Here is a 56659-nt window from a genome sequence, read left to right as displayed (position 1 = left end):
TCGGCGATGGCAATGGTCTGGATGTGATCGAGGCGATCCGCCAGAAGCGCGACGATACCCGCATCGTCGTCCTCACCGGTTACGGCAATATCGCAACGGCGGTGACCGCGGTGAAGCTCGGCGCCGTCGACTATCTCGCCAAGCCGGCGGATGCCGACGATGTCTATGCGGCGCTGACGCAGCGCAGCGGCGAGAAGGCCGAGCTGCCTGAGAACCCGATGTCGGCCGACCGGGTTCGCTGGGAGCATATCCAGCGTGTCTACGAGATCTGCGAACGCAACGTTTCGGAAACGGCGCGCAGGCTGAACATGCACCGCCGCACATTGCAGCGCATTCTCGCCAAGCGGGCGCCGAAGTAAATTCAAGCTAGATGTCGTCTACGCCGAGCGGCTTGCCGGTGGCCCATTCGGCCATCAGCAGGCGCTGGGCAGCCGCGCGCGAGAAATTCAGCGTGACGGATTTGCGGGTGGCGGGCGCCAGTCTATGTTCGGGCGCCTCGCGGATCATGTGGGCGCCATAGCCATCAGATAAAAACAGCCCGCAATCCTCCGGAAAGATATCGAGCGGCACATCCTTGTGTGTGGCGAAGAACAGCCGATCGCAATGCAGGCGATATTCCGGCCATTTGCGATCCACCCTGAAGTCCTCGATCGAGGTCTTGATCTCGATGATCCAGATCTCGCCCTTGTCCGAGACGGTGATCAGATCGGCGCGCCGGCCGCTTGCAAGCGGCAGTTCCGGCAGGACGGCGTGACGCATCTCGTGAAGTAAAATCTGAGTCCCGCGACGCACGAGCATGGCCCTGTCCGATTGCCGGCCATCGATTAACGGATTGTTATTGTAAACACTCAAAATCGTCATGGATAAGTTGGGGTCCAGCGCGCGCGTTGTTGCAAAAAAACCATGCGGTTCTAGTTTGCCGTTGCGTAATTGCTCCGCCGCATTGCAACAGCTTGCCAAGGCGAAGTTAATCGAAAATAAACCATAATCTAAGATGGTTCGAAAGAACGATCCTCCCTTGCCCCATTCTTAAGAGACATCCATGCGCATCCGCAATGCACTTCCTGTATTCGGCCTGATGGCGACGCTCGCTCTGGCCGGTTGCTCCACGACTTCCGAGAGCGCCTCTGTCGAAAACAAGGCTGCCATGCCGGGTCCGACCGTCCAGACCGCGCAGATCTTCGACGACGCTTACGGCGTCACCACGGATGCCGGATATTCGCTGCCGGCGATCCCGATCCAGAAGGTCAAGCCGCAGTTCCACAGGCAGGTTGTCTCCTACGAAACCACGGAGCGTCCGGGCACGATCATCGTCAACACCCGCGAGCGCTTCCTCTATTACATCATGCCCGGCGGCAAGGCGATGCGTTACGGCATCGGCGTTGGCAAGCAGGGCTTCGCATGGGCCGGCACCGCATACGTCGCCTGGAAGCAGGAATGGCCGAACTGGCATCCCCCGAAGGAAATGGCCGTTCGCCGCCCCGAGATCGCCAAGTACGTCGAAGACGGCATGGGTCCTGGCCTTTCCAACCCGCTCGGCGCGCGCGCCATGTACCTCTTCAACGAAGAGGGCAAGGACACGCTGTTCCGCCTGCACGGTACGCCGGAATGGGCTTCGATCGGCACCGCCGCTTCGTCTGGCTGCATTCGTCTGATCAACCAGGACGTTATCGACCTCTACAGCCGCGTCCGTCCGGGCAAGACGACCTCCAAGGTCATCGTCATCCAGTAAGCTGGACCTGAAATTCGGTATAAAAAAGGCCGCCGGAACATTCGCTCCGGCGGCCTTTTTGTGTCTGCTGCGTGGGGATCAGGCCGCTTGCGCGGCCTTCAGTTCCAGGCGGCGGCGGTGCAGGACCGGCTCGGTGTAGCCGTTCGGCTGCGCCCTGCCCTTCAGCACCAGTTCGAGAGCAGCCTGGAAAGCGATCGAGCGGTCGAAATCTTTAGCCATCGGATGATAGGCCGCGTCGCCGGCGTTCTGGCCATCGACGACGGCGGCCATGCGCTTCATCGTCTCTATGATCTGATCTTCTGTGACGACCTTGTGGTGCAGCCAGTTCGCCATATGCTGCGCCGAGATGCGCAGCGTCGCGCGGTCTTCCATGAGGCCGACATTGTTGATGTCCGGAACCTTCGAGCAGCCGACGCCCTGATCGACCCAGCGCACGACGTAGCCCAGGATCCCCTGCGCGTTGTTGTCGAGTTCGCGCTGGATTTCCTCCGGCGTCCAGTTGGGACGGACGGCGACGGGTACCGAGTGGATATCGCTCAGCTTGGCGCGCGGGCGATCCTTCAGGCCGCGCTGGACATTGGCGACGTTGACGCGGTGATAATGGGTGGCGTGCAGCGTGGCGGCCGTCGGCGACGGGACCCAGGCGGTGTTGGCGCCGGCCTTCGGATGGGCGATCTTCTGCTCCAGCATGGCCGCCATCAGATCCGGCATGGCCCACATGCCCTTGCCGATCTGCGCGTGGCCGGAAAGGCCGCATTCGAGACCGATGTCGACGTTCCAGTTCTCGTAAGCCGCGATCCAGGCGGCCTGCTTCATGTCGCCCTTGCGGATCATCGGGCCGGCTTCCATCGAGGTGTGCATCTCGTCGCCGGTGCGATCGAGGAAGCCGGTGTTGATGAAGACGACGCGCTCGCGGGCGGCGCGAATGCACTCCTTGAGATTGACGGTGGTGCGGCGCTCCTCGTCCATGATGCCCATCTTCATGGTGTTTTTCGCCATGCCGAGCGCATCCTCGACGCGGCCGAAGATTTCAACGGCGAAGGCGACTTCCTCGGGGCCGTGCATCTTAGGCTTGACGACATACATGGAGCCGGTGCGCGAATTCTTGCGGCGGCCGTTGGGGCCGATATCGTAGAGCGCGATTGCGGCGGTGATCATCGCATCCATGATGCCCTCGGGCACCTCGTTGCCATCGCGATCAAGGATAGCCGGATTCGTCATGAGGTGACCGACATTGCGGATCAGCATCAGAGAGCGGCGATGGACCTCGAAGCTGGCGCCATCCGGGCCGGTGTAATCGAGATCGGGATTGAGCTTGCGGATGAAGCTCTTGCCGCCCTTTACGACCTCTTCCTGCAGATCGCCCTTCATCAGGCCGAGCCAGTTGCGATAGACCTCGGTCTTGTCCTCGGCGTCGACGGCGGCGATGGAATCCTCGCAGTCCATGATCGTGGTGATGGCGGATTCGAGCCAGACATCGGAAATGTGGGCGGCGTCGGTCTTGCCGATCGCAGTTCCGGCATCGATAACGATGTCGATATGGATGCCGTTGTTCTTCAGGAGGATGTTGGTGGGGGCCACTGCATCGCCTCGATAGCCGGCGAAATGCGAGGCATCCTTCAGCGCGACATGTTCGCCGTCAGTTGAAGATATGGCGAGTGCGCCGTCCTTGATGACGAGGCCGGCGACGTCCTTCCAGTTCCAATCGACGAGCGGAACAGCGTTGTCGAGGAAATCGCGGACCCAGGCGATGACCTTTTCGCCGCGTTTCGGGTTGTAGCCCTTGCCCTTCTCCGCGCCATCGGCCTCGGAAATCGCGTCGGTGCCGTAGAGCGCGTCGTAGAGCGAGCCCCAGCGGGCATTGGCGGCGTTCAGCGCGTAGCGGGCGTTCATGACCGGAACGACCAGCTGCGGGCCGGCGATGGAGGCGATCTCCGGATCGACATTCGTCGTGGTGACCTGGAAATCGGAGCCCTCGGGAAGGAGATAGCCGATCTCGCGCAGGAATGCCTGGTAGGCGTCCATGTCGGTCGGCGCACCGTGCTGGCGATACCAATCGTCGATGCGCAGTTGTAGCGCGTCGCGCTTGGCGAGCAGTTCGCGGTTTTTCGGCGCCAGATCGTGGACGATGGAAGAGAAGTCGGCAAAGAACTTGTCCGCATCGAGCCCAAGACCGGGAAGCGCCTCCTTGACCAGGAAATCATGAAGGACGGCTTCAATCGCAAGACCGTGTTTTTCGATGCGGCTCATAGACTATCTCCTCGGGCGGCGCGTTTTTCGCATGCTGCCACTTTGACCGGCTTTCATTCATAGTCAATCAGGCAATAGTTTGAAAGATTTATGCCTTTTCAGGCAAGAACTCTCGGCGTGACGCGCATCGGCAGGCCGTTCTGCGGCTGGGTGGTCAGTTTCTGCACCGGCCATGGATTGGTCTCATGCGTCATGTCGAAGCGGAAGCGATGCATCATGACGGCGAGCGCGATCACCGCCTCCTGCAGCGCGAAGGTGGCGCCGATGCAGACGCGCGGACCGGCGCCGAAGGGAAGGAACTGGAAGCGGCTGATCTTGCCGCGGTTTTCGGGCAGAAAACGCTCCGGCATATAGGCGCGGGGTTTGTCCCAATAGAGTTCGTGGCGATGCAGTGTCCAGGGCATGATCAGCACGGTGACGCCGGCCTCGATGTCAACCGTCTCGCCCTTGGCATTGGTCCAGCGATCATCCGATATCGCGGCGCGGTTGATCGAGGGGGCCGGCGGATAGAGGCGCAGGGCCTCCTCGAAGGCGGCACGGGTATAGGGCATGAGGTCGAGCCATTTCACCGGCTCGGCGCCTGTCGCGAGCACGCGGTCGATCTCTTCTTCCATCGCGTCGCGGATATGCGGCGTGTTGGCGACGCAATAGAGCGTCCAGGCGAGTGCACGGGCCGTGGTTTCGTGGCCGGCGCCGATGAAGGTCAGGATGTTGTCCTCGATCTCGGCATTGGTGAGCCCGCCCGACTTTGCCTGGTCGAGCAACAGCGTCAGGAAATCCTCGGGCGTCGTTTCGCGGTCCGCTTCCATGCGGCCGAGGCGGGCATCCATGGTTTCGCGGACGATGGTGCGGAATTTCTCCAACACCTTCTGGCCGCCGATGCGGGTGACGCGGGGCACCCAGGAGGGCGCGCGCAACAGATCCATCGGATCGACGCGGCCCATGCGATGCAGGAGCGCGTTGACGTCGTCGGCGAAGCTGTCGGAGGAGGTGACGATCTCGCCCGAAAACAAGGTGTCGGCGAGGATGGCGAAGGTGAGTTCGGCCATATCGCTGGCGATCTCGAAGGTCTTGCCGTCGCTGCCCGCTTCCTCGTACTTACGGACGTACTCTTCCGACTGGCGCAGCATCTGGCCGGCGAAGCCATTGGCGTGGCGCGGTGTGAATACCGGGGCGACCGCCTTGCGCGAGCGCTTCCAGACCTCGCCTTCCGCCGTCAGCAGGCCATCGCGCAGGATGGGCCGCAGGATCAGCTGGCGGATATCCGACATGCGGTAATTGGCGGCGTTGTCGACAAGCACATGCTTGATCAGGCCGGGATCGTTGACGATGATCGTGCGTTCGCGGAAGAACTTCGTCTTGATGAAGGGCAGCGTATAAGAAGGCTCGCCCCAGAGTTCCAGCGGATTACGCAGGATGGTGCGGATGATATCAAGCCGGCTCGGCGGCACGGTGCGCGGGATGGGCGCTGGCGGAACGAACGGATCTGGACGCATGTCCATGTGCTGCAAGCCTTTCGCGGAAGATTATGGCCCTCCCCGGCAAGGCTAGAGTTAGAGCAGGCGCTCCAGATCGTCCAGCTTGTCGTTGATCAACCATCCGTAATAGTTCTCTTCCGGCCAGACCGTTTCGCCCGAGGCGCGGTTCTTGGCGGCAAGGGCTGCGGCGCGCTGGCGGGAGTTGCCGAGATTGTAGAGCGTTGCCGTCAGTCCCGGGTTTTTCGAGATATCCATGCCGGCGATCTGCTTGTAATCGTCGATCGAGCGGCGCACGGCAGCGGCCACGAAGGCCAACGAGATATCGGGCTGCATGATCGCCTTGTAGACGCTGCCGGCATCCTTCTCGTTGAGCTTGTCGTAACCGGAGACGCGGCTGACGAGATCGGAGAGCATCAGGGCGGTCAGCGGATTGATCTGGCCGAGGCCGAAGGTCTGGCCGGCGTAGAAGGGCTGGAAGAAGACGGCGCTGAAGCGATTGTTCGGGAAGCTCTTGCCGCCGACGGTCTTGCCGCGGAAATCGCTCTCCCAGACATCCTCACGGCAGCTCCACAGCGTGTAGGAATCTGTCTTGCCGTTGCATTCAGCAAACTGGGGACGCTTGATGAAATCATCCACATCCTCGCCGTCATAGGCGAAGCGGAAGCTCTGGCCGGCATAGGACGCGGCCTTGACGTAGTAAGACTGCAGGCGGTCGTAGGCGTCGACATTATAGGTGTGCTCGCCGACGATGGCGCCGACGACGTGGATCGGATCGATGCCATAGGCCGCCGAGACCTTCTTGATCTTGCCCATCAGCTCGTGATCGGTGGCCAAGAGCTCGTGGACCTTGTCGTATTTGCGATCGAAGGTGGTCTTGGTGCCCTTGGTGCGGCGGACCGATGCGCCTGGAACGTTCGGCTGCTCGACGTTGCGATTGCCCGGAGGCACGAGCTGCATGGAAAAAGCGGGCGCGGCGGTCAGGACCGTGGCGGCAATTACAAGGCTCGTCAGAAGGCGTCGCACGATCAGCTTTCCCATCATTTCCAATAGAGGCATTTCCGGTATCGGTCGGCATTTCCAGCTTGGCTGGCGCGCTGACTGTACCAAAATCTTGGCCGAATAATGCTGGCGCCAACAACAAAACGGGCCTTTCACTAAAAAGTAAAAGGCCCGTTGTCGAGAGTTCAGTCGGTCAAAGTTGCGGCATCATGGCAGTAAAGCCTGAGACCGGTGTTTGCGCATCACAGAATGAAGCGCGAGAGATCGGTGTTCTGAGCGAGATCACCGACATGCTTGCGCACATATTCGGCGTCGATGGTCACGGCGGTGCCGCCGCGATCCGGTGCGTTGAAGGAGATTTCGTCCAGCACGCGCTCCATCACCGTCTGCAGGCGGCGGGCGCCGATGTTTTCGACCGAGGCGTTCAGGTGAACGGCCACATCGGCGAGCGCATCGATGCCGTCATCGGTGAATTCGAGCGTCAGGCCTTCGGTTTCCATCAGCGCCTTGTACTGGCGAATAAGGCTGGCTTCAGTTTCCGTCAGGATGCGGCGGAAGTCTTCCTTGGTCAGCGGGCGAAGCTCGACGCGGATCGGCAGACGGCCCTGCAATTCGGGCAGCAGGTCCGACGGCTTGGAGACATGGAAGGCGCCCGATGCGATGAACAGGACGTGGTCGGTCTTTACCGGCCCGTACTTGGTCGACACGGTGGTGCCTTCGACCAGCGGCAGCAGGTCGCGCTGCACGCCTTCGCGGGAGACGCCGGCGCCCATGCCGCCATCGCGGGCGGCGATCTTGTCGATCTCGTCGAGGAAGACGATGCCGTCGTTTTCGACGGAGCGCACGGCCTCGCGCTGGATGACTTCATTGTCGATCAGCTTGTCGGATTCGTCGCGGATCAGGTCGGTGTAGGAGGCCTTGACCGTGGTGCGCACCTTCTTGGTGCGGCCGCCCATGGCCTTGCCGAACATTTCCGACAGGTTGATCATGCCGATATTGCCGCCGCCGGGCATGCCGGGGATGTCGAAACCGCCCATGCCGGTGCTGGTATCGGCCACTTCGATATCGATTTCCTTGTCGTCGAGCTCACCGGCACGCAGCTTCTTGCGGAAGCTGTCGCGCGTTGCCGGCGAAGCGGTCGATCCGACCAGCGCGTCGAGCACGCGTTCCTCGGCGCTCATATGGGCCTTGGCCTCGACCTCGGCGCGCTTCTTTTCGCGCGCAAGGCCAACACCGACCTCGACCAGATCGCGGACGATCTGCTCGACATCGCGGCCGACATAGCCGACTTCGGTGAATTTGGTGGCTTCGACCTTGATGAAGGGGGCGCCGGCGAGCTTGGCGAGGCGGCGGGAGATTTCCGTCTTGCCGACGCCGGTCGGGCCGATCATCAGGATGTTCTTGGGCATCACTTCGTCGCGCAGGCTCTCATCGAGCTGCTGGCGGCGCCAGCGGTTGCGCAGCGCAATGGCGACGGCGCGCTTGGCGTCATGCTGGCCGATGATGTGGCGGTCCAGCTCGGAGACGATTTCCCGGGGAGAAAAATTGGTCATGATATCCTCTTGGCTTTCCTGCTCCGGCCGGCCGTTCGCGGCCCGGCCCACAGGACCCATTGTCAACGATTGCCGTTATTCGGCGTCGAGCGTTTCGACCACGAGATTGTGGTTGGTGTAGACGCAGATATCGGCGGCGATATCGAGCGCCCGGCGGGCCACTTCTTCGGCCGACTTGTCGCTGTCCATCAGGGCGCGGGCGGCGGCGAAGGCGTAGTTGCCGCCAGAGCCGATGGCGATGGCGCCATGTTCGGGCTCGAGCACGTCGCCGTTACCGGTGATCGCCAGCGTCACCGACTTGTCGGCGACCAGCATCATGGCTTCGAGGTTGCGCAGATATTTGTCGGTGCGCCAATCCTTGGCGAGCTCGACGGCGGCGCGCATCAGCTGGCCGGGATATTGCTCGAGCTTCTTCTCGAGCCGCTCCAGCAGCGTGAAGGCGTCCGCGGTGGCGCCGGCGAAACCGGCGATCACGTCGCCCTTGCCGATGCGGCGCACCTTGCGGGCATTGCCCTTCATGACGGTCTGGCCGAGGCTGACCTGTCCGTCGCCCGCCATGATGACCTTGCCGCCCTTTCGAACTGTAATAATGGTTGTCATCTATCATACCCTTGCCCGTCAGGCGGGCTCTTACCTCGGGCCGCACATCGGCCCTGTTGAGCCCTATGTAAGTTGGCAAATCGCGATTGCAATCGGCGTCGATTTCTCTACTCGCGCTTCTGGATATTTCCCGGCACGCCTGATAAGGAACCCCCGTATTTCCAAGTGGAGTAGCCATATGGCCGAGACCGCAGCAAGCCGCACGGGATCCGTATCCCGCAAGACCAACGAGACCTCGGTTTCCGTTTCCGTCAATCTCGACGGCACCGGGAAATCGACGATTTCGACCGGCGTCGGCTTCTTCGACCATATGCTCGACCAACTGTCACGACATTCGCTGATCGACATGGAGATCGAGACCAAGGGCGACCTGCACGTCGACGACCACCATGCGGTGGAAGACACGGGCATCGCCATCGGCCAGGCCATCGCCAAGGCGCTCGGCGACCGTCGCGGCATCACCCGCTACGCCTCGATCGACCTTGCCATGGACGAGACGATGACGAAGGCCGCCGTGGATCTCTCCGGCCGCCCCTTCCTCGTCTGGAACGTGTCGTTCAGCGCGCCGAAGATCGGCACGTTCGACACCGAACTCGTCCGCGAATTCTTCCATGCACTCGCCCAGAACGCCGGGATCACCTTGCATATCCTGAACCATTATGGTGCCAACAACCACCATATTGCCGAGACATGCTTCAAGGCCGTCGCCCGCGCGCTGCGCACGGCGACAGAGATCGATCCTAGGCAGGCGGGCCGTGTACCCTCGACGAAGGGCACGCTCGTCTAAGCCCCTTCAGGGAGCTTGACGACATGAGTTCCAGCTATCTGGTCCTGACCGCCCTTGGCGGCGCCGATATCAAGCACGAGAAGACGCGGTTCATTCGCGACGGCTTTACCGTGCTCGGCTTCCTGTTTCCCTGGATCTGGCTCGCCGTTAACAGGCTCTGGCTCTACGCCGTCGCCGCCTTTCTCTTGCAGAGCATCGGCGGCGCGTTGATGGATCAGCCCGGCCTGTGGCTGGTCGGCTTTGCCGTGACGTTCGGCACCAGCCTTCTCGTCGGCCTCGAGGGGCAGAACCTGCGGGTTCGCAACCTTGCCTCCAAAGGCTGGCAGGACGAAGCGTTGATCTCGGCCGATCGGCTCGATGTCGCCGAGGAAATCTACTTTTCTGAAATCCAGACCGATCTCGGTGACGGCACTCCCTTGCCGTCGCCCAAATGGGATGGCGGGAGCCGCACAGAGCGCGGCACCGCAACATCCCTCGGTCTCTTTGGCTTTGATGGAGGACGCTGATGCGCGTCGCAATTATCGATTACGGTTCCGGCAATCTGCGTTCTGCGACGAAGGCCTTTGAGCGGGCTGCCCGCGAAGCCGGCGTAGACGCGGTGATCGACCTCACCGACAAGGCCGAGGTCGTTGCCGCCGCCGATCGCGTGGTGCTGCCGGGTGTCGGCGCCTATGCCGATTGCCGCCGTGGACTGGACGCCGTGCCCGGGATGACCGAAGCGCTGATCGACGTCGTCGAGAAGAAGGCGCGGCCGTTCCTCGGCATCTGCGTCGGCATGCAGCTGATGTCCTCGCGCGGGCTGGAGAAGACCACGACCGAGGGCCTCGGCTGGATTCCCGGCGACGTCGTTGAAATGACCCCTGATGATCCCAATCTGAAGATACCGCAGATCGGCTGGAACACGCTGGATCTCAAGCGCCCTCACCCGCTGTTCGAGGGCATTGCGACCGGCACCGACGGGCTGCATGCCTATTTCGTGCATTCCTACCATCTGGCCGCCCAAAACCCCGAGGATGTAATCGCGACCACGGGCTACGGCGGGCCGCTGACGGCCTTTGTCGGCCGCGACAACATGGCGGGCGCGCAGTTCCATCCGGAGAAGAGCCAGAAGCTCGGTCTCGCCCTGATTGCCAATTTCCTGCGCTGGAAGCCCTGAGCTCGCGCCTTTGAAGGACTGACAGAATGATCCTATTTCCCGCCATCGACCTCAAGGACGGCCAGTGCGTTCGCCTCAAGCTGGGCGATATGGAGCAGGCCACCGTCTACAATCCCGACCCCGGCGCGCAGGCCAAGGCCTTCGAGGACCAGGGCTTTGAATGGCTGCACGTGGTCGATCTCAACGGCGCGTTTGCCGGCGAAAGCGTCAACGGCGCTGCGGTCGATGCGATCCTGAAAGCCACCAAGAACCCGGTGCAGCTCGGCGGCGGCATCCGCACGCTCGACCACATCGAAAGCTGGCTCAGCCGAGGGCTGACGCGGGTGATCCTTGGAACCATCGCGGTGCGCGATCCGGCGCTGGTCGTGGAGGCTTGCAAGAGGTTTCCCGGACATGTGGCCGTCGGCATCGACGCCAAGGGCGGCAAGGTGGCTGTCGAGGGTTGGGCGGAAGCCTCCGAGCTCGGCATCATCGAGCTCGCCAAGAAGTTCGAGGGCGCCGGTGTGGCGGCGATCATCTATACCGATATCGACCGCGACGGCATCCTGACCGGGATCAACTGGGATTCGACGCTGGAACTGGCGGACGCCGTATCGATCCCCGTCATCGCATCGGGCGGACTGGCCTCGATCGACGACATCAAGCGGATGCTGAAGCCGGATGCCGCGAAGCTCGAAGGCGCGATTTCCGGCCGCGCGCTCTATGATGGCCGTATCGATCCCACGGAAGCGCTGGCGCTTATCAAAGCGTCGCGCGCGAAGGAGACCGCGCAATGACCCTGAAGGCTCGCGTCATTCCCTGCCTCGACGTCAAGGACGGCCGTGTCGTCAAGGGCGTCAACTTCCTCAACCTCGTCGATGCCGGCGATCCCGTCGAGGCCGCCAAGGCCTATGATGCGGCCGGCGCCGACGAACTCTGCTTCCTCGACATCACCGCCTCATCCGACAACCGCGAAACGATCTTCGACGTGGTGTCGCGCACGGCCGACCAGTGCTTCATGCCTGTTACCGTCGGCGGCGGTGTTCGCACGATCGCCGATATCCGCAAGCTGCTTCTTTGCGGCGCCGACAAGGTGTCGATCAATTCGGCCGCCGTCAGCAATCCTGATTTTGTGGCGGAAGCGGCCGACAAGTTCGGCGACCAGTGCATCGTCGTCTCGATCGACGCCAAGCGGCGGCAGACCCCTGCTGATGGCGAGGCCAGCGCCTGGGAGATCTACACCCATGGCGGACGCAACGCGACGGGCATCGATGCGGTGGATTTTGCGCGGAAAATGGTCGAGCGCGGGGCCGGCGAATTGCTGGTGACCTCGATGGACCGTGACGGAACGAAAGCCGGCTACGATCTGGCGCTGACGCGGGCGATCGCCGACGCGGTGCGCGTTCCCGTCATTGCGTCCGGCGGTGTGGGCGATCTCGACGATCTCGTGGCCGGCGTCAAGGAAGGCCATGCGACGGCGGTTCTCGCCGCCTCGATCTTCCACTTCGGCACCTATTCCGTCGGCGAAGCGAAGCGCTATATGTCTTCCTGCGGCATCGACATGCGTCTCGACTGAGACTGAAAGCGATATGATGAGCGAATTCACACTCAGCGACCTCGAAAAGATCGTCGACGCGCGGTCGAAGGCTTCCCCCGACGAATCCTGGACGGCGAAGCTCGTTGCGGCCGGCCAGTCGAAAGCGGCGAAGAAGCTTGGCGAGGAAGCGATCGAAGCGGTGATGGCGGCCGTCACCGACGACCGCGAAAACCTCACCTACGAGGCGGCCGACGTGCTCTATCATCTCTTGGTCGTATTGAAGATCGCCGGTATTCCGCTACAAGATGTCATGGCGGAACTTGAGCGCCGTACCGCTCAATCCGGCCTCAGGGAGAAGGCCAGTCGGCAAAGCTGATGGGTATCGCAAGACAGATCACCGGTGCGCCCGAGGCGCACGATCATTTCCAGGCGAATGCCTATTCGCCCTATCACTTCTTTTCATCCGAGGAATGGGCGAAGTTCAGGGCGGATACGCCGATGACGCTGACCTCGGACGAGGTCAAGCGGCTGCGCTCGATGGGCGACCCGATCGACCTCGACGAAGTCCGGCGTATCTATCTCTCTGTATCGCGCCTGCTTTCGGCGCATGTGGAATCGTCGCTGCTCCTGTTCAAGCAGCGCAACCGGTTCCTCAGCCTGTCTAACGTGGCGAAGACGCCGTTCGTGATCGGGATCGCCGGTTCCGTGGCGGTGGGGAAATCGACCACCGCGCGTATCCTGAAGGAGCTTTTGCGCCGCTGGCCGTCGAGCCCCAAGGTGGACCTAGTGACCACGGACGGCTTTCTCTATCCCAACGCCGTGCTGCAGCGGGAAAACCTGATGCAGCGCAAGGGGTTCCCCGAGAGCTACGACACGGGCGCCATCCTGCGGTTCCTAGCGGCGATCAAGGCCGGGCAGCCGGACGTCAAGGCGCCGTCTTATTCGCACCTCGTCTATGACGTGCTCCCGAACGAACACAAGATCATCGACCGGCCCGACATCCTGATCTTCGAAGGCATCAACGTGCTGCAATCACGCGACCTGCCGGCGGGCGGCAAGATCGTGCCGATGGTCTCGGACTTCTTCGACTTCTCGATCTATATCGACGCGGACGAAAGCCGGATTCACGACTGGTACGTGACCCGCTTCATGGGCCTGCGTGAGACAGCATTCCGCGATCCGAACTCGTTCTTCCACCGCTATGCCTCGATCAGCGAGGAGGAAGCGCTGTCGATCGCCGAGGGGCTCTGGCAGAACATCAATCTGAAGAACCTGCGCGAAAACATCCTGCCGACGCGCCCGCGCGCGGATCTGATCCTGCGCAAGGGACAGAATCACCTGATCGAGCAGGTAGCACTGCGCAAGCTTTAAGGGTTCACGCGCCGAAGCGTCAGATTGATGCGGCCGCCATTTTTCAAAAGCGTGGACGTTGACGGATAGATTCGGTCGACGCCGTGGAAGCACAGGCGGCCCTCACCGCCGAGAATGACGACATCGCCGCTTGAGAGCTTGAAGGACATGGTTTTGTCCGTGCGGTCGAGGCCGCCGACGCGAAACAGGCAGGTATTTCCGAGCGAAATGGACACGACGGGCGCGGAGAGGTCCTGCTCGTCCTTGTCCTGATGCAGGCCCATCTTGGCGTCATCCGAATAGAAATTGATGAGGCAGGCTTCCGGCGGCTTGTCGTAGCCCGAGACATCATTCCAGATATCAAGCAATTCGCCGGGAATTGCCGGCCAGAGTTTTCCCGTGGCCGGATGGGTCGGCTGGTAGCGGTAGCCGCGCTCCTTATCGGTGACCCAGCCGAGCGCGCCGCAATTGGTCATGCGCACCGACATGGGCTTGCCGGTTCCGGGCATGACGGGTGTGTAGAGCGGCGCCTGTGCGACGATGCTGCGGATGATATCGACCAGCGCTTCCTGGCGGGGGCGGCTCAGATAATCAGGGCTGTGGCGAATGCCGTTCGGCAGCTGCAGCATCAATGCCCTCCCCTGACTACTCGCCGCTCGGGCGGCTGCGCATCTTCTTGACGTCGGAGCGGCCGGATTTGGCCTTCAGCCGGCGCTCCACGGAGCCCTTGGTCGGCTTTGTCTTCTTGCGTGGCGGCGGCGGCGGCTTGGCGGCCTCAAGGATCAGTTCCTTCAGCCGTTCGCGCGCATCCTCGCGGTTGCGTTCCTGGCTGCGGAAGCGGCTGGCCTCGATCATCAGCACGCCTTCCTTGGACATGCGACGGCCTGCCAGTTTCACGGCGTTGATCTTAACACGCTCGTTCAGCGCCGGCGAATTCTGGATGTTGAAGAACAGCTGGACTGATGTCGAGACCTTGTTGACGTTTTGCCCGCCGGGGCCGCCCGCCAGAACGAACTGTTCCGTCAGTTCCCATCCTGAAATGGTGATCCTGTCGTTGATATAGAGCGGGTCGCTGGCCATGTGATGTCTATCTCACATCGCCTCCCGCTTGAAAAGGCGCTTCAAAACGCGCAAAACCCGGTCGTTCAGGACCGGGTTTCACGTGAATCATCAATCAGTTGTCGCTGATTTACTCAGCGGCCACCCGAAAACCCGGGGCCGCATCGCGCACTCCGCCGTCGACATGGCCTTCGAACTTGGCGAAATTGTCGATGAACATGGTCACCAGCTTGTTCGCCTGCGCGTCGTAGGCGGCAGCGTCGGCCCAGGTCGAGCGCGGATCGAGAATGCCGGTTTCGACACCTTCGACCGCGACCGGGACGGCGAAGCCGAAGTTCGGATCGGCGCGGAAGTCGGCCTTGCTGAGTTCACCCGAGAGGGCGGCTGCGAGCAGCGCGCGCGTCGCCTTGATCGGCATGCGCTTGCCGGTGCCGTAGGCGCCGCCGGTCCAGCCGGTGTTGACGAGCCAGCATTCAACGCCGTGGCGACCGATCAGCTCCTTCAGCAGATTGCCGTATTCCGACGGGTGCCGGGGCATGAACGGAGCGCCGAAGCAGGTCGAGAAGGTTGCTTCCGGCTCGGTCACGCCGCGCTCCGTGCCGGCGACCTTGGCGGTGTAGCCTGACAGGAAGTGGTACATCGCCTGATCCGGCGTCAGCTTGGCGATCGGCGGCATGACGCCGAAGGCATCGGCCGTCAGCATAATGATCGTCTTCGGATGGCCGGCGCGGCCGGTTTCCGAGGCGTTCGGGATGAAATCAAGCGGATAGGCGCAACGGGTGTTTTCCGTGAGCGAACCGTCGTTGAAATCGGGAACGCGGTTTTCATCGAGCACGACGTTTTCGAGCACGGTGCCGAAACGCTGCGTCGTCGCGTAGATCTCCGGCTCGGCTTCGGCCGAGAGGCGGATGGTCTTGGCGTAGCAGCCGCCTTCGAAATTGAAGATGCCATCTTCGCCCCAGCCGTGCTCGTCGTCGCCGATCAGCGTGCGGGCCGGATCGGCCGAGAGCGTCGTCTTGCCGGTGCCCGACAGGCCGAAGAAGACCGCGGCATCGCCATCCGGGCCGACATTGGCCGAGCAGTGCATGGGCATGACGCCCTTGGCCGGCAGCAGGTAGTTCAGCGCCGTGAAGACCGACTTCTTCATCTCGCCGGCATAGAAGGTGCCGGCAATCAGGATCTCGCCGTTGGTCAGGTCGCAGGCGATGACGGTTTCGGTGCGGCAACCGTAGCGCTCCGGATCGGCCTTGAAGGTCGGCAGGTCGATGATCGTGAGCTTCGGCGCAAAGCCTTCCAGCATTGAACGCTCCGGCCGGATCAGCAGGTTGCGGATGAACAGCGAGTGCCAGGCAAGCTCGGTGACCACGCGGGTCGGCAGCGCATTCGCCTCATCGGCGCCGCCGATCAGGTCCTGCACAAAGAGCTCCTTGCCGGCGGCGTGCGCCAGCATGTCCTGCTTCAACAGCGCGAAATGCTCCGGCGACATGGGCTTGTTGTTGTCCCACCAGATCTGGCCATCGGTATTCGCGTCGCGAACGACGAACTTGTCCTTGGGCGAACGGCCGGTGTGCTGGCCGGTCAATGCCCGCAAGGCGCCGTGAGCGGTGAGTTCGGCTTCTCCCCGGCGAATCGACTCTTCATAGAGGGAAGCGGCGGTGAAGTTATAGCGGACGCTCTTCGCGCCTGCAAAACCTGCCGTCGCCAGCTCTATCGCTGGGTTGTGGGTACCGAACTGCTCCATGGTCATTTCCTTCCCTTGGGGCTCACGCCGTTAAGAACTGAGCGCGAACCTACGGACAGGATTTTTAAAACGCAAGTGGCATAAATCGATATTATTTAATGATATCAGTTATTTAATCGATTTAAATTTCTGGCGTTTATTTTAAATCGTTTGAACTGACTTGGCGTAGTCAATTTCACCGCACGACTTTCGGTTGTTCTCAAAAATTACCGATCGCCCCACCCTTTATCTTTGCCACAATTTGTTCCACCTTTATCCCCATAAGCGCATCCGGTTCATATGGCCGCCTGGGGACCTTCAAAAAACCTGGAGACGCGCATTAGATGACGGAGACGAATACAATGCCGACAATCGCGCTCGTTGATGACGACCGTAACATCCTGACCTCGGTGTCGATCGCGCTTGAGGCCGAAGGATACAAGGTCGAGACCTACACGGATGGCGCCTCGGCCCTTGACGGTCTTCTCGCCCGCCCGCCGCATCTGGCGATCTTCGATATCAAGATGCCGCGCATGGACGGAATGGAACTGCTGCGCCGTCTGCGCCAGAAATCCGATATGCCGGTGATTTTCCTCACCTCCAAGGATGAAGAGATCGACGAACTCTTCGGCCTGAAGATGGGCGCCGACGACTTCATCACCAAGCCGTTCTCGCAGCGACTGCTGGTCGAGCGCGTTCGCGCCGTGCTGCGCCGCGCCGCCGGCCGCGAAGCGGCGGCAGCTGCCGCGACGGGTGCAGCACCCAAGCCCGGTGCCGCACAGCTCGCGCGCTCTCTCGAGCGCGGCCAGCTTGTCATGGACCAGGAGCGCCACACCTGCACCTGGAAGAGCGAGCCGGTGACGCTCACCGTTACCGAATTCCTGATCCTGCACTCGCTGGCGCAGCGCCCCGGCGTCGTCAAAAGCCGTGACGCGCTGATGGATGCGGCTTATGACGAGCAGGTCTATGTCGACGACCGCACCATCGACAGCCACATCAAGCGGCTGCGCAAGAAATTCAAGATGGTCGACAACGACTTTGATATGATTGAAACGCTCTACGGAGTGGGGTACCGCTTCCGCGAAGCAGCCTGACGCCTAAGGGCGCGGCGGATAAGAATATATGAGAGCCGGCGCCGCGGACGCGGCCCGCTCTTCGAAAGGGCTGTCGTTGGCACAGTTGGTGCAGGAGAAGGATCTGGATGACGCAGACGGCGTAGGCCGACGCGTCAGGGGACGACGCTGGTCGCATCCCTTCACGATCATTCGCCGTATCTTCGGCAACGCCGTCTTTTCCAGCCTGACGCGCCGCATCCTCTTCTTCAATCTCGCAGCCCTCGTCGTCCTCGTCGGCGGCATTCTCTATCTCAACCAGTTTCGCGAGGGGCTGATCGACGCCCGCGTCGAAAGCCTTTTGACGCAAGGCGAGATCATCGCCGGCGCCGTCTCGGCTTCGGCCTCGGTTGATACCAACTCGATCACCATCGATCCCGAAAAGTTGCTTGAGCTGCAGGCCGGCCAGAGCATCACGCCGGTTCCGAACGACGAGGACCTTGAGTTTCCCATCGATCCGGAAAAGGTCGCCCCGGTACTGCGTCGCCTGATCTCGCCGACCCGCACCCGCGCTCGTATCTTCGATGCCGACGCGAATCTGCTGCTCGACTCGCGTCATCTCTACTCGCGCGGCCAGGTGCTGCGTTTCGACCTTCCGCCGGTTGCCGATGAGGAGCAGACTTGGGGCGAGTGGTTTACGACGATCTTCAACAAGGTTCTGCAGCCAGGCAACCTGCCGCTCTACAAGGAAGCACCCGGCGGCGATGGCTCGATCTACCCTGAAGTCATGAACGCGCTGACCGGCGTGCGCGGCGCTGTTGTCCGCACCACGGAGAAGGGCGAGCTGATCGTCTCCGTCGCGGTGCCGATCCAGCGTTTTCGTGCGGTTCTGGGCGTGCTGCTGCTATCGACGCAGGCCGGCGACATCGACAACATCGTTCACGCCGAGCGTCTCGGCATCATGCGCGTCTTTGGCGTGGCGACACTGGTCAACGTGCTCCTGTCGCTAGTGCTGTCGTCGACGATCGCCAATCCGCTGCGTCGCCTTTCGGCCGCGGCGATCCGCGTGCGTCGCGGCTCCAAGGAGCGCGAGGAAATTCCAGATTTCTCGGTTCGCCAGGACGAGATCGGCAACCTGTCGATCGCGCTGCGTGACATGACGACCGCGCTCTACGACCGCATCGATGCAATCGAAAGTTTCGCGGCCGATGTCAGCCATGAGCTGAAGAATCCGCTGACCTCGCTGCGTAGCGCCGTCGAAACGCTGCCACTGGCGAAATCGGACGACTCCAAGAAACGGTTGATGGACGTCATCCAGCACGACGTTCGCCGCCTCGACCGCCTGATCAGCGATATCTCCGATGCCTCGCGCCTCGACGCCGAGCTTGCCCGCGTCGATGCGGGATCAGTGGATCTGGAAGTTCTGCTTCGTGACCTCGTGGAAATCTCGCGGCAGATCCGCAACCGCAAGAAGGAAGTGCAGATCGAATTCGCGATCGAGCGCAAGCCCGGCGTGAAGACACGCTTCCTCGTCAATGGCCACGACCTGCGCATCGGCCAGATCGTCACCAACCTGATCGAGAACGCGCGCTCCTTCGTCTCCGACCAGGACGGAAAAATCACCGTTCGTCTGGTGCGCACCCGCTCGCGCTGCATCGTCTATATCGAGGATAACGGCCCCGGTATCCAGGCGGAGAACATCGACCGTATCTTCGAGCGCTTCTATACCGACCGGCCGGAGTCGGAAGGTTTCGGCCAGAATTCCGGCCTCGGCCTTTCCATCAGCCGGCAGATCGCCGAAGCGCATGGTGGCTCGCTGCGGGCCGAAAATATCATCGACGCCGAGACGGAAGAAGTGGTCGGCGCCCGCTTCACGCTTGCGCTTCCCGCAGATCCCAACTCATGACCACCGCCCCGGTCAATATTCATGCGACGGCGATCGTCGTCGGCAAGACCGGGCTTCTCTTCATGGGGCCATCGGGCTGGGGCAAGTCGATGCTGGCCTTTGCGTGTCTTACCGAGGCCCAGCGGATCGGGATCGAAGCCGCCTTGGTCGCAGACGATCAGGTGATGATCTCGGCACGTGATAACGTGGCCAACGCCGCCTGCCTGCCCTCCATACAAGGGCTGATCGAGCTGCGCGGAACCGGCATTGTCCGCATCCCCTTCACCCAGGAAGCGCCCATGCATTATGCGGTTCTTCCCGGGCACGTTTCGGGGGAAGACAGGGTGCCGCCGGAGGGCGAGACGACCGTGGTTTCAGCAGGTATCACGCTGCCCGTCATTCGGTTGCTGGCTAATGTGCCGCTTCCACTGGCGGTATTGATGGCCAAAGCACCTGAAATAGGGCGCTAATGCCCACGAAACCGGCAGCTGGCGCGCGAAACCGTGCATTTTTGTCTTGCCATTCGGCTTTTCATAGCCAAGATGTGCCCCCACGGTGGACGCGATTGCTGCATTGCGATATTGGGCCTACCGTTTGCATACGCCATTGGGAGCAGTAGTATCATGATCGGACTTGTGCTTGTCACTCACGGCAAGCTGGCTGAAGAGTTTCGTCATGCGGTCGAACATGTTGTCGGTCCTCAGAAATTCATCGAGACGGTCTGTATCGGCCCCGAAGACGACATGGATCAGCGACGCCAGGACATTCTGGGCGCTGTTGCAAACGCCGATGACGGCCATGGTGTGGTCATCCTGACCGACATGTTCGGTGGTACCCCTTCCAATCTGGCGATCTCCGTGATGAGCAGCGGACATACCGAAGTGATCGCCGGCATGAACCTGCCAATGCTGATCAAGCTCGCCGGCGTGCGCGGCGAGGACAACATGGAAAAGGCGCTCGCCGAGGCATCCGAAGCCGGCCGCAAATACATCAATGTCGCCAGCCGCGTCTTGAGCGGCAAGTAACGAGCCCCAGATGACCGTCCAGCTCTCCCGCGAAATTCTCATCATCAACAAGCGTGGCCTGCATGCGCGCGCTTCGGCGAAATTCGTGCAGACGGTCGAAACCTTCGACGCTTCGATCACCGTGTCGAAGGATGGGATGACCGTCGGCGGCAACTCGATCATGGGGTTGATGATGCTGGCCGCGAGCCCTGGCTCCAGCGTTTTGGTCTCTGCCAGCGGCAACCAGGCCGAACAGGCGCTCGACGCGCTGGACCAGCTGATCCAGAACAAGTTCGGCGAAGATATGTGACGGTCCGCCGGACCATATAAACATATAAAGACTTCTTTATATCATTATTGCCTTCGTCATAGAAGCCTGCTAAACGGCTGGCATGACCGCGCCTGCGCGGAGCTTTTCGTCGCGCGACCTCGTTTCGCGCCTTCGCATCTGAGACGCTTTCAGCATGGAGAACCCAATGAGCACTGAAAAAGATTACGTCGTCGCCGATATCGGCCTCGCAGACTTCGGCCGCAAGGAAATCACGATCGCTGAAACCGAAATGCCGGGCCTGATGTCCTGCCGCGAAGAGTTCGGCGCATCGAAGCCGCTCAAGGGCGCGCGTATCACCGGCTCGCTGCACATGACGATCCAGACGGCCGTGCTCATCGAGACGCTGGTCGCTCTCGGCGCCGAGGTGCGCTGGGCATCGTGCAACATCTTCTCGACGCAGGACCACGCCGCTGCCGCGATCGCAGCTTCCGGCGTTCCTGTCTTCGCCGTCAAGGGCGAATCCCTGCATGACTACTGGGTCTACACCGACCAGATCTTCCAGTGGGCCGATGGCGGCCTCTCCAACATGATCCTCGATGACGGTGGCGACGCCACCATGTACATCCTGCTCGGCGCCCGCGCCGAAGCCGGCGAAGACGTGCTGTCGAACCCGCATTCGGAAGAAGAAGAGATCCTCTTCGCACAGATCAAGAAGCGTCTTGCGGCAACGCCTGGCTGGTTCACCAAGCAGCGCGACGCGATCAAGGGCGTCACCGAAGAAACCACCACGGGTGTCAACCGTCTGTATCAGCTCTCCCAGAAGGGCCTGCTGCCCTTCCCTGCCATCAACGTCAACGACTCGGTCACCAAGTCGAAGTTCGACAACAAGTACGGCTGCAAGGAATCGCTGGTTGACGGTATCCGCCGCGGCACCGACGTTATGATGGCCGGCAAGGTTGCCGTCGTCTGCGGTTATGGCGACGTCGGCAAGGGTTCGGCTGCTTCGCTGCTCGGCGCCGGCGCACGCGTCAAGGTCACGGAAGTCGATCCGATCTGCGCGCTCCAGGCCGCCATGGACGGCTTCGAAGTCGTCACGCTCGAAGACGTCGTCTCCACCGCCGACATCTTCATCACCACGACCGGCAACAAGGACGTCATCCGCATCGACCACATGCGCGCGATGAAGGACATGGCGATCGTCGGCAACATCGGCCACTTCGACAACGAAATCGAAGTTGCCGCGCTGCGTAACCTGAAGTGGACCAACATCAAGCCGCAGGTCGACCTGATCGAATTCCCGAAGGGCAACCGCATCATCCTGCTTTCGGAAGGCCGTCTGCTGAACCTCGGCAACGCAACGGGCCATCCGTCCTTCGTCATGTCGGCTTCGTTCACGAACCAGACGCTGGCGCAGATCGAGCTTTTCACCAAGCCCGGCCAGTACCAGAACCAGGTCTACATCCTGCCGAAGCACCTCGACGAGAAGGTCGCGCGCCTGCATCTCGCCAAGCTCGGCGTCAAGCTGACGCAGCTTTCGGAAGAACAGGCATCCTACATCGGCGTCACGCCGCAGGGTCCGTTCAAGGCTGACCACTACAGATACTAATAGCGGATCTGATATCCACAACATCTAGAGGGTGTGGCATTGACAAATGCCGCACCCTTATTTTTTGGCACACATCTTCCCGACGAATCCTATCCGAAGTATTGTTTTAACACTCGATTCGTGGAGACGGACGCGTCCGTTTGCTTCGAAAATGGGATGTCTTGTCGTAATGCGGCACAAAAGGACGGAGACATACCGCGCATGTCGGAAATGATGCACCGCCTGGTCAAACAGGCAGAAGACGGCGTTTACCCGTCTTGCTGCACTGGTCACCCGGGCAATGGAAAACCGGTCGATGCCCGCAAGGCTTCGGCGAAGCGATCAGGCTTGTTGGCTCAGGTGGCAAGGATCTTTGCCGCGGGGACTGCAATGGCGTCGATCGCCCATCCAGTTTTCGCACAGGCGGCGGCCGAGGCTGCCGCGTCTCCGCATCTTTTCACCTCCACGCAGGTTGTCGGCTTTTCCGTCGTGATCGGCGTCATCTCGGCTGCCCTTCTTTCGACGCTCTGGGTCGTGCGCCAGCGCGGCAATCTCGAGAGCGAAGGCCGCGAGATCCGCTCGGCGCTATCGGATGCGCAGCAGCGCATTTCGCAATACCAGGCACTGATCGCCGACAAGAACCGGCGCATCGTGATCTGGGACGGCGATGAGCGCCCCGAACTGCTGGGACAGCTGCCGGCCGAGACCGGCGCACCGCAGGACAATGAATTTCTGGCATTCGGCCTCTGGCTGAAGCCGCGCTCGGCATCGGAACTGGACAGGGCCATCGACGGGCTGCGGCAGTCGGCCAAGAGCTTCGACATCGTCGTCGAGACGCACCGCGAAGAGGTTCTGGAAGCGCAGGGCCGGGTTTCCGGCGGCCGCGCCTTCGTTCGCTTCGTGGCACTGAACAATCTGCGCGCCGAACTTGCCGAACTGAAGATCGAGCGTGACCGGCTGATGTCGTCGATCTCGGCATTTCAGGGCCTGCTTGATTCCATCGACCTGCCGGCTTGGCAGCGCGACACCGAGGGCCGGCTGACCTGGGTGAACCACGCCTATGGCGCTGCCGTCGACGCCGCATCGCCCGACGTAGCGATCTCCGAGGGTCGCGAAATCCTGACGACCATTGCGCGCGAGCGCATCCGCGCCGTCGCCACGCCGGAATCGCCGTTTCACGACAAGATTTCGACCGTCATCCACGGCAACCGCACCTTCCTCGACGTTGTCGATGTGAAGGTTCCGAGCGGTTCGGCCGGCATCGCGGTCGATGTCTCCGGCGTCGAGACCGTTCGCGCCGAGCTGGAGCGGACGCTGAAGAGCCACGCCGAAACGCTCGACCACCTGGCGACGCCAGTCGCGATCTTCGACGGCGACCAGCGCCTGCAGTTCTATAACCAGGCCTTCGTGACGCTGTGGCAGCTCGATATCGCGTTCCTTGAGAGCAAGCCTGACAATGCCGAGCTGCTGGAGCGCCTGCGCGCCGCCAAGAAGCTGCCGGACCAGCTGAACTGGAAGACCTGGAAAGAGACCGCACTTTCGGTCTACCGGGCGCTCGACACGCAATCCGACCTCTGGCACCTGCCGAACGGCCAGACGCTGCGCGTCTTCGCGACCGCGCATCCGCAGGGCGGCGCCACCTGGGTGTTCGAGAACCTGACCGAACAGGTCGATCTCGAGACGCGCTACAACACGCTGGTGAAGGTTCAGGGCGAAACGATCGACCATCTTTCCGAAGGTGTGGCGGTGTTCGGGCCTGACGGGCGCATTCAGCTGTCGAACCCTGCTTTCCGCGCGCTCTGGGGCATTACCGAGGCGGAAGCAAAGCCGGGTACCCATATCCGGGCGCTGGGCGACGCCTGCGCGCCGTCCTACGACAAGCCCGATGGCTGGAAGACCTTCGCCGAGCTGATCACCAGCTTCGATGACGAGCGTCGCTCAAGCCAGGGAACGCTGGAGCTGTTCTCGGGCCTGGTACTCGACTACGCCGTCATTCCGCTGCCGAACGCGCAGACGATGCTGACCTTCGTCAACATGACGGACAGCGTTCGCGCCGAACGCGCACTGACGGAAAAGAACGACGCGCTGCGCAAGGCCGATGAGCTGAAGAACGATTTCGTCCAGCACGTCTCCTACGAACTGCGCTCACCGCTGACCAACATCATCGGCTTCACCGACCTGTTGCGCACGCCGGGGCTTGGCGACCTCAACGAACGGCAGGCGGAGTATATCGACCATATCTCTACCTCCTCGTCGGTTCTGCTGACGCTGGTGAACGACATTCTCGATCTTGCGACGGTCGATGCCGGCATCATGCGGCTGAACTATTCGGAGATCGATCTCGGCGACCTGCTCGACGACGTGTCGATCCAGATCGCCGACCGGCTGCAGGAAAGCGGCGTGACGCTGGAGATCACCGCGCCGGCACGGCTCGGATCGATCATCGCCGATCCGCAGCGCCTGAAGCAGATCCTGGTCAAGCTTTTGTCCAATGCCGCGAATTTCTCGCCGGAGGGCGCTTCGATATCGCTGGCCTGCCAGCGCGAGGGAACGGACTTCGTCTTCAGCGTGACAGATCAGGGACCGGGCATTTCGCAAGAGATGATCTCGACCGTCTTCGACCGCTTCGCGACGGGCGCCAAGAGCGGCAAGCGCGGCGGTGCGGGCCTCGGCCTGTCGATCGTCGACAGCTTCGTCAACCTTCATAACGGCCAGGTCGTCATCGATAGCCAGCCGGGCAAGGGAACGACGGTCATTTGCCGGATTCCTTCGGCCAACCTCCCCTCCTACGCCGCCGCCGAATGACGACAAGCGCGCCTGTCATCTCGCTTTTCCTGGAAGACGAGGCAGCCACCGACCGTCTGGGCGAGGATCTGGCGCTGGCGCTGAAGCCAGGCGATTGCCTGGCGCTTTCGGGTGATCTCGGTGCCGGCAAGTCGTCGCTGTCGCGGGCGCTGATCCGCGCGATTGCAGACGACGCGGAGCTCGAAGTGCCGAGCCCGACCTTCACGCTCGTGCAATCCTACGAGCTGCGCATTCCCGTCGCGCATTTCGATCTCTACCGTCTGGGTGATGCCGCCGAACTGACCGAGCTCGGCTTCGATGAGGCGCTGCAGAGCGGCATCTGTCTGGTGGAATGGCCGGAGATGGCCGAGAGCGAGCTGCCGGATGACCGGATCGTGCTGACGTTAACCCATGAGGGCGCGGGGCGACGGGCGACGATTGCCGCGCCCGAGAAGCAGGCGGCGCGGATCAATCGCGTGCTCGCCATTCGCGCCTTTCTGGCAGAGGCCGGCTACCCGCTTGCCAAGCGCCGGTTTCTCACGGGCGACGCGTCGCTTAGAGCCTACGAGGCGATCTATCCCGACGATGGTGTGCGCCGCATCCTGATGGACTGGCCGCCGCTGCCGGAAGGGCCGCCGGTGCTTGACGGCAAGCCCTATCCGAAGGTCGCGCATATTGCCGAGAACGCCTATCCGTTCGTCGCCATTGCCGACGTCTTGCGCGAGCGCGGCTTCGCGACGCCGCTGATCCATGACATCGATTACGAACAGGGAATCCTGCTGATCGAAGATCTTGGCAGCGATGGGGTTCTCGATGCGAGCGGCCAGCCGATCGCCGAGCGCTACCTCGAGAGCGTCGCATGCCTCGCGGCCCTGCATGCGCAGGCTATCCCGCAGGATATCCGCGTGACGGACGACCACGTGCATCACATCCCGGATTTCGACCGCACCGCCATGAAGATGGAAGTGCGTCTGGTGCTCGACTGGCATCTGCCGTGGAAACGAGATGGGGCGCCGGTGACCGATGCGGAGCGCGACGAATATCTGGCGATCTGGGACACGCTGATCGACCAGCTCGATGCGGCCGAGAAAAACCTGCTGCTGCGCGATTTTCATTCGCCGAACATCATCTGGCGCGAAGACGAGACCGGCGTAAAACGGGTCGGCCTGATCGATTTCCAGGACGCGATGATCGGGCCGACGGCGTATGATCTCGCCTCGATCGCCCAGGATGCGCGCGTGACCATCGAGCCCGATCTCTTCGACCGGCTGATGGAGCAGTATCTATCGCTGCGCCGCGCGCAGGGTGGATTCGACGAGGCAGGCTTCCTGAAAAGCTGGGCAATCATGTCAGCGCAGCGCAACTGCAAGCTGGCCGGCCTATGGGTTCGGCTGATGCGGCGCGACGGAAAACCTAGCTATATGAAGCACATGTCGCGCACGCTTTCCTATTTGAGCGTGGCGCTTCAGCACGAAACGCTTGCCCCCTTGCGCGAGTGGTGCGTAAGGACTGGAATAGTCACCAGCGAATCATAGTTTCGGACGATATGACCATCAAACAAGCCATGGTGCTGGCTGCCGGTCTCGGCACCCGCATGCGCCCGATTACCGATACGATCCCCAAGCCGCTCGTGAAAATCGACGGCAAGGCGATGATCGATTACGCGCTGGATTCGCTGGCCGAAGCAGGCGTGGAGAAGGCGGTGGTCAACGTGCACCATCACGCCGACCAGATGCTCGACCATCTCAGCCGCTACAAGGCGCTCGAGATCATCATCTCCGACGAGCGCGCCGGGCTGATGAACAATGGTGGCGGCCTGGCGAAGGGCTTGAAGCTGCTCGATCGCGGTCCTGTATTCGTTACCAATGCCGATCTCTTCTGGATCGGCGAGCGGCCGGACCGGCCGAGCAATCTGCGTCGCTTAGCCGGATTCTTCGATGCGGACCGGATGGACATGGCGATGCTGTGCGTCAATCTCGAGGACACGACCGGGCATAATGGCAAGAACGATTTCAACCGCGATGAAAAAGGCCGGCTGAGCCGTGTTCGCGCCGACGGTCCGGACCCGGTGGTCTATGCCGGCGCGATTGCCATGCAGACAGCGTTTCTCGACGATGCTCCTGATGATGCCTTCAATCTCAACATCTATTTCGACAAGGCGATCGCGCGCAGCCGGCTTTACGGCATGATGCTCGAGGGGCATTGGCTGACCGTCGGCACGCCCGAAGCGATCGGCGATGCGGAAGAGACGATCCGGCGTTACCGGGCGTTGGCATAGGCCATGAGCGAGCGGCACCAGCCCAGGGTTTTGACAATACCGGCAGGGCTGCCCTTTCTCGCGACCCTGGCAGAGACGCTTTGCGACGGACGGCTGACGCCGCTGTTTCGCCATGACCCCGCCGATCCGCTGTCGCTCTCCAAGGTGACCATCTATCTGCCAACGCGGCGCGCGGTGCGCGTGCTGCGCTCGGAGTTCGTCGATCTGCTCGGCGGGCGGTCCGCGATCCTGCCGATCATCCGGCCGCTTGGCGAGACGGATGATGACAGCGGCTATTTCGACGAAGCGCTGCCGGCAACGCTCGATCTCGCGCAGCCGCTTTCCAACACAGCGCGGCTGCTGGAACTGGCCCGGCTCATTCTCGCTTGGCGCAACAAGCTGCCGGAGATTGTGCGCAGCATCCACTCGGATTCGCCGCTCGTCGCGCCCGCAAGCCCGGCGGACGCGATCTGGCTTGCCAGAAACCTGGCCGAACTGATCGATTCCATCGAGACCGAGGATCGCGACTGGAGCGAACTTGCGACGCTGAGCGCGAGGGATCATGCGCTGTGGTGGCAGCTGACGGCGGAGTTCCTGCAGATCGCCAGCGCCTTCTGGCCGGAACGCTTGAACGAGCTCGGCAAATCCTCGCCGGCGCGGCACCGCAATGCGATCCTGAGGGCCGAAGCCAATCGCATCGCGACGATGCCGGAAAGCGGTCCGATCATCATCGCCGGCTCGACCGGTTCGGTGCCGGCAACGGCCGATCTGATCGCGGCCGTGGCAGCGCGGCGCGAGGGCGTTATCGTGCTGCCTGGCCTTGACGTCGGCATGCCGGATGAGCACTGGCGGATGGTCGCCCCCGATATGGCCGACGCCGCGAGCCGTAGCCATTCGCAATATGGCCTGGCGCAACTGCTGAAGCGTCTGAGGCTGACGCGCGAGGATGTTTCGACACTTGCGAGCGCACCAGACGCGCTTGATGTTCGCGCACAAATCCTCTCGCATGCGCTGTCTCCATCCGAGGCGACCAGCGACTGGAGCCGGTGGAAGGAAATGCTTCCGGAGAGCGATATCGCCGCGGCCTTTGCCGATGTATCGCTGATCGAAGCGGGCAACGAGCGCGAAGAGGCAACGGCGATCGCCATTGCGCTTCGGCTGGCATTGGAGCAGCCGGGCAAGGATGGCGAAAGCCGTGCGGCGCTGATTACGCCGGACCGCAACCTCGCTCGCCGCGTGATGGCAGAGCTTTCGCGCTTCGGCATCGTTGCCGACGATTCCGCCGGTACGCCGCTTTCGGCCATGCCGCAGGGAACTCTGCTGCAGTTGTTGCTTGAAGCGGCGCTGCGACCGGGCGATCCGGTAGCGATCGTCAGCCTTCTGAAGCATCCACTGGCGCGGTTCGGGCTGGAGCGCAACGCGCTTTCCGAAGCGGTGGCAGCGCTCGAATTGCTGGCCTTGCGCGGCGGCGTGGCGGAGGTCGATATCAGCGCGCTTGGGCCGCTGCTCGAACACCAGCTTTCGGAGCAGGCGCTCGACCGGCACGCGCCGCATTGGCGCAAGGCCCTTCCCGTCCACGCGATCGATCTGGCGCGCGATCTTGCCCGCCGGGTCGGCGAGGCAACCGAACCGCTCGCTTCCGCGCTCGTGCGCCACGACACTGCTGGCCGCGGCCTGACCACGCGCTTCACGCTCTCCGACTGGGCCGATCGCACCGGCCGCGCCATCGAGGCGGTCGCGCGCGATGAGAAGGGTGATCTCTCCGGGCTGTGGTCGGGCGAGGCAGGCGACACGCTGGCGACGCTGCTTGGCGAGGTGATCGGGACCGACGGCCAGATCGAGGCGGATGGGGCGCAGTGGATCGATATCATGGCGGCGCTCTCGGCCGGTCAGGCGGTGAAACCGCAAGCGCTCAGCCATCCCAGGCTCTTCATCTTCGGCACGTTGGAAGCCCGCCTGCAAAGCGTTGATACGCTGATCCTCGGCGGCTTGAACGAGGGGTCGTGGCCGGGCCAGACGGCCAACAATCCCTTCATCTCGCGATCGATGAAGACCGAGATCGGGCTGGAGCCGCCGGAGCGCCGTATCGGCCAGCTGGCGCATGACTTCGAGATGGCCAACGGGACGCGGCATCTCGTCTATACGCGCGCACTGCGCAAAGGCTCGACGCCCACAGTCGCCTCGCGCTGGCTGCAGCGACTGATGGCTTTTTGCGGGAAGAGTTTCGAAGCCACGCTGAAGGATCGGGGGGAGCAGTTCGTGCATTGGGCGGGGCTGCTCGACGAGGGCCAGCGGCAAGCGCCGGCGCAACGGCCAAGCCCGACGCCACCGCGCGAGGTGCAGCCGAAATCCTACTCGTTCAGCGAGGTCGGCCGGCTGCGGCGCGACCCCTATGCGATCTATGCGCGCCGCGTTTTGAAGCTCGACGCCGTCGATGCCTTCAACCGCGACCCCGGAGCTGCCGAGCGCGGGACGCTCTATCACAAGATCATCGACCGGTTCATCCGCGAGGGCAACATCGCCGGCACGCCCGATGGAACGACGGCGATGGAGCGCATCCTCACCGAGCTGTTCGACATGGAGCAGCTGCCGGCGCATATCGATGCCGTCTGGCGGCCGCGTTTTCGCGAGGTGGCGCGCTCGTTCCTCGCCTGGGAAGCGGAGCGGCGGCCGGGGCTGCAGCGGACACTCACCGAAGTGCGCGGCGCCATGCAGCTCGAGCAGGTCGATATCCGGCTTAGCGGCGTTGCCGACCGGATCGACATCACCGGGCCGCACTCCGCCGATCTGATCGACTACAAGACGGGCTACAACCCCTCGCCCGCGCAGGCGCGCGCGCTGCTCGATCCGCAGCTGGCGCTGGAGGCCGAAGTGCTGAAAGCCGGTGGATTCATGGATGCCGGCAAGCTGGTGCCGCAGGACCTGCTCTATGTGCGGCTGCGGCCGGGAAGTCGGTTCCAGGTCGATACCGTCAATAGCGAATTCTCGGCGCGCAGCGACAAGGCTAAATCGGCGATCGAGCTTGCCGGCGATTCGATCGATCAGCTGGTGAAATTCGTGGCCCTGCTGCAATCCGGCGAGAAGGGTTTCACCTCGCGGCTTATTCCCGCGCAGCAATTCGAGTTCGGCGGCGATTACGATCACCTTGCGCGCGTCTCGGAGTGGTCGACGGCCGAAAGCGATGAGGCCAGCAATGATGAGTGACGAAACGGCACTGCCCGAGGGCGACGACCCGCACGACTGGACCAGCTGGACGACGGTGCAGCAGTCGATCGCATCCGACCCGCGCCGATCGGCCTGGGTTTCGGCCAATGCCGGATCGGGAAAGACGCACGTTCTGACGCAACGGGTGATCCGGCTGCTGCTATCCGGCGCCCGACCCTCGGCGATTCTTTGCCTGACCTATACGAAGGCGGCGGCCTCCGAAATGTCGAACCGCGTGTTCGATCGGCTGGCCGAGTGGGCTGTTCTCTCCGACGAGGAGCTCCGCAGGCGCATTGCCCAGATCGAGGGGACGCCGCCTGACTTCTTCAAGTTGGCGGAGGCGCGCAGGCTTTTCGCCAAGGCGCTGGAGACGCCGGGCGGGTTGAAGATCCAGACCATCCACGCCTTCTGCGAAGCGCTGCTGCATCAGTTTCCGCTGGAAGCGAACGTGGCGGGGCACTTCTCGGTGCTCGACGACCGCGCAGCCGCAACGCTGCTTGCCGACGCGCGCCGCTCGCTGCTGACGGCGACGACGCCCGAGGAAGACAAGGCGCTGGCGGATGCCTTCTCCTATGTCCTCAACCTTGGCGACGAATCCGGGCTGGAAACGCTGCTCGGTGAGATCGTTGCCAACCGCAATGCGATCAAGGCATTCACCCAGGCCGCCGAGCAGAATGGTGGTCTCGACAATGTCTTGCGGGCGGAGCTCGGTCTTTCCGAAGACGACACGGAGCTTGCGATCGCCGGGCAATACTGGCCGCTGCCCGGTTTGGCTGGCGGTACGCTAAGCCTCTATCTGGAGCTCGCGGACAGCAAGGGCGGCGCCAAGGCGCAGGAAGTCGCTTCCGCGCTGAAGGGCGTGGTGCGGGAAACGGATGTCCTTCGCCGGATTCCGACTTTGGAAAAGATCTTTCTCACCGCCAAGGGCGAGCCGAAAGCGGACGGGCAGTTCACCGTGAAGGCGATGCTCGCCCAGGCGCCGGAGCTTACCGATGCGATTGCCGCGGCGCGCGCGCATGTGGTCTCGTGCCGGGACCGGCTGAAGATCGTGCGGATGTTCGACGCCACGCGCGCTGCCCTTGTGCTCGCCGACAGGCTCAATCGGGACTACGACGACCTCAAGAAGCAGCGAAGCCAGCTCGACTTCGAAGATCTGATCACCCGGACCGCCGATCTCCTGAACAAGAGCGACGTCGGGCCATGGATCCACTACAAGCTGGATCAGGGTATCGACCACATTCTCGTCGACGAGGCGCAGGATACCAGCCCGATCCAGTGGAGCGTGATCCAATCGCTGGCGGAGGATTTCTTCTCCGGCGAAAGCGCGCGCGACGTGGTGCGCACGCTTTTTGCAGTGGGTGACGAGAAGCAGTCGATCTATTCGTTTCAGGGCGCGCGGCCCGAACGTTTCTCGGAAGAAAGCCGGCGCACGCGGCAACGCGTTTCGCAGAGCGGTCGGGATTTCTCCTCGGTTCGATTGCCGCTCTCTTTCCGATCGACCTCAGACGTGCTGGCCGCCGTCGACCACATCTTCACGCCACCCGACAATGCGCGCGGGCTGAGTGCTGGCGGTGAGCCGGTGGTGCATCGCTCCAATCGTATCGGCCATCCTGGCGCCGTCGATCTCTGGGAGATGATTGCGCCTGAGGTCGCGATCAAGGACGAGGACTGGACGGCGCCGTTCGACGCCACGCCGGAGAGCGCGCCCGCCGCCATTCTGGCGCGGCGCATGGCGCATACGATCGACATGATGGTCGGCAAGAAGACGATCATCGAGAAGGGCAAGGAGCGGCTGATCGAGGCCGGCGATATCCTTGTTCTCGTGCGAAAGCGCGATGCCTTCGTCAACGCGCTGACGCGCGCTTTGAAGCGGCGCGGCAATATTCCAGTTGCCGGCGCCGACCGGTTGCGGCTCACCAGCCATATTGCGATCCAGGATCTGGTCGCGCTGGGTCGCTTCCTGCTCTTGCCGGAAGACGACCTTTCGCTGGCCGCCGTGATGAAGAGCCCCCTTTTCGATCTCAACGAAGACGACATCTTCGCGGTGGCGGCGCTGCGTGGCGACGGTCAAAGCGTATGGGCGCATCTGCAGGCCTATGCGGCGGATGGCAATGAGCGTCTTGGCGCTGTCGTTACTCGGCTCCAGCTGTTTATCGAGGATTCAAAGAGTCTTGCGGTTCACGACTTTTACGCCCGGGTGCTTGGTGTTCATGGCGGGCGGCAGCAGTTTCTGGCGCGTCTGGGGACCGAGGCGAGCGATATTCTCGACGAGTTTCTGACTTTCACGCTTGACCACGAGACGGCCGCCCTGCCCGGCCTGCAATCCTTCATATCGACGCTCGAGCTTGAGGCCCCCGTCGTCAAGCGCGAGCAGGACAAGGGCCGCAACGAGGTCCGGATCATGACCGTGCACGCCTCTAAGGGGCTTGAGGCGCCGATCGTGTTTCTGGTCGATGGCGGCTCCAAGGCGTTTACGCATTCACATATGCCGAAGCTGCGGCTGCTTGAGCAAAGCGGCGAGCGGCCGCCGCTACCGGTTTGGGTGCCGCTCGGCGATCTCAGCAATTCGCTGACGCAGGCCGATGCCGCGCGTATCCAGGTGCTGGCGGAAGAGGAATATCGCCGGCTTCTCTATGTGGCGATGACGCGCGCGGCCGATCAGTTGATCGTTTGCGGCTATAGGGGCGTGCGGCTCAATACCGATACCTGGCATGCGATGATCACGGCCGCGATGGACGACAGCCATCCGCATGTCGAAGCCGCCACTTTCTCCGGGCCAGATGGCGATTGGCAGGGTGTCGAATGGCGCGTGCCGACGATGGAGCGGATGTTCGAGCGCGCCGACCATGTCGAGCAGACTGCCGCCCGCGATGCCCTGCCGTTTGACCTCAATCGCCCGCTGCCGCCGCAGAAGAAGCTCCCTCGCCCCCTCAGCCCTTCCGGGGCCGGAACGATCATCGACGAGGAGGCGGACAATCTCTTGGTCGCTTCGCCGCTCTTCACCGACAAACCGAAATCCGACCGGGCGCTGCAAAAGGGCCGGCTTTTGCACCGGATGCTGCAGACCTTGCCCGAGATACCGCTGGTGGAACGCGCGGACGCGGCCAGGCGCTATGCCGAGCGCGCCGCCCGTTTCTGGCCGCAGGATGAGCGCGAAAGGTTGATCGATTCGGTTCTGAAACTATTGGACGTGCCGGATCTGCAGCCGGTTTTCGACGCCCATGCACAGGCCGAAGTCTCAATCATGGGGACGCTTACGCTCGACGGGCGCGACTATGCCGTTTCGGGTCGCGTCGACCGGTTGGCGGTGCTCGACGACCGGGTCGTCATCCTCGACTACAAGACCAATCGCGTGCCGCCGGATACGGCTGCGGCCATTCCTTTCGCGCATCGGGCGCAGCTTGCCATCTACCAGACGATCATGGCGCCGCTCTATCCCGGCAAGCGGATCGACTGCGTGCTCGTCTACACCGAGAACGGCTCCGTGCACACGCTGACGCCTGAGACCATGGCATTGGCGCTTGCACAGCTCAAAACAAAGTGAAATACCGGTCATTGAAATCCCGCCGGCGCACCATCACATGTGCTTCAACAGGAATCCTTTAAAGGAGCGGCCTTATGGCTACCGTGAAAGTCGATATCAATAATTTCCAGGCTGAAGTTCTGGAATCCGCAGAACCCGTCGTTGTCGATTTCTGGGCTGAATGGTGCGGCCCGTGCAAGATGATCGCTCCGAGCCTCGAAGAACTCGCCGTCGAGTTCCAGGGCAAGGTGAAGGTCGCCAAGCTCAACATCGACGAAAATCCTGAGCTGGCCGCCCAGTTCGGCGTGCGCTCGATCCCGACGCTTGCCATGTTCAAGGCCGGCGAAGTTGCCGACATCAAGGTTGGCGCTGCTCCGAAGACCGCTCTTTCGAGCTGGATCTCCAGCGCGGCCTGATCTGTCAGGACATAAGAATGAAAAAAGCCCGGTCGATGCCGGGCTTTTTTCATTTGGGGGGTGTGCCGTTGTCGGCAAGCACGTCGCCGACCAGATAGAGCGATCCGCCGATCAGGATGCGTGGCGGCTGTTCGCGCTCGAAGGCGGTGTCCCGGATCGCTTCGAGTGCATCGCTGACCGTGGACATCGGCTCGGCAACCAGACCGGCGTCATAGGCGGCGTTGGCGAGGATAACGGGGTCGATCATTGCGTCGCTGCCGCGAATGGGCACACAATAGACCTTTTCCGCCAGACCCTTGAAGGCGTTGAAATAGCCGATCGGATCCTTGGTGTTGATCATGCCGATGATGAGGAAGAGCGGACGCGGCTGCTTTTCCTCGAAATTGGCCATGGCTTCGGCGATGACTTCGCCGGCGCCGGGATTATGGCCGCCATCGACCCAGATTTCCGCACCCGAAGGCGCACTTGCCATCAGATTGCCATCGCTGAGCTTCTGCAGGCGGCCTGGCCATTCGACCGTGGCCATCGCCTTCTCCATCATCGCTTCGGTGACAGTGAAGCCCGCGGCCTTGACGGCGCGAATGGCTGCGGCGGCGTTGGCATATTGGTGGCGGCCGGGAAGCCGGGGTAGCGGCAGGTCGGCGAGACCGAATTCGTCCTGATAGACGAGCCGGCCGTATTCCTCATGCGCCATGAAATCCTGGCCGAAGGCGGCGGTCGGGCAACCGAGACGCTCAGCGGTCGAGATCAGCACGTCGAGCGCCGCATCATATTCCTGCTTGCCGATGACCACAGGCCGCTTGCGCTTCATGATGCCGGCCTTTTCGGCGGCGATCAGCTCGACGCTATCACCGAGATAGGGCTGGTGATCGAGCGAGATCGGCATGATGACAGATACGGCCGGATCGGAAATGACATTGGTGGCATCGAAACGGCCGCCAAGGCCGACTTCGATGATGGCCGCGTCAGCAGGATGCTCGGAGAACAGGATGAAGGTGACCGCCGTCAGGATTTCGAAGACGGTGATCTTCTGGCCGGCATTGGCGGCAGCGACGCGGCGCAGCGCGTCGGCAAAGACCGCGTCATCGACGAGCTTACCGCGTCCGCCCTCGACGCCGATGCGATAGCGCTCGTGCCAATTGACGAGATGCGGCGAGGTGTGGACGTGGGCGCTATAGCCGCCCGCTTCGAGAAGCGCGCGGCAGAAGGCGGTGACGGAGCCCTTGCCGTTGGTGCCCGCCACATGAATGACCGGCGGCAACTTCTTTTGCGGATCGCCGAGAACGGCAAGCAGGCGGGTAATGCGATCGAGCGACAGATCGAAGCCCTTGGGGTGCAACCCCATGAGCTTGTCGATTTCCTGTGCTGCTTCGCTCACCGCGGTCTGACCTCTGGGTATCATCGCTCAACCCGCCTGTGATGTTTGCGGTCAGGCGCTTGCGGCGATCGCAAGCGTGCCGGTGTTTTCATTAGCGACGGCAGCCGGCTTCTTCGTCAGGATCTTCAGGACACGCGCGAGCGTATCGGGAATGTCGTGACGCTTGACGACCATGTCGACCATGCCGTGCTCGAGCAAGTATTCCGACGTCTGGAAGCCTTCCGGCAGCTTTTCGCGGATGGTCTGCTCGATAACGCGCTTGCCCGCAAAGCAGATTTCGGCGCCTGGCTCGGCCATGTGGATATCGCCGAGCATCGCGTAGGAGGCGGTGACGCCACCGGTCGTCGGGTTTGTCAGCACGACGATGTAGGGCTGGCCGGCTTCCTTCAGCATGTCGACGGCAACGGTGGTGCGCGGCAGCTGCATCAGCGACAGGATGCCTTCCTGCATGCGGGCGCCGCCCGATGCCGGGAACATGACGAGCGGGCACTTCTCCGCGATGGCACGCTCGAATGCCTTGACGATCGCTTCGCCGGCGGCGATGCCGAGCGAACCACCCATGAAGTTGAACTCATGCACGACGGCAACGAGCTTCAGGCCGCGAACCTTGCCGACGCCGGCAACGATCGTGTCTTCCTGGTCGGTCTTGATACGGCTATCGCGCAGGCGGTCCGTATACTTCTTGGAATCGCGGAACTTCAGCGGATCCTGGGCGACCTTCGGCTGGATCAGCGCTTCATAGGCGCCGTCGTCGAAGAGATCGGTGAGACGAGCCTTCGCCGGCATCTTCATGTGATAGCCGGAAGCCGGGATGACCCACTTGTTGTCTTCGAGATCCTTATGGAAGACCATTTCACCCGTTTCCGGGCACTTGATCCAGAGGTTCTCCGGCACTTCGCGGCGGCCCAGCATGGAATTGATGCGGGGGCGAACGTAGTTGGTGATCCAGTTCAAGTCGAAAACTCCTGATTAACTCTTGCCAATGTGGGAAAACTATTCGGCAGCAACAAGGCGCGCCGAACGTGTTCCCGATGACAGCCCGCGAACGAGCGTTGCGACAGCCTGTACGGTATCGGCTGTCGCCTTCCCGTCCTTGGTCAGGCTGAGGGCTACCTGATTGACGATTGCCGTGCCGACGACGACGCCATCGGCGGACGCGCCGATGACCTTTGCGTGGTCAGCCGTCTTGACGCCGAAGCCGACGCAGACAGGCAGATCGGTGTGATTCTTGATGCGCTTGACGGCGCCGGCGACCAGCGTCGGATCCGGCAGCGCCGAGCCGGTGATGCCGTTCATCGAGACATAATAGACGAAGCCGGAGGTGTTCTTCAGAACGACCGGCAGGCGCTTTTCGTCGGTGGTCGGGGTGGCCAGCCGGATGAAATTGATACCCTTGCGCAGTGCCGGGATGCAGAGCTCGTCGTCCATTTCCGGCGGCAGGTCGACGACGATCAGGCCATCGATACCCGCTTCCAGGGCGTCGTCGAGAAACTGTTCGACGCCGTGCACGTAGATCGGGTTGTAGTAGCCCATCAGGACGATCGGCGTGTCGTTGTCGGTCTTGCGGAAGTCGGCTGCGAGCTGCAGCGTCTTCTTCAGCGTCTGTCCTGCCTTCAGCGCACGCTGGCCGGCCATCTGGATCGCCGGGCCATCGGCCATTGGATCGGAAAAGGGCATGCCGAGCTCGATGATATCGGAGCCCGCTGCCGGCAGCGCCTTCATGATGCCGAGCGAAGTGTCGTAATCAGGATCACCGCCCATGAAATAGGTGACCAGCGCCGGGCGGCCTTCTGCCTTCAGAGCGGCAAAGCGTTTGTCCATACGTGCGGTCATGACTTATGCACCCATTCCCAGAATCTTGCCGACGGTGAAGATGTCCTTGTCGCCGCGACCGGACAGGTTCATCAGGATGATCTCGTCCTTGCCCATCTTCGGCGCGCGCTTGATGACTTCGGCCAGCGCGTGCGAGGGCTCGAGCGCCGGGATGATGCCTTCAAGGCGGGTCAGCGTCTGGAAGGCTTCGAGCGCTTCGTGGTCCATGATCGGCACATATTCGACGCGGCCGATATCGTTCAGATAGGAGTGCTCGGGGCCAATGCCGGGATAATCGAGGCCGGCCGAAATCGAATGGCCTTCCTTGATCTGGCCGTCGCTATCCTGGAGCAGATAGGTGCGGTTGCCGTGGAGAACGCCGGGCGAGCCCGCGGTGATCGAGGCGCAGTGCTCGTCGCCCTGAAGGCCCTTGCCGCCGGCTTCGACGCCGACGATCTTGACGCTGGCGTCGTCCAGGAAGGAATGGAAGATGCCGATCGCATTCGAGCCGCCGCCGACGGCCGCGACGACGAGATCCGGCAGGCGGCCTTCGGCTTCGAGCATCTGCTCCTTGGCTTCCGCGCCGATGACGGCCTGGAAATCGCGGACCATCTCGGGATAGGGATGTGGGCCGGCGGCCGTACCGATCAGGTAATAGGTGTCGTCGACATTGGTGACCCAGTCACGCAAAGCTTCGTTCATGGCGTCCTTGAGCGTGCCATGGCCGGCGGTGACCGGCTTCACTTCGGCGCCCAGGAGCTTCATGCGGAACACGTTCGGCGCCTGGCGCTCGACATCAGTCGCGCCCATGTAGACCACGCAGGGGAGACCAAAACGGGCGGCAACAGTCGCCGAGGCAACGCCGTGCTGGCCGGCACCGGTTTCGGCGATGATGCGGGTCTTGCCCATGCGCTTGGCCAGCAGGATCTGGCCGATGCAGTTGTTGATCTTGTGCGAACCGGTGTGATTGAGCTCTTCGCGCTTGAAATAGATCTTGGCGCCGCCGAGTTCGGCGGTCAGGCGCTCGGCGAAATAGAGCGGGCTCGGGCGGCCGATATAATGCGCGCCGAGATGCTTCAACTCCGCCTGGAATTCCAGGTCGGTCTTCGCCTTGTCCCACTCGTCCTGCAGTTCCAGGATCAGCGGCATCAGCGTTTCTGCGACGAAGCGGCCGCCGTAAATGCCGAAGCGTCCATCCTCATCGGGACCGGAGCGGAATGAATTGGGTTTTGGGGTCTCGTTCACTATCAACTCCCTGAGGCCATTTCAGGCCGGCAAGCCTGCTCGACCGCATCGAAAAACTCATCAATCAGTGCGACGCTTTTCACGCCGGGCGCGCTTTCCAGGCCCGAGGACGCATCGAGCCCCGGCGCCTTGGTGATGGCAAGGGCTTCGGCGATGTTGTCCTTGTTCAGGCCACCGGAAAGCATGTAATCCACGGTGCCGTCAAGCCAGCTGAGCAGCGTCCAGTCGAAGGACACGCCATTGCCGCCAGGCAATTCCGATCCCTTCGGCGGCTTCGCATCGAAAAGGAAACGATCGGCGATACCAATATAGGCCTCGACGCGCTTCAGATCATCGGCCGTGCGGATCGAAAACGCCTTCATAACAGGCAAAGCGTACACGGCCTTTATGGTCAAAACGCGCTCGGGGCTCTCGTCACCGTGAAGCTGAATTATATCCGGCCTCAAGGTGGCAACGATCTCGTCGAGATCATCATTGGTCGGATTGACCACCACGGCAACGATCTTGGCGCGGCCGCGCACCCGGTCGGCCAGCTTGGCGGCATCGTCGGGCTCGATATAGCGCGGGCTCTTTTCGAAGAAGATGAAGCCGACATGGGTCGCGCCGCGCGTCACCGCGCGATCGATCGCTTCGGCCGTTTTCAGGCCGCAGATTTTGATATCCGGTTTCATGGCAGCGAAGTGACACGAAAAAGGCCGTGAGTCGAGCCAATTCCGAGTGCTGCGATATTTTGGACGGTGGTTTATTGACGGGGCTTATCAGTCGAACTCGATCGCGTGCAGCAGGCTGCCGTGCCGCTTCAGCCAGGATTTCGCATCCTCCATGCCAGGGCACAGCTTCTTGCACAGCGCCCAGAAATGGGGACCGTGGTTCATCTCCTTGAGATGGGCAACTTCGTGGGCGGCGAGATAATCGACGACTGATGGCGGCGCCATGATGATGCGCCAGGAGAAGCTGAGGTTTCCCTCGGCCGAACAGGAGCCCCAGCGGCTGCGCGTATCCTTCATCGAGATCGACTTGATCGGCGCCCGGATCGAATGTGCATGGAACTTTGCGAGCCGCTCGAGATCGGCGCGCGCTTCCTTCTTGAGAAACGTCGCGATACGGCGGCCGAGATGCTCCGGCATGCCGCTCACGCGCAGAACCGGCTTGCCATCGATGACGGTCGCTTCGGTCAGCCCGCGCAGGCTGCCCGTATGCTGAATGCGATGGGACACGCCGCGAAACAGGATCGTGCCGCCATCGTGAAGGCCGGTATCGGCCGAGAATTTCGCGAGCTTGGTCATAAGCCAGCCCTGGTGCCGGTCGAGGAAGGCGTCGACATCGCGTCGCGCCAAGCCGCTCGGGATCGTCATCTTCAGCGCCCGGCCACCGGGCTCGATGCGCAGCGTGATGCGGGTTGCGCGCTCGTGCTGCTTGATCGTCAGCGGCATCAGCCGTCCGGCAACGTCGAGCGTGCGCGTCTCCGGCGGAGCCGGTTTGCGGACACTGCGTCGTGGCTTGGACAAGAGCGGGAACATCGGCATTTTGTATATGATTCGTCGCAATTCCGGTCAAAGAAAAACCGGCACCTGATGGTGCCGGCTGATGTTTCGATGCCGATCGCGGTTACGGCGTCTGGTATTCGGCAACCGGGCCGTTATCGTCGCGCCTGGTGTTCTTGCGATCGCGCATGTAGCGGTCGAACTCGTCCTGATCCTTGGCGCGGCGGAGCTCGCGCACATAGGTTTCGAAATCCTCGCGCATTTCATCGAGCTTGCGGCGTTCTTCCTCGAGCCTGTCGAGCTCGGCCTTGCGCCAATCGTCGAAGGCGACATTGCCCGTCGAGAATTGCGGGCGATAGCGGCCATGCGAACGTCGGCAGCCGGCGAAGAATCCATCGGCGGCACTGTTGGCGTCGCGCTTGAAGCCGCGCAGACGCTCCCCGAAGATGATGTAGGCGAGCATGGCGAGACCCAGAGGCCAGAAAACCACGAAGCCGAGGATCATCAGGGCAATGGTAGCCGGAGTCCAATCCGGGCGAAGCAATGCTGACTGGTTCATCGTGCGGTATCCTCGCATTTTCGCGCCCGGCGAAATGCCGAACGCTGGAAATCGATGTGGTTACCGTTTGACACCGCTTCAAGACGATTTCCGCTCAAATCGGACAAGGCCTTGAAAGCACAAAGCTAATTCAGATGATGCTAAATCAGGTTGATTTGCCGCCCTTGATCACGCGCTTGACCGCAGGCTTTCCGGCGCGGCCATGCTCGCGGACGAAATTGATGATGCGCGGCGCGATCTCGCGGCGAAAACGCGAGCCGTTGAAGACGCCGTAGTGGCCGACATCCGGCTGCAGGTAGTGCATGCGCATGTGGTCGGGGATGTTTGTGCAGATGGTCTGCGCGGCCTTGGTCTGGCCGACGCCGGAGATGTCGTCGTTCTCGCCCTCGACAGTCAGAAGCGCCACGTTGCGGATCGCCGTGGGGTCGACGAGCTTGCCGCGGTGTTCGAGTTCACCCTTCGGAAGCGCGTGCCTGATGAAGACCTGATCGACGGTCTGCAGGTAGAACTCGGCGGTCAGATCCATGACGGCGAGATATTCATCGTAGAAGTCGCGGTGCTTCTCGGCCGGCTCGCCGTCGTTCTTCACCAGGTGCATGAAGAACTCCTTGTGGGCGACCAGATGCCGATCGAGATTCATCGACATGAAGCCCGAGAGCTGCAGGAAGCCCGGATAGACCGGGCGCATGAAGCCCGGCTGCGGCCAGGGGACGTTCATGATCACGTTCTCGGCGAACCATTCCAGCGGCTTGTCCTTGGCCAGCTGGTTGACGGCGGTCGGATTGATGCGGGTGTCGATCGGGCCGCCCATCAGCGTCATCGACGCCGGCGCCAGCGGATCGTTGGCCTCCTCCATGACGGCTGCGGCAGCAAGCACCGGCACGGAGGGCTGACAGACCGCGATCACGTGCGTGTCTGGCCCGAGGAAGTGCAGCATCTCGATGACGTAGTCGACGTAATCGTTGAAATCGAAGGTCCCGTCGGTCATCGGCACCATGCGGGCGTCGATCCAATCGGTGATGTAGATATCCGCGCTCGGCAGCAGCGCTTCGACCGTGCCGCGCAGAAGCGTCGCATAGTGCCCGGACATGGGAGCGACGATCAGGATGCGTGGATCGGGAGCGTGAGCGGCCGGCAGTTTGCGCGAGAAATGCAGCAGATTGCAGAAGGGTCGTGCCCAGACGACCTCTTCTCGAACCGCGACCTTCTTGTCGTCGATGACGGTCTCCGGCAGATCGAAGCACGGCTTGCCGTAGCGACGCGTCGTGCGCTCGAACATCTCGAGCGCTGCGGCCATCGTCCGGCCCCAGGGGGTTTGGGACAGCGGATTGAGCGGGTTGGCATAGGCAAGCCGCATGATATCGGCCACGGCGCGGTAAGGCGCCATCGCGGCATGATTCAGTTCATAAAGCTGGTAAAACATGAGATGCATCACCTTTCTTTCATCTGGAAGATGACGCCTGCTGAAAGGCATCGGGCTCTTTCCAACGATGTGCTGGCATCTCAACGCACAGTAACAGGTTTTTGTTGCACAGCAACATGAGCGATCCGCACCGCAATAAAGAAATGCCGGGGATCCTCTCCCCGGCATGATGCTGCGCTCAAATGCTTAACACTCGTCAAACGCCTAGAGATCGGCCTGAAATGTCTGCTTCTGCGTGCCGAGACCTTCGATGCCGAGCTCGACAACGTCGCCTGCGCGCAGGAAACGCGGCGGCTTCATGCCCATGCCAACGCCCGGAGGGGTGCCGGTCGAGATCACGTCGCCGGGATGCAGCGACATGAACTGGCTGAGATAGGAAACGACGAATGCGACGCCATAGACCATGGTCTTCGACGAACCGTTCTGCATGGTTTCGCCATTGACCTTCAGCCACATGCCGAGGTTCTGCGGATCGGCGACCTCGTCCTTGGTCACCAGCCATGGGCCGATCGGGCCGAAGGTGTCGCAGGACTTGCCTTTGGTCCATTGTCCGGCGCGCTCCGTCTGGAAGGCGCGCTCGGAGACGTCGTGCGAGACGCAATAGCCCGCCACGTAATCGAGAGCGTCGGCTTCGCTGACATATTTCGCGGTCTTGCCGATGACGACGCCAAGCTCGACTTCCCAATCGGTTTTTTCGGAGCCGCGGGGGATGAGAACATTGTCATTCGGGCCGACGATGGCCGAGGTGGCCTTCATGAAGATGACGGGTTCGGGCGGCACCGCGGCGCCGGTTTCGGCGGCGTGGTCGGAGAAGTTCAGGCCGATACAGATGAACTTGCCGGTGCCGGCGACGCAGGCACCGATGCGGCCGGGCTGAAGCTCGGGAAGGGTTTTCGGATCGATCGCCGCCAGCTTGGCCAAGCCCTCAGGCGAGATCGACGCGCCCGCGATATCGGATACATGACCGGACAGATCCCTGATCTTGCCGTCCGCATCCAGCATTGCCGGCTTTTCCTGGCCGATCTCTCCAACGCGCATGAGCTTCATCGAATATCCTCCTCAGCGTGAGCCATGTTTCCATCACCTATGAACGAATTATTCACCGGTGTCATTACGGCTTTTCGTGCGATCGGTACGCTCGTTTAAAAGTCCGGCAAAAATCCGGGCAAGGGGCCACTGTCTTTCCCGCACGGGGTGCCCCACATATCTTGACGGATCCACAAGAGTGACAAGACTGCGTTTGCCGAGGAGATCAAACCCCGGCACCGCGCCACCAACCATCGGAAAGATCAGGACAAAGAGCAACAGCCGCGAATCCCAATACCCGATCGAGCCGATCTTTCTCGACCGCTGGTCGCCCCGCGCCTTTACCGGCGAGATCATCGATGAGGCCGACCTGTTGGCCGTGTTGGACGCCGCGCATTGGGCGCCCTCTTCTGCCAACCAGCAGCCGTGGCGCTTCATCTACACGCTGAACGGATCAAACGACTGGGACAAATTCGTATCGCTCCTGGTCGAGTCCAATCAGGAATGGGCGAAGAATGCGTCCGCACTGATCTTCGTCGTGTCCAAGGGTTTCAGCGGCGACTTTTCCGAGGGGCGCAAGAGCTATACGCACTCCTTCGATGCCGGTACGGCCTGGGGCTATCTGGCGCTTCAGGCCAAGCTTTCCGGCTTCTATGCCCACGGTATGGGCGGCATCAAGCATGACGAAATCCGCGACACATTCGCCATTCCGGAAGGCTACCGCGTGGAAGCGGGAATTGCGTTTGGGCGTCTTGCTGACAAAAGCGTGCTTTCGGAGCGCAACCAGGAACGCGAATTCCCCAGCCAGCGCAAGCCGCTAGCCGAGGTCGCCTTCAAAGGTAAATTCGTAGCCGGATAATGGCGCAACAAAAAAGGCCCACGGCTGGTCAGCCGCAGGGCCGTTTTCGATAAATGCCAGCGATCAGATGTCGAGATTGGCGACGTTTAGCGCGTTTTCCTGGATGAATTCGCGCCGTGGCTCAACCTCATCACCCATGAGGCGGGCAAAGAGACCATCTGCATCCGTGGCATCACTGACGCGCACCTGCAGCAGCGAGCGGACGTTCGGATCGAGCGTGGTTTCCCAGAGCTGCTCGGCGTTCATTTCGCCAAGGCCCTTATAGCGCTGCATGGTCAAGCCCTTGCGGCCGCTTGCGAAAACGGCTTCCAGCAGTTCGCGCGCACCCGACAGTTCTAGGTTGCCGTCGCGTCGCGTCAGCTTCGGCGGCGTCTGGTAGATTTCCTTCAGGCGAGCCGACATCTGGTCGATCAGGCGTGCATCCTGCGAACCGATGAGCGCCATGTCGAGAACCACGACTTCCTTGACGCCACGAACCATGCGCTCGAGACGCAGGCCGCCTTCGCTCGTCAGGCCGCCTTCCCAGCCACGCTCGGTTTCCTCGGCGATAACGTCGAGGCGACGTGCAACTTCGGCCACCAGTTCCTGGGCGCGCGTACCATCGCTGATCGCTTCGGCGTTGAGCGCGCCGGCGATGGCCGCTTGCTCGACGACTGCGCGATTGTAACGCGAATGCAGATTGTCGAGCAGCGCGCGCAGGCGCAGCGCATCGACAATAACTTCGCGCAGATCCTGACCGACGCGGACTTCGCCGCTGCCGAGCGTGAGCGCTGCATCATCCAGACCCTGGGCGATGAGGTATTCCTCAAGCGCCTTTTCGTCCTTCAGATACTGGATCGACTTGCCGCGCGACACTTTATAGAGCGGCGGCTGGGCGATGTAGATGTGACCGCGCTCGATCAGTTCCGGCATCTGACGGAAGAAGAAGGTCAACAGCAGCGTTCTGATGTGGGCGCCGTCAACGTCAGCGTCCGTCATGATGATGATCTTGTGGTAGCGCAGCTTGTCGGCGTTGAATTCGTCCTTGCCGATACCGGCGCCCAGCGCGGTGATCAGCGTGCCGATTTCCTGGCTCGACAGCATCTTGTCGAAGCGCGCGCGCTCGACGTTCAGGATCTTACCGCGCAGCGGCAGGATAGCCTGGTTCTCGCGCGAACGACCCTGCTTGGCCGAACCGCCTGCGGAGTCACCCTCGACGAGGAAGACTTCGGACTTGGACGGATCGCGCTCGGAGCAATCGGCGAGCTTGCCGGGAAGCGAGGCGATATCAAGAGCGCCCTTGCGGCGCGTCAGTTCGCGCGCCTTGCGGGCGGCTTCGCGCGCGGCGGCGGCTTCAACCACCTTGCCGACGAGGATCTTGGCGTCAGCCGGATGTTCTTCCAGCCAGGTGCTCAGCGCCTCGCTGACGAGATTTTCGACGACCGGACGAACTTCCGACGAAACGAGCTTGTCCTTGGTCTGCGACGAGAACTTCGGATCCGGTACCTTGACCGACAGAACAGCCGTCAGGCCTTCGCGGCAATCGTCACCCGTCAGAGAGACCTTCTCCTTCTTGGTGATGCCCGAGGTATCGGCATAGGAGGTGATCTGGCGGGTCAGTGCGGCGCGGAAGCCGGCCATATGGGTGCCGCCATCGCGCTGCGGGATGTTGTTGGTGAAGCAGAGCACGTTCTCATGGTAGCTATCGTTCCACCACATCGCGACTTCAACGGTGATCCCATCCTTGTCACCACGAATGGCGACCGGGCGCTCAACCAGCGGCTTCTTGGCGCGATCGAGGTAGGACACGAAGGCTTCAAGACCGCCATCATAAAGCAGCTCTTCCTGGCGCACGTCGGAATGACGCTTGTCGGTCAGGAGGATGCGGACGCCGGAATTGAGGAACGCAAGTTCGCGCAGGCGGTGTTCGAGCGTATTGAAATCGAACTCGATCATCGTGAAGGTTTCGGAGCTCGGCATGAAGCTGACTTCGGTGCCGGTGAGGCCGCCGGAATCGCCGGTTTCCTTGAGCGGGGCATCCGATACGCCATGCGTGAAGCTCATCTCGTGGATCTTGCCCTGACGGCGGATCTTCAGCTTCAGCCAAACCGACAGCGCGTTGACGACGGAAACGCCGACGCCGTGCAGACCGCCGGAGACCTTGTAGGAATTCTGGTCGAACTTACCGCCGGCATGCAGCTGAGTCATGATGACTTCGGCAGCTGAAATGCCTTCGCCGCTGTGAATGTCCGTCGGGATGCCGCGGCCGTTGTCGGTCACGGTGACGGAACCATCGGCATTGAGCGTGACGGTGACGATGTCGGCATGACCGGCGAGCGCCTCGTCGATGGCGTTGTCGACGACTTCGTAGACCATGTGATGCAGACCGGAGCCGTCATCGGTATCACCGATATACATGCCGGGGCGCTTGCGCACGGCGTCAAGACCTTTCAGGACCTTGATCGAGTCTGCGCCATACTCGGTGCTAACGCCGTTTTCCGTCGCGGGTGTATCGGTCATATTGTCGAGAATTCCCTGTTGTCGATGCCGTGGTGACACGCGGGCGAATCACCGGCCTTAATCACGTTGAATATAGGGTTTTTGCATGAAGTTCCCAATGCCAGCGGTCGCCAAGAGCGCATAAAACAGGGGATTATGACCGTTTTCCGTCGGCGTTTTCAGCATTTTGGAGAACCTCCGACAGTTTTGCCAGGGTCGCCTCATCCAGATGGCGAATAGACCCCGCCAAACGGTTGGCGAAGGTGGTGTATTCGGCCGCCAAACCCGAGGTATCGATGACAATTCGCGGATCGGAAAAGCGCGCGATCAGGAACAGATCGTCGGCCTCATCCCAAATGATGTTGAAGTAGCCGGCGATGCGCTGCAGAAGATCGAACGTCGGGACGCCGCGCTTTCCATGCTCGAGTGCCGAGAGATAGGCGGGAGAGACGTTCAAAGCCTCGGCCATCTGCTTCTGCGACACCCCCTTGCGCTCTCTCAGCTTGCGGATCGCTTCCCCGAACGGCGTCATAGCCGATCGCCCACACGACGAGACAGGCGGATGTAGAGCGCGCCCTCGCCGCCGTGATGCTGCGCCGCCGCCTCGTAAGACGAGATGAGATATCGAAACTCAGGCTTGGAGAACCACATCGGCACGGCACGCTTCAACGCGCCATCGCTGCCGAGCGAACTGCCCTTGCCGGTGATGACGAGGACATGGCGCATGCCGCGATCGTGGGCCCGCATCAGGAATTCGAGCAGCATGATGTGGGCTTCGCTTTGAACGAGGCCATGGAGATCGATGCGCGCCTCAAGCGCGAGGCGGCCCTTGGCGATCTTGCGCTTCACCGGGCGCTCCAGTGGGTGGTGGACGCCACCCGCAGGCTTCGGTGCCGCTGACGGTTCAGGTTGCCCGCTAGCGCCTGCGACCGATTTTGGTGCGGCGGCGGCTTTCAGGTTGGCGACATCCGCTTCCTTTTCGGCCTCTACCAGGAAAGCGTCGAGCTCGTTCATTGCCCCGGCGTTGCCCGGCATGGGGCGCGTGCTGCGGGCAACCTTGCCCCACAAAATGCGTTCATCGGCGCTGAGCTTGCGATCCTTCGCCATCACGCAAACCTCGCGGCAGCTTCGTTCGGGATCAGGATCGCGAAATCGGCGTCGTGGCGCACGGTGCCTGCAAGCTCACCGGCGGCGTCGCCGGAGCCGGTGAAGATATCACCCCGCGCCGGGCCAACGATGGCCGAGCCGGTGTCGAGCGCCAGCATCAGACGCTGGAAGGGCTTTCCATTCTGCAGATGCAGCAGGCCTTGCGAGTGGATGTAGAACGGAAAGCCGAAGGTGTGGATCAGGCGATCGACGGCGAGCGACCGTCCTGCGATCAACGGCACCTTGGCAGCCGCGATCGGGCCGGCATGCTCGTTGTCGATCTCGACATCACGGAAGAAAATGTAGGAGCGGTTGTGCGCGAGAATGTCATCGACACGGTCGGGGTTGATCCCCAGCCAATGCCGGATCGACTGCATGGAGATGTTGGCACGGTCGATTTCGCCGAGATCGATCAGCAGTTTGCCGATCGCCGAAAACGGATGGCCGGCCTTCGCCGCATAGGTGATCCGCCCCGTGCGCCCATCGGAATAGCGCAAGCGTGCGGCGCCCTGGACATGCACGAAGAAGACGTCGACCTTGGATTTTGCCCAGCAAATCTCCAACCCCTGCCCTTCCAGCGCGCCTTTGTCGATGGCGGCGCGGTCGAGATAGGGCTCAATCGTTCCTTCACGCAGGCGGCCGAACATGTAGTACGGATCCATCGAGGCGGGACGGTTGTGATCGTCGAGGTCGATCAGATCGTCGGGGCGGCGGTAGAATGGGAAGCGGTATTCGTCGTCGGGAATATCTGAGACGGCTATCTCGGGCTCGTAAAAGGCGGTGACGAAGCCGGGTTGGCCGTCTGTTCGCTTGATCAGGAAAGGTCGACAGTGCGCTTCAAAGAAGGCTTTTGCCTCGCTTGCCGATGTCGGTCTGGCATCGCGCGCGGCCTGCAGCAGGTCCAGAAGATCGGCGCTGGTCAGGCCCAGCGATCCGGTGCGGTAGGGCTTGGTCTGTTCGATATGCTGGCGACAGGCTTCCATAGCCTCGAAAAGGCTGGAGGGATCATCATCCCGCCAGCCTTCCAGATCGTCAAAGCCTATCGCCTCGAGGGCAAAGCCTCGTTCATCATCACTCATGTTCCGATTCGGTGGCCACGAGTTTCCAGTTCGGATCGCGCGAGCGGGTGTCGCGTGCGAATGTCCAGAGGTCGTTGATCTCCGCAACGGTTTCCGCGTCACCGTCAACAAGGACATCGGCCTTGTCGTAGGTGGCGGAAATCATCTGGCTGATGATGCGCAAGGTGATCTGCGCTTCGCTGCCATTGACCTCGACATTCTTGATTTCGGCCTTATCGATGCCGACGAAGGTGGACTTGACCTTCTCGCCCTTGCTCTCACGATCAGCGATCGCCGCATCGAAGCCTTCGTAGACTTCCTTGGACAGCAGATTCTTGAGCGTCTTGCGATCACCATCGGCAAAGGCCATCACGATCATTTCATAAGCCATGCGGGCGCCGTTGACGAATTCCTTCGGGTTGAAGGAAGGATCGGCCTTGTTCATCTCCCGCAGCGATTCATTGAGCGGCGTGCCGGCTGGCGCGAAGGCGTCGATTGCCGCGAAGCGGTCTTCTTCCTCGCCTGCCGCATCGCGGCGCGGCAGGGTTACGACCTTTCCGGCATCCGGCGTCTCGGGGCCGGCGGCATCGCGCGGCGTGTAGAGATCGCGTGGCGGCTTCTCATTTCCCGTGCGCCGACCAAGGACGTTGCGCAGCTGCAAAAATATCAGCACCGCCGCCACGAGAAAAAACAAAGTGATGAAGTCGTTTGAACCCATATCCCGCCGCAATCTGTTAACATCTAGAATTTGTATACCCATATAGTCTGCATATACAGATGATTCAAATGGGTCCGGTACGTTGGGCCGATTTCAATGGAGACCGGTGAGAGCCGGAGAGAAATAATGCGCCTTACAATGCTGCCTGGTTTTCTGCTGCTCATGCCTTTGGCCGAGATCGCGGGCTTCGTGATTGTCGGCAAGGCGGTCGGTCTATGGGCGACGCTCGGACTGGTTATGCTGAGTTTCGTGGCCGGCATGATGTTGTTGCGCAGGCAGGGCATCGGCATCCTGCAGCGCATGTCGATGGAAGGACGTTCTGGCGCAGTGCCCGGCCGCGAGCTGCTGCGGCCGGCAATGTTCGTCATCGCCGCGCTGCTCCTGATCATTCCCGGCTTCATCAGCGATATCGTCGCGCTGCTCATCTTCATCCCTGCGGTGCGGGATCTCGCGTGGAATTATGTGAGCCGCCGTTTCGTGGTGGTGGGTGCATCCGGACCGTCCCGCACATCGGCGCACTCCCCTTATCGTGATAACAACGCAAACGTCGTCGATCTCGATGCGGACGATTATCAGCGCGACCCGAACGGCAAGTCGCCATGGTCCGGCAAAAGCCTAGGCGAATGAGGCCCTTGCTAGATTAGCGCCGGCTGGCCTAGGGTTGTAACGACATCGTCGAAATGATAGATGCGGCGAAATCCAATGCCCTCGAGGAAAAGCCAATGGACAGCGAAAACAGCAATAACGGCGCAACGAGCCCGAGCCTTACCATTCTAGCACAGTACACCAAGGACCTTTCCTTCGAGAATCCTGGTGCACCGCGTTCGCTGCAGGCCCGCGACAAGGCACCTGCCATCAACATCAATGTCAACGTCAACGCCAACCCGCTTTCCGACACGGACTTCGACGTCGTTCTCTCCTTGAACGCCGAAGCCAAGGAAGGCGACAAGACGGTATTCCATACGGAGCTCGTCTATGGCGGCGTTTTCCGCATCGCCGGCTTCCCGCAGGAACACATGCTGCCGGTTCTCTTCATCGAGTGCCCGCGCATGCTCTTCCCGTTCGCACGACAGATCATTGCCGACGTGACGCGCAACGGTGGCTTCCCGCCGCTGATGATCGATCCGATCGATTTCTCGCAGATGTTTGCCCAGCGCGTTGCCGAAGAGCAGGCGCGCGCAAAGGTTCAGGCGAACTAATTGCTGATCAAATGACCACCGAGATGCCCGGGCCAGCGCCCGGGCATTTTAGTTTGGGCGATCGTATTTGGCCCAGATGCCCTTCTGGCCGAGCTTGGCAATCAGCGCATCATGCTGCTCGGCTTCGTTTTCGCTGAGGCGCGGCGCCAGCGGTCGTGGTCGCTCCAGCGCGACCAAGACAATATCGTCATCGCTGTCGTTGCGTTCCGAGGCGCCGTTGTTTTGCGCCATACCGAGACCAAGCGCGGTCTGGCGGCCACCGATCATCTCGATATAGACTTCGGCAAGCAGTTCAGAGTCGAGCAAGGCGCCGTGCTTGGCGCGATGGGAGTTATCGATCCCGTAGCGACGGCAGAGCGCATCGAGCGAGTTCGGGCCCATCGGATTCTTGCGCCGGGCCATCGACAGCGTGTCGATCACATTTTCGGGAGAGATAGGCGGCAGCGATAGCCGCGCCAGTTCGGCATTGATGAAGCCCATGTCGAAGGTGGCGTTGTGGGCGATCCACTTACCTTCGCCGAAGAAATCGAGAATCTCCTGCGCCACGGCCGCGAAGGGCTGCTTGTCCTTCAGGAACTCATCGGTGATCCCGTGAACGGCGAGCGCGTCCGGATGGACCTTCTGGTCACCGGGATTGATATAGATGTGCAGCGTCTTTCCGGTCGGAAAGTGATTGAAGAGTTCGATGCCGCCAATTTCGATAATACGATCGGTGCGGTTATCAAGCCCGGTGGTTTCCGTATCGAAAATGATTTCACGCATTCGGGAAATCTCCGTTCGCTATCCGCTGTTTCAGGTCCGCGATGATGACACCGACCTGCTCCCTCGCCTGATCGATGCCGTGACCGGTATCGACCACGTAATCCGCGCGCCGGCGTTTTTCAGCATCGGGGGTCTGGCGCGAGAGAATCATATTGAATTTCTCTTCCGTCATGTTCGGACGCGCAAGTACCCGCTCACGCTGAATCTGTGGATCACAGCTGACGACGACGATGACATCGACGCGATCCGCACCTCCGCTCTCGAAAAGCAGCGGTATGTCGAGAAGCACCATCTGTGTGCCTTTTCCACGCTGCTCGTCGAGAAACATTGCTTCGCGCTCGCGGACCAGAGGATGAACGATCTGCTCCAGCTGCTTGAAGCCTTCGGGACGCAACGCAAGCTGCCGGCCCAACTCCTGGCGATCCACCGTGCCATTTTTCACCGAACCTGGAAAAGCCGCCTCGATCAGGGGCGCCGCGGCCCCCGCATAAAGATCATGGACGACCGCGTCGGCATCATTGACCGGCAGACCGGCATCGGCAAACAGCTTTGCCGTGGTCGATTTGCCCATCCCGATCGAGCCGGTCAGTCCGATTTTCAGCATCAATGCTTTTCCATATCCGCGATGATCAAAGCGCGAAGCGTCTCATCGACGACCGGCCGCTTGCCGAACCATTCCTCGAAACCGGGTACGGCCTGGTGCAGCAACATACCCAAACCATCGACCGTCGCGAAACCCTGTTCCTCAGCCTGCGCGAGAATAGGCGTCTTTAGCGGCACGTAGACGATGTCGGTGACAACGGCGTCTGACTGCAACGGAGAGAAATCGATATCGGGCGCGATCTCACCTTCCATGCCCAGCGACGTGGTGTTGATAAAGAGGCCGGCGCCTTTCATCACTTCGGACAGAGCCGCCATCGGATGCGGGTGCACCGCTTCTCCAAAGCGATCCGCGAGCTCAACTGCGCGGGCGACGGTGCGGTTGACGAGATGGATTTCCCTGATCCCACGATCGCGAACGGCCTGGATGACGGCACGGCTGGCGCCACCCGCGCCGAGGATGACCGCCGACCGCACCTTGTCCCAGCCGGGATGGCGTTCATCCAGATTTGCGGTGAAGCCACGGCCATCAGTGTTCGTGGCCTTCAGCTTGCCGTCCTCGAGCCAGAGCGTGTTGGATGCACCAAGCTCGCGCGAGAGATCATCCGGCTCATCAGCCAGCTTGAATGCCATCTCCTTGTGAGGGATCGTGACGTTGCCGCCGACAAAACCAGAGGCGCCTGATTTCAAGGATAGGATGAAAGTTGGAAAATCGTCCGGCGCGACTTCATGGGTGCGGTAGCTTCCGTCGAGCGACAGCGACTTCAGCCAATATCCGTGGATGATCGGCGAGCGCGAATGCTTGACGGGAAAGCCGGTGACGAAGGCGCGCGGGCCGATTGTTTCACGTGAATCATCCATCGATCGCACCCAATTCTCTCAGTTTTTCCAGGAGCGGCAGCATCGGCAGCCCCAAGATGGTGAAGTAGTCGCCATCGATTTTCGAGAAGAGCTGCAGTCCCTCCCCTTCGAGCTGGTAGGCTCCGACGCTGCTCAACGCACGCTCGCCGACCCGCTTCAGATGCCGCTTGATGAAATCATCGGTGAGCGGACGCATGGTCAGTTCGGCGCGCGAGACATGCTCCCAGATGATGTCGCCGTTGTAAGCGAGCGCGACCGCGCTGTTCAGCCTGTGGGTTTGTGCGGACAGTGCGGCGAGATGGCCGGCCGCATCTTCCATGCTCTTCGGCTTATGAAACGTGCGCTGCCCCAGCGACATGGTTTGGTCGGAACCGATCACGATTGCGCCTTGTGAGCGATCACTCACCTCCCTGGCTTTGGCCTTGGCCAGGACCAGCGCGATCGCGTCAGGCGTTGCGCCATCTCGTTCGAGCGGCGCTTCGATGGCGCGCTCATCGACCTTCGCGGGATGAGCCTTAAAGGACAGGCCGGCGTTTTCCATCAGCATGCGACGGAAGGGGCTGGAGGAAGCGAGTATGAGTTTCGATATCATCTGTGCTCTCGGCGCGGTTGGCTAGGGGCAGCGCTTAGCGCAGCTTGGGACGCAGGGCAACGATTGCTGCCGCCGTCTCCTCGATGGAACGGCGGGTGACATCGATGAGCGGCCAGTTGTGGCGGGCGCAAAGCGAGCGGGCATATTTGAGCTCTTCCGATATGGCGGCGCGATCCGTGTAGTCGCCGCGATCGAAGCCCGGCGTCGCGCCGAGGTCGCGATTTTCACGAACCTGGGAGATGCGATCGGTGGTGGCGATCAGGCAGACGATGAGCGGCTTGGTCGCTTCGAAGAGGCTTTCCGGCAGGGGAACGCCATAGACGATCGGAATGTTGGCGGTCTTGATGCCACGATTGGCGAGATAGATGCTGGTCGGCGTCTTCGACGTGCGGCTGATCCCGATGATGACGACGTCGGCGTCATTATAATCATCCGGCATCTGGCCGTCGTCGTGATCCATCGTGAAGTTCAGCGCTTCGATGCGCGCGAAATATCCGGCGTTCATGACATGCTGGGCGCCGACCCGGCGACGCGACGGCGCGCCGAGATAAATCTGAAACGCATTGAGAACGGGCTCCAGAACATTGACCGAGGCCACGCCCATTTCGAGGCAACGCTCGTCGATCAGCGTGGCGAGCTCGCGATCCACGATCGTGTAGAGCACGATGCCCGGTTCACCATCGATCGCCTGCAGGACTGTCAGCAACTGCTTTCGATTGCGGATCAGCGGATAGACATGCTCGATCGGCTGCGCCGACTTGAATTGAGCCGATGCCGCGCGGCCGGCCGAAATCAGCGTTTCGCCCGTCGAGTCAGAAATGAGATGCAGATGGAAGAAGTTCGTACGGTTCTCCACGCTATTTTCCGCTGCCTGTTGAAAACACTGGATGACGGAGAGCTACGAGACGCGCCGGGGGTTAGGCAAGGGAAAACATGCCTGGTTTTCCACATTTCGGATTCTTTGGAAGCTAAGAAAGATGGCCTGTTGGTTTTGTGGAAAGTTTGCCGCTGTTCATCAGATAGCCACAGCTTGTCCACAGCTTGGCGAATTTCAGCTAACCCTATATCTCATTGAAATTGTATCGTATTTCGTGCCAATCCTGTTTCTGACATCGAAATGCGCGATTTTCTTCCCGAGCAGCTCGCGAAACAGTGACAATTGGTATCGGACGTGGATGGATTTTAATCCTTGATAGTCACTGACTCTAAGAAATAGAAACCTTATAAATATCTTTGATTTTTTATAGGGAAGAAGCGCTTGAGTGAAATGCGCCGGAAGATCATGCGGGTTCTGGACGGGGAAGCATTGAGCCCTCCCCCCATCTGGCTGATGCGGCAGGCAGGCCGATACCTGCCGGAGTATCGAGAGGTACGAGCCAAGGCTGGAAGCTTCCTCGATCTCTGTTACACCCCGGATCACGCAGTCGAGGTCACGCTGCAGCCGATCCGGCGCTATGGCTTTGATGCTGCCATTCTATTCTCCGACATCCTCGTCATTCCCGATGCGATGAAGCGCAATGTGCGTTTCACTGAGGGACACGGACCCGAGATGGATCCGATTGACGTCGATGGCATCGATGGTCTGGATGGCAGCCGTGTGCTGCAGCATCTGGAACCGGTGCTGGAGACCGTTCGACGTCTCCGGCGTGATCTGCCAACCGAAACCACCCTGCTCGGCTTCTGTGGCGCCCCCTGGACCGTTGCGACCTATATGATCGCCGGACACGGCACGCCCGACCAAGCCCCTGCCCGTCTGTTCGCCTATCGTCATCCGAAGGCTTTCGAAAAGCTGCTGATGCTGTTGGCAGATGTTTCGGCTGATTATCTCGTCGCTCAGATCGATGCCGGCGCCGATGCCGTGCAGATTTTCGATTCCTGGGCCGGCGTGCTCGGCGAGCGTGAGTTCGAGGCGTTTGCTGTGAAGCCGGTGGCGCGGATGATTGCCTCGATCAAGGCGCGCCGCCCGAATGCCAAGATCATCGCCTTCGCGAAAGGCGCCGGCTATCTGCTGAAGACCTATCGCCAGAAGACGAAGGCTGATGCGATCGGCCTTGATTGGTCCGTCCCGCTCGATTTCGCAGCCGAGCTGCAGAAGGATGGCCCGGTACAGGGCAACCTTGATCCGATGCGGATGGTTGCGGGCGGGGCGTCGCTTGAAGAGGGTATCGACGATATCCTGCAGCGATTGGGGAATGGTCCGCTGATCTTCAACCTCGGGCATGGAATTACTCCGCAGGCCGATCCTGAAAATGTTCGTCTGCTTGTCGAGCGTGTTCGCGGCGGAAGGGGTTGACCATGGAACGCCAGATCGACGAGAGACCGGGTTCCTATGCGCGCCGGCGCGCTTTCATCGCCATCGCGTTCTTCGTGGCGCTGGCCGTCGGTCTCTTCGTCTGGAATCCCGACACGCTCTATCTCTGGATCAAGGCGCTTCACATCATCGCCGTGATCTCGTGGATGGCCGGGCTGTTCTACATGCCGCGATTGTTCATCTACCACACGGATGCTGAACCGGGCTCGCTGCAGTCGGAAACCTTCAAGGTCATGGAACGCCGTCTACTGAAGGTGATCATGAACCCGGCGATGATGCTGACCTGGATCTTCGGGCTGTATCTCTCGTGGTCGGTTTATGGCTTCCAGGGCGGATGGCTGCACGCGAAGATCGGGCTTGTCGTTCTGTTGACCGCCGTGCACGTGTTTTTCAGCCGTGCGGCAAAGGCATTCGAGCGTGACGAGAACCGGCGTTCGGCGCGATACTGGCGCTTCATGAACGAGGCGCCGACCGTTTTGATGATTGCGATCGTCATCCTTGTCGTCGTCAAGCCATTTTGACGCAGCCGGCTGACGGGTTAAATTTGCTTCATTTTAAGCAGCCCCCTTGCGGCGGGGGAGCTGACTCGCTATTTTCCGTCCACCTCATCCTTGTGGCATGTATGTAAAGTTCGATCGTCTGCGGGCTCCTCGCAGGACCGGTTACTGTCTCGACATCGCCTTTCCCCTCAAAATTATAGAGTAATGGACACTTCATGTCTGAAATGAAGCTTCAGGAACTTAAGAGTAAATCCCCGACCGATCTTCTGGCATTTGCCGAATCGCTCGAGGTCGAGAACGCCAGCACGATGCGCAAGCAGGAGCTGATGTTCGCAATACTCAAGGTTCTTGCCAGCCAGGACGTCGAGATTATCGGCGAAGGCGTGGTCGAAGTTCTGCAGGACGGCTTCGGCTTTCTGCGGTCCGCCAACGCCAACTACCTCCCCGGTCCAGACGACATCTACATC

General features: G+C 61.5%; 55 protein-coding genes (2 of these 55 running past the window's edge). 27 read left to right on the top strand and 28 right to left on the bottom strand.

Annotation, left to right across the window (positions count from 1 at the left end; genetic code table 11):
• Positions 1–359: the 3' portion of an ActR/PrrA/RegA family redox response regulator transcription factor gene (locus tag ACODTZ_RS19910; protein ID WP_111562763.1), read on the top strand. The gene continues 217 nt to the left of window position 1, outside the view; only the last 359 of its 576 coding nucleotides appear in the window; its start codon lies off the left edge, out of view; it ends in the stop codon at positions 357–359.
• Positions 360–366: 7 nt separating this feature from the next.
• Here the strand turns inward: ACODTZ_RS19910 and ACODTZ_RS19905 are convergent, their stop codons facing one another.
• A complete protein-coding gene (locus ACODTZ_RS19905) occupies positions 367–861 on the bottom strand; it encodes an MmcB family DNA repair protein (RefSeq protein ID WP_047509179.1) in 495 nt (164 codons plus the stop codon).
• A 181-nt stretch (positions 862–1042) separates the two neighbouring features.
• Between ACODTZ_RS19905 and ACODTZ_RS19900 the strand changes: the two genes are divergently transcribed.
• On the top strand, positions 1043–1732 hold the full coding sequence (locus ACODTZ_RS19900) for a L,D-transpeptidase (RefSeq protein ID WP_018901167.1): 690 nt from the start codon (positions 1043–1045) through the stop codon (positions 1730–1732).
• A gap of 78 nt (positions 1733–1810) precedes the next feature.
• Here the strand turns inward: ACODTZ_RS19900 and ACODTZ_RS19895 are convergent, their stop codons facing one another.
• The 5 genes from ACODTZ_RS19895 to hslV all read right to left on the bottom strand — a co-directional run bounded on the left by ACODTZ_RS19895 (position 1811) and on the right by hslV (position 8612).
• Positions 1811–3982 (bottom strand): malate synthase G, encoded by a 2172-nt coding sequence (locus tag ACODTZ_RS19895; protein ID WP_489027435.1) that lies wholly within the window; start codon positions 3980–3982, stop codon positions 1811–1813.
• A gap of 98 nt (positions 3983–4080) precedes the next feature.
• Positions 4081–5484 (bottom strand): cytochrome P450, encoded by a 1404-nt coding sequence (locus ACODTZ_RS19890; RefSeq protein WP_489027433.1) that lies wholly within the window; start codon positions 5482–5484, stop codon positions 4081–4083.
• 51 nt (positions 5485–5535) lie between these two features.
• A complete protein-coding gene (locus tag ACODTZ_RS19885; RefSeq protein ID WP_413394412.1) occupies positions 5536–6483 on the bottom strand; it encodes a DUF1402 family protein in 948 nt (315 codons plus the stop codon).
• A gap of 218 nt (positions 6484–6701) precedes the next feature.
• Entirely contained in the window at positions 6702–8012 is a 1311-nt protein-coding gene (gene hslU / locus ACODTZ_RS19880; protein ID WP_489027430.1) for an ATP-dependent protease ATPase subunit HslU, read from the bottom strand.
• A 75-nt stretch (positions 8013–8087) separates the two neighbouring features.
• Positions 8088–8612 carry an ATP-dependent protease subunit HslV gene (gene hslV, locus ACODTZ_RS19875; protein WP_018901162.1) on the bottom strand — a complete coding sequence of 175 codons (525 nt, stop codon included), beginning with the start codon at positions 8610–8612 and terminating at the stop codon, positions 8088–8090.
• Between the two features lie 178 nt (positions 8613–8790).
• Here hslV and hisB point away from each other — a divergent pair, with 178 nt between their 5' ends.
• The 7 genes from hisB to coaA are packed head-to-tail and all read left to right on the top strand — an operon-like array spanning position 8791 to position 13442.
• Positions 8791–9399 (top strand): imidazoleglycerol-phosphate dehydratase HisB, encoded by a 609-nt coding sequence (gene hisB, locus ACODTZ_RS19870; protein WP_489027428.1) that lies wholly within the window; start codon positions 8791–8793, stop codon positions 9397–9399.
• A 23-nt stretch (positions 9400–9422) separates the two neighbouring features.
• Positions 9423–9905, top strand: a complete 483-nt coding sequence (locus ACODTZ_RS19865) for a DUF2628 domain-containing protein (protein WP_489027426.1) — start codon at positions 9423–9425, stop codon at positions 9903–9905.
• Entirely contained in the window at positions 9905–10555 is a 651-nt protein-coding gene (gene hisH, locus ACODTZ_RS19860; RefSeq protein WP_209234572.1) for an imidazole glycerol phosphate synthase subunit HisH, read from the top strand. The genes ACODTZ_RS19865 and hisH overlap by 1 nt, the downstream gene beginning before the upstream one ends.
• 26 nt (positions 10556–10581) lie before the next feature.
• Positions 10582–11331 carry a 1-(5-phosphoribosyl)-5-[(5-phosphoribosylamino)methylideneamino]imidazole-4-carboxamide isomerase gene (gene hisA, locus ACODTZ_RS19855; protein ID WP_489027424.1) on the top strand — a complete coding sequence of 250 codons (750 nt, stop codon included), beginning with the start codon at positions 10582–10584 and terminating at the stop codon, positions 11329–11331.
• Positions 11328–12110, top strand: a complete 783-nt coding sequence (gene hisF, locus ACODTZ_RS19850) for an imidazole glycerol phosphate synthase subunit HisF (protein ID WP_477928511.1) — start codon at positions 11328–11330, stop codon at positions 12108–12110. Before hisA ends, hisF begins: the two co-directional genes overlap by 4 nt.
• A 16-nt stretch (positions 12111–12126) precedes the next feature.
• Entirely contained in the window at positions 12127–12447 is a 321-nt protein-coding gene (locus tag ACODTZ_RS19845; RefSeq protein WP_489027422.1) for a phosphoribosyl-ATP diphosphatase, read from the top strand.
• A complete protein-coding gene (gene coaA / locus ACODTZ_RS19840; protein ID WP_112980332.1) occupies positions 12447–13442 on the top strand; it encodes a type I pantothenate kinase in 996 nt (331 codons plus the stop codon). The genes ACODTZ_RS19845 and coaA overlap by 1 nt, the downstream gene beginning before the upstream one ends.
• Here the strand turns inward: coaA and ACODTZ_RS19835 are convergent.
• From ACODTZ_RS19835 to ACODTZ_RS19825, 3 genes are all read right to left on the bottom strand, one after another.
• Positions 13439–14050: an alpha-ketoglutarate-dependent dioxygenase AlkB family protein gene (locus ACODTZ_RS19835; RefSeq protein WP_489027420.1), complete on the bottom strand. Its 612-nt coding sequence runs from the start codon at positions 14048–14050 to the stop codon at positions 13439–13441. The two genes, coaA and ACODTZ_RS19835, sit on opposite strands and share 4 nt — an antisense overlap.
• A 16-nt stretch (positions 14051–14066) precedes the next feature.
• A complete protein-coding gene (gene arfB / locus ACODTZ_RS19830; protein WP_018901153.1) occupies positions 14067–14501 on the bottom strand; it encodes an alternative ribosome rescue aminoacyl-tRNA hydrolase ArfB in 435 nt (144 codons plus the stop codon).
• 109 nt (positions 14502–14610) lie between these two features.
• Complete coding sequence (locus ACODTZ_RS19825) at positions 14611–16221, bottom strand: phosphoenolpyruvate carboxykinase (protein WP_489027418.1); 1611 nt, start codon at positions 16219–16221, stop codon at positions 14611–14613.
• Between the two features lie 341 nt (positions 16222–16562).
• Here ACODTZ_RS19825 and ACODTZ_RS19820 point away from each other — a divergent pair, with 341 nt between their 5' ends.
• The 12 genes from ACODTZ_RS19820 (at position 16563) to trxA (ending at position 34181) form a co-directional block, all read left to right on the top strand.
• A complete protein-coding gene (locus ACODTZ_RS19820; protein WP_196809369.1) occupies positions 16563–17294 on the top strand; it encodes a response regulator transcription factor in 732 nt (243 codons plus the stop codon).
• Positions 17295–17370: 76 nt separating this feature from the next.
• On the top strand, positions 17371–19158 hold the full coding sequence (locus ACODTZ_RS19815) for a sensor histidine kinase (protein ID WP_111562782.1): 1788 nt from the start codon (positions 17371–17373) through the stop codon (positions 19156–19158).
• Positions 19155–19607 carry an HPr kinase/phosphorylase gene (locus ACODTZ_RS19810; RefSeq protein ID WP_489027416.1) on the top strand — a complete coding sequence of 151 codons (453 nt, stop codon included), beginning with the start codon at positions 19155–19157 and terminating at the stop codon, positions 19605–19607. The genes ACODTZ_RS19815 and ACODTZ_RS19810 overlap by 4 nt, the downstream gene beginning before the upstream one ends.
• A gap of 153 nt (positions 19608–19760) precedes the next feature.
• Complete coding sequence (locus ACODTZ_RS19805; protein WP_018901148.1) at positions 19761–20162, top strand: PTS sugar transporter subunit IIA; 402 nt, start codon at positions 19761–19763, stop codon at positions 20160–20162.
• A gap of 10 nt (positions 20163–20172) precedes the next feature.
• The gene (locus tag ACODTZ_RS19800; RefSeq protein ID WP_018901147.1) at positions 20173–20451 is read left to right on the top strand and encodes an HPr family phosphocarrier protein; all 279 of its coding nucleotides are present in this window, start codon (positions 20173–20175) and stop codon (positions 20449–20451) included.
• 166 nt (positions 20452–20617) lie between these two features.
• Entirely contained in the window at positions 20618–22018 is a 1401-nt protein-coding gene (gene ahcY, locus ACODTZ_RS19795) for an adenosylhomocysteinase (protein ID WP_018901146.1), read from the top strand.
• A 369-nt stretch (positions 22019–22387) separates the two neighbouring features.
• The gene (locus tag ACODTZ_RS19790) at positions 22388–24802 is read left to right on the top strand and encodes a sensor histidine kinase (RefSeq protein WP_489027413.1); all 2415 of its coding nucleotides are present in this window, start codon (positions 22388–22390) and stop codon (positions 24800–24802) included.
• On the top strand, positions 24799–26316 hold the full coding sequence (gene tsaE / locus ACODTZ_RS19785) for a tRNA (adenosine(37)-N6)-threonylcarbamoyltransferase complex ATPase subunit type 1 TsaE (protein WP_489027411.1): 1518 nt from the start codon (positions 24799–24801) through the stop codon (positions 26314–26316). Before ACODTZ_RS19790 ends, tsaE begins: the two co-directional genes overlap by 4 nt.
• Before the next feature lie 11 nt (positions 26317–26327).
• On the top strand, positions 26328–27059 hold the full coding sequence (locus tag ACODTZ_RS19780) for a nucleotidyltransferase family protein (RefSeq protein WP_489027409.1): 732 nt from the start codon (positions 26328–26330) through the stop codon (positions 27057–27059).
• Between the two features lie 3 nt (positions 27060–27062).
• Positions 27063–30242: a double-strand break repair protein AddB gene (gene addB / locus ACODTZ_RS19775; protein WP_489027407.1), complete on the top strand. Its 3180-nt coding sequence runs from the start codon at positions 27063–27065 to the stop codon at positions 30240–30242.
• Positions 30235–33786 carry a double-strand break repair helicase AddA gene (gene addA, locus ACODTZ_RS19770; protein ID WP_489027452.1) on the top strand — a complete coding sequence of 1184 codons (3552 nt, stop codon included), beginning with the start codon at positions 30235–30237 and terminating at the stop codon, positions 33784–33786. Before addB ends, addA begins: the two co-directional genes overlap by 8 nt.
• 74 nt (positions 33787–33860) lie before the next feature.
• Positions 33861–34181 carry a thioredoxin gene (gene trxA / locus ACODTZ_RS19765; RefSeq protein WP_018901140.1) on the top strand — a complete coding sequence of 107 codons (321 nt, stop codon included), beginning with the start codon at positions 33861–33863 and terminating at the stop codon, positions 34179–34181.
• A 49-nt stretch (positions 34182–34230) separates the two neighbouring features.
• Here the strand turns inward: trxA and ACODTZ_RS19760 are convergent, their stop codons facing one another.
• The 9 genes from ACODTZ_RS19760 to ACODTZ_RS19720 form a co-directional block, all read right to left on the bottom strand.
• A complete protein-coding gene (locus ACODTZ_RS19760; RefSeq protein WP_489027404.1) occupies positions 34231–35583 on the bottom strand; it encodes a bifunctional folylpolyglutamate synthase/dihydrofolate synthase in 1353 nt (450 codons plus the stop codon).
• Positions 35584–35610: 27 nt separating this feature from the next.
• On the bottom strand, positions 35611–36513 hold the full coding sequence (accD, locus tag ACODTZ_RS19755; RefSeq protein WP_047509149.1) for an acetyl-CoA carboxylase, carboxyltransferase subunit beta: 903 nt from the start codon (positions 36511–36513) through the stop codon (positions 35611–35613).
• A 39-nt stretch (positions 36514–36552) separates the two neighbouring features.
• Complete coding sequence (gene trpA / locus ACODTZ_RS19750; RefSeq protein ID WP_489027402.1) at positions 36553–37392, bottom strand: tryptophan synthase subunit alpha; 840 nt, start codon at positions 37390–37392, stop codon at positions 36553–36555.
• A gap of 3 nt (positions 37393–37395) precedes the next feature.
• Positions 37396–38616 (bottom strand): tryptophan synthase subunit beta, encoded by a 1221-nt coding sequence (gene trpB, locus ACODTZ_RS19745; RefSeq protein ID WP_489027400.1) that lies wholly within the window; start codon positions 38614–38616, stop codon positions 37396–37398.
• Positions 38617–38618: 2 nt separating this feature from the next.
• A complete protein-coding gene (locus ACODTZ_RS19740; protein ID WP_489027398.1) occupies positions 38619–39287 on the bottom strand; it encodes a phosphoribosylanthranilate isomerase in 669 nt (222 codons plus the stop codon).
• An 87-nt stretch (positions 39288–39374) separates the two neighbouring features.
• On the bottom strand, positions 39375–40136 hold the full coding sequence (locus ACODTZ_RS19735; RefSeq protein ID WP_489027396.1) for a M48 family metallopeptidase: 762 nt from the start codon (positions 40134–40136) through the stop codon (positions 39375–39377).
• An 88-nt stretch (positions 40137–40224) separates the two neighbouring features.
• Positions 40225–40659: a DUF2852 domain-containing protein gene (locus tag ACODTZ_RS19730; protein ID WP_489027394.1), complete on the bottom strand. Its 435-nt coding sequence runs from the start codon at positions 40657–40659 to the stop codon at positions 40225–40227.
• A 145-nt stretch (positions 40660–40804) separates the two neighbouring features.
• Positions 40805–42082 carry a polyhydroxyalkanoate depolymerase gene (locus ACODTZ_RS19725; RefSeq protein WP_489027392.1) on the bottom strand — a complete coding sequence of 426 codons (1278 nt, stop codon included), beginning with the start codon at positions 42080–42082 and terminating at the stop codon, positions 40805–40807.
• Between the two features lie 204 nt (positions 42083–42286).
• Entirely contained in the window at positions 42287–43129 is an 843-nt protein-coding gene (locus tag ACODTZ_RS19720; protein ID WP_489027390.1) for a fumarylacetoacetate hydrolase family protein, read from the bottom strand.
• Between the two features lie 241 nt (positions 43130–43370).
• Here ACODTZ_RS19720 and ACODTZ_RS19715 point away from each other — a divergent pair, with 241 nt between their 5' ends.
• Positions 43371–43967, top strand: coding sequence for a nitroreductase family protein (locus ACODTZ_RS19715; RefSeq protein ID WP_489027450.1), 597 nt, complete (start codon positions 43371–43373; stop codon positions 43965–43967).
• 63 nt (positions 43968–44030) lie between these two features.
• Here ACODTZ_RS19715 and gyrB read toward each other — a convergent pair whose 3' ends face one another.
• From gyrB to ACODTZ_RS19690, 5 genes are all read right to left on the bottom strand, one after another.
• Positions 44031–46466 carry a DNA topoisomerase (ATP-hydrolyzing) subunit B gene (gene gyrB, locus ACODTZ_RS19710; protein WP_112980319.1) on the bottom strand — a complete coding sequence of 812 codons (2436 nt, stop codon included), beginning with the start codon at positions 46464–46466 and terminating at the stop codon, positions 44031–44033.
• Between the two features lie 133 nt (positions 46467–46599).
• Entirely contained in the window at positions 46600–46977 is a 378-nt protein-coding gene (locus ACODTZ_RS19705; protein ID WP_489027388.1) for a helix-turn-helix domain-containing protein, read from the bottom strand.
• Complete coding sequence (locus ACODTZ_RS19700) at positions 46974–47552, bottom strand: Smr/MutS family protein (RefSeq protein WP_489027386.1); 579 nt, start codon at positions 47550–47552, stop codon at positions 46974–46976. Before ACODTZ_RS19700 ends, ACODTZ_RS19705 begins: the two co-directional genes overlap by 4 nt.
• Positions 47552–48670, bottom strand: a complete 1119-nt coding sequence (gene mltA, locus ACODTZ_RS19695) for a murein transglycosylase A (protein WP_489027385.1) — start codon at positions 48668–48670, stop codon at positions 47552–47554. Before mltA ends, ACODTZ_RS19700 begins: the two co-directional genes overlap by 1 nt.
• Positions 48663–49367 carry a Tim44/TimA family putative adaptor protein gene (locus tag ACODTZ_RS19690; RefSeq protein WP_018901125.1) on the bottom strand — a complete coding sequence of 235 codons (705 nt, stop codon included), beginning with the start codon at positions 49365–49367 and terminating at the stop codon, positions 48663–48665. The genes mltA and ACODTZ_RS19690 overlap by 8 nt, the downstream gene beginning before the upstream one ends.
• A 126-nt stretch (positions 49368–49493) precedes the next feature.
• Here ACODTZ_RS19690 and ACODTZ_RS19685 point away from each other — a divergent pair, with 126 nt between their 5' ends.
• Together ACODTZ_RS19685 and secB are read left to right on the top strand one after the other, a co-directional pair.
• Positions 49494–49994 carry an FxsA family protein gene (locus ACODTZ_RS19685; RefSeq protein WP_489027383.1) on the top strand — a complete coding sequence of 167 codons (501 nt, stop codon included), beginning with the start codon at positions 49494–49496 and terminating at the stop codon, positions 49992–49994.
• Between the two features lie 95 nt (positions 49995–50089).
• Entirely contained in the window at positions 50090–50566 is a 477-nt protein-coding gene (gene secB, locus ACODTZ_RS19680) for a protein-export chaperone SecB (protein ID WP_018901123.1), read from the top strand.
• A gap of 48 nt (positions 50567–50614) precedes the next feature.
• Here the strand turns inward: secB and dnaQ are convergent, their stop codons facing one another.
• From dnaQ to ACODTZ_RS19655, 5 genes are read right to left on the bottom strand one after another with little or no spacing between them, the layout of a single operon-like run.
• Positions 50615–51328: a DNA polymerase III subunit epsilon gene (gene dnaQ / locus ACODTZ_RS19675; RefSeq protein WP_489027381.1), complete on the bottom strand. Its 714-nt coding sequence runs from the start codon at positions 51326–51328 to the stop codon at positions 50615–50617.
• Positions 51321–51932 (bottom strand): dephospho-CoA kinase, encoded by a 612-nt coding sequence (coaE, locus tag ACODTZ_RS19670; RefSeq protein ID WP_489027379.1) that lies wholly within the window; start codon positions 51930–51932, stop codon positions 51321–51323. The genes dnaQ and coaE overlap by 8 nt, the downstream gene beginning before the upstream one ends.
• Positions 51932–52789: a shikimate dehydrogenase gene (locus ACODTZ_RS19665; RefSeq protein WP_489027377.1), complete on the bottom strand. Its 858-nt coding sequence runs from the start codon at positions 52787–52789 to the stop codon at positions 51932–51934. Before ACODTZ_RS19665 ends, coaE begins: the two co-directional genes overlap by 1 nt.
• Entirely contained in the window at positions 52782–53381 is a 600-nt protein-coding gene (locus tag ACODTZ_RS19660) for a Maf-like protein (protein ID WP_489027376.1), read from the bottom strand. The genes ACODTZ_RS19665 and ACODTZ_RS19660 overlap by 8 nt, the downstream gene beginning before the upstream one ends.
• 34 nt (positions 53382–53415) lie before the next feature.
• Positions 53416–54237 carry a pyruvate, water dikinase regulatory protein gene (locus ACODTZ_RS19655; protein WP_047509125.1) on the bottom strand — a complete coding sequence of 274 codons (822 nt, stop codon included), beginning with the start codon at positions 54235–54237 and terminating at the stop codon, positions 53416–53418.
• 402 nt (positions 54238–54639) lie between these two features.
• On the opposite strand from ACODTZ_RS19655, the gene hemE reads away from it, so the two are divergent.
• The 3 genes from hemE to rho form a co-directional block, all read left to right on the top strand.
• Positions 54640–55674: a uroporphyrinogen decarboxylase gene (gene hemE / locus ACODTZ_RS19650; protein ID WP_489027374.1), complete on the top strand. Its 1035-nt coding sequence runs from the start codon at positions 54640–54642 to the stop codon at positions 55672–55674.
• A gap of 2 nt (positions 55675–55676) precedes the next feature.
• Positions 55677–56213 (top strand): protoporphyrinogen oxidase HemJ, encoded by a 537-nt coding sequence (gene hemJ, locus ACODTZ_RS19645; protein ID WP_489027372.1) that lies wholly within the window; start codon positions 55677–55679, stop codon positions 56211–56213.
• Between the two features lie 194 nt (positions 56214–56407).
• A protein-coding gene (gene rho, locus ACODTZ_RS19640; protein ID WP_018901115.1) for a transcription termination factor Rho crosses the window boundary here: on the top strand, positions 56408–56659 show its start. The gene runs 1014 nt beyond the window's last position; only the first 252 of its 1266 coding nucleotides appear in the window; the start codon lies at positions 56408–56410; its stop codon lies off the right edge, out of view.

The organism is Rhizobium sp. FG113 (genome assembly GCF_057809895.1).
Note: the sequence above shows the minus strand (reverse complement) of the source record. Positions and strands in the feature narration are given on the sequence as shown.

What these genes read in the sequence shown, in the direction of transcription:
- ACODTZ_RS19905 (WP_047509179.1), bottom strand. Translation starts at nt 861, where the DNA reads ATGACGATTTTGAGTGTTTACAATAACAATCCGTTAATCGATGGCCGG.
- ACODTZ_RS19900 (WP_018901167.1), top strand. Translation starts at nt 1,043, where the DNA reads ATGCGCATCCGCAATGCACTTCCTGTATTCGGCCTGATGGCGACGCTC.
- ACODTZ_RS19895 (WP_489027435.1), bottom strand. Translation starts at nt 3,982, where the DNA reads ATGAGCCGCATCGAAAAACACGGTCTTGCGATTGAAGCCGTCCTTCAT.
- ACODTZ_RS19890 (WP_489027433.1), bottom strand. Translation starts at nt 5,484, where the DNA reads ATGGACATGCGTCCAGATCCGTTCGTTCCGCCAGCGCCCATCCCGCGC.
- hslU (WP_489027430.1), bottom strand. Translation starts at nt 8,012, where the DNA reads ATGACCAATTTTTCTCCCCGGGAAATCGTCTCCGAGCTGGACCGCCAC.
- hslV (WP_018901162.1), bottom strand. Translation starts at nt 8,612, where the DNA reads ATGACAACCATTATTACAGTTCGAAAGGGCGGCAAGGTCATCATGGCG.
- hisB (WP_489027428.1), top strand. Translation starts at nt 8,791, where the DNA reads ATGGCCGAGACCGCAGCAAGCCGCACGGGATCCGTATCCCGCAAGACC.
- ACODTZ_RS19865 (WP_489027426.1), top strand. Translation starts at nt 9,423, where the DNA reads ATGAGTTCCAGCTATCTGGTCCTGACCGCCCTTGGCGGCGCCGATATC.
- hisH (WP_209234572.1), top strand. Translation starts at nt 9,905, where the DNA reads ATGCGCGTCGCAATTATCGATTACGGTTCCGGCAATCTGCGTTCTGCG.
- hisA (WP_489027424.1), top strand. Translation starts at nt 10,582, where the DNA reads ATGATCCTATTTCCCGCCATCGACCTCAAGGACGGCCAGTGCGTTCGC.
- hisF (WP_477928511.1), top strand. Translation starts at nt 11,328, where the DNA reads ATGACCCTGAAGGCTCGCGTCATTCCCTGCCTCGACGTCAAGGACGGC.
- ACODTZ_RS19845 (WP_489027422.1), top strand. Translation starts at nt 12,127, where the DNA reads ATGAGCGAATTCACACTCAGCGACCTCGAAAAGATCGTCGACGCGCGG.
- coaA (WP_112980332.1), top strand. Translation starts at nt 12,447, where the DNA reads ATGGGTATCGCAAGACAGATCACCGGTGCGCCCGAGGCGCACGATCAT.
- ACODTZ_RS19835 (WP_489027420.1), bottom strand. Translation starts at nt 14,050, where the DNA reads ATGCTGCAGCTGCCGAACGGCATTCGCCACAGCCCTGATTATCTGAGC.
- arfB (WP_018901153.1), bottom strand. Translation starts at nt 14,501, where the DNA reads ATGGCCAGCGACCCGCTCTATATCAACGACAGGATCACCATTTCAGGA.
- ACODTZ_RS19825 (WP_489027418.1), bottom strand. Translation starts at nt 16,221, where the DNA reads ATGGAGCAGTTCGGTACCCACAACCCAGCGATAGAGCTGGCGACGGCA.
- ACODTZ_RS19820 (WP_196809369.1), top strand. Translation starts at nt 16,563, where the DNA reads ATGCCGACAATCGCGCTCGTTGATGACGACCGTAACATCCTGACCTCG.
- ACODTZ_RS19810 (WP_489027416.1), top strand. Translation starts at nt 19,155, where the DNA reads ATGACCACCGCCCCGGTCAATATTCATGCGACGGCGATCGTCGTCGGC.
- ACODTZ_RS19805 (WP_018901148.1), top strand. Translation starts at nt 19,761, where the DNA reads ATGATCGGACTTGTGCTTGTCACTCACGGCAAGCTGGCTGAAGAGTTT.
- ACODTZ_RS19800 (WP_018901147.1), top strand. Translation starts at nt 20,173, where the DNA reads ATGACCGTCCAGCTCTCCCGCGAAATTCTCATCATCAACAAGCGTGGC.
- ahcY (WP_018901146.1), top strand. Translation starts at nt 20,618, where the DNA reads ATGAGCACTGAAAAAGATTACGTCGTCGCCGATATCGGCCTCGCAGAC.
- ACODTZ_RS19790 (WP_489027413.1), top strand. Translation starts at nt 22,388, where the DNA reads ATGGCGTCGATCGCCCATCCAGTTTTCGCACAGGCGGCGGCCGAGGCT.
- tsaE (WP_489027411.1), top strand. Translation starts at nt 24,799, where the DNA reads ATGACGACAAGCGCGCCTGTCATCTCGCTTTTCCTGGAAGACGAGGCA.
- ACODTZ_RS19780 (WP_489027409.1), top strand. Translation starts at nt 26,328, where the DNA reads ATGACCATCAAACAAGCCATGGTGCTGGCTGCCGGTCTCGGCACCCGC.
- addB (WP_489027407.1), top strand. Translation starts at nt 27,063, where the DNA reads ATGAGCGAGCGGCACCAGCCCAGGGTTTTGACAATACCGGCAGGGCTG.
- addA (WP_489027452.1), top strand. Translation starts at nt 30,235, where the DNA reads ATGAGTGACGAAACGGCACTGCCCGAGGGCGACGACCCGCACGACTGG.
- trxA (WP_018901140.1), top strand. Translation starts at nt 33,861, where the DNA reads ATGGCTACCGTGAAAGTCGATATCAATAATTTCCAGGCTGAAGTTCTG.
- ACODTZ_RS19760 (WP_489027404.1), bottom strand. Translation starts at nt 35,583, where the DNA reads ATGATACCCAGAGGTCAGACCGCGGTGAGCGAAGCAGCACAGGAAATC.
- trpA (WP_489027402.1), bottom strand. Translation starts at nt 37,392, where the DNA reads ATGACCGCACGTATGGACAAACGCTTTGCCGCTCTGAAGGCAGAAGGC.
- ACODTZ_RS19740 (WP_489027398.1), bottom strand. Translation starts at nt 39,287, where the DNA reads ATGAAACCGGATATCAAAATCTGCGGCCTGAAAACGGCCGAAGCGATC.
- ACODTZ_RS19735 (WP_489027396.1), bottom strand. Translation starts at nt 40,136, where the DNA reads ATGTTCCCGCTCTTGTCCAAGCCACGACGCAGTGTCCGCAAACCGGCT.
- ACODTZ_RS19730 (WP_489027394.1), bottom strand. Translation starts at nt 40,659, where the DNA reads ATGAACCAGTCAGCATTGCTTCGCCCGGATTGGACTCCGGCTACCATT.
- ACODTZ_RS19725 (WP_489027392.1), bottom strand. Translation starts at nt 42,082, where the DNA reads ATGTTTTACCAGCTTTATGAACTGAATCATGCCGCGATGGCGCCTTAC.
- ACODTZ_RS19720 (WP_489027390.1), bottom strand. Translation starts at nt 43,129, where the DNA reads ATGAAGCTCATGCGCGTTGGAGAGATCGGCCAGGAAAAGCCGGCAATG.
- gyrB (WP_112980319.1), bottom strand. Translation starts at nt 46,466, where the DNA reads ATGACCGATACACCCGCGACGGAAAACGGCGTTAGCACCGAGTATGGC.
- ACODTZ_RS19705 (WP_489027388.1), bottom strand. Translation starts at nt 46,977, where the DNA reads ATGACGCCGTTCGGGGAAGCGATCCGCAAGCTGAGAGAGCGCAAGGGG.
- ACODTZ_RS19700 (WP_489027386.1), bottom strand. Translation starts at nt 47,552, where the DNA reads ATGGCGAAGGATCGCAAGCTCAGCGCCGATGAACGCATTTTGTGGGGC.
- mltA (WP_489027385.1), bottom strand. Translation starts at nt 48,670, where the DNA reads ATGAGTGATGATGAACGAGGCTTTGCCCTCGAGGCGATAGGCTTTGAC.
- ACODTZ_RS19690 (WP_018901125.1), bottom strand. Translation starts at nt 49,367, where the DNA reads ATGGGTTCAAACGACTTCATCACTTTGTTTTTTCTCGTGGCGGCGGTG.
- ACODTZ_RS19685 (WP_489027383.1), top strand. Translation starts at nt 49,494, where the DNA reads ATGCGCCTTACAATGCTGCCTGGTTTTCTGCTGCTCATGCCTTTGGCC.
- secB (WP_018901123.1), top strand. Translation starts at nt 50,090, where the DNA reads ATGGACAGCGAAAACAGCAATAACGGCGCAACGAGCCCGAGCCTTACC.
- dnaQ (WP_489027381.1), bottom strand. Translation starts at nt 51,328, where the DNA reads ATGCGTGAAATCATTTTCGATACGGAAACCACCGGGCTTGATAACCGC.
- coaE (WP_489027379.1), bottom strand. Translation starts at nt 51,932, where the DNA reads ATGCTGAAAATCGGACTGACCGGCTCGATCGGGATGGGCAAATCGACC.
- ACODTZ_RS19665 (WP_489027377.1), bottom strand. Translation starts at nt 52,789, where the DNA reads ATGGATGATTCACGTGAAACAATCGGCCCGCGCGCCTTCGTCACCGGC.
- ACODTZ_RS19660 (WP_489027376.1), bottom strand. Translation starts at nt 53,381, where the DNA reads ATGATATCGAAACTCATACTCGCTTCCTCCAGCCCCTTCCGTCGCATG.
- hemJ (WP_489027372.1), top strand. Translation starts at nt 55,677, where the DNA reads ATGGAACGCCAGATCGACGAGAGACCGGGTTCCTATGCGCGCCGGCGC.